The sequence below is a fragment of the Parasphingomonas puruogangriensis genome (assembly GCF_036663635.1).
Taxonomy (GTDB): Bacteria; Pseudomonadota; Alphaproteobacteria; order Sphingomonadales; family Sphingomonadaceae; genus Sphingomonas.
The window spans coordinates 450,616-499,562 of sequence record NZ_JAXOJI010000003.1; the positions used below are offsets into that span (position 1 = coordinate 450,616).

45 protein-coding genes are annotated in these 48,947 nt (G+C 65.0%); 22 read left to right on the forward strand and 23 right to left on the reverse strand.

Annotated features, from left to right (window positions below; genetic code table 11):
• Positions 1–45: 45 nt before the first annotated feature.
• The 3 genes from U1739_RS10850 to U1739_RS10860 all read right to left on the reverse strand — a co-directional run bounded on the left by U1739_RS10850 (position 46) and on the right by U1739_RS10860 (position 3,629).
• A complete protein-coding gene (locus tag U1739_RS10850; RefSeq protein WP_332707853.1) occupies positions 46–1,626 on the reverse strand; it encodes a glycosyltransferase family protein in 1,581 nt (526 codons plus the stop codon).
• An 88-nt stretch (positions 1,627–1,714) separates the two neighbouring features.
• Positions 1,715–2,827 carry a DNA polymerase III subunit beta gene (dnaN, locus tag U1739_RS10855; RefSeq protein ID WP_332707855.1) on the reverse strand — a complete coding sequence of 371 codons (1,113 nt, stop codon included), beginning with the start codon at positions 2,825–2,827 and terminating at the stop codon, positions 1,715–1,717.
• A 190-nt stretch (positions 2,828–3,017) separates the two neighbouring features.
• The gene (locus tag U1739_RS10860; protein ID WP_332707857.1) at positions 3,018–3,629 is read right to left on the reverse strand and encodes an outer membrane protein; all 612 of its coding nucleotides are present in this window, start codon (positions 3,627–3,629) and stop codon (positions 3,018–3,020) included.
• 140 nt (positions 3,630–3,769) lie between these two features.
• Here U1739_RS10860 and U1739_RS10865 point away from each other — a divergent pair, with 140 nt between their 5' ends.
• From U1739_RS10865 to U1739_RS10880, 4 genes are all read left to right on the forward strand, one after another.
• Positions 3,770–4,429 (forward strand): histidine phosphatase family protein, encoded by a 660-nt coding sequence (locus U1739_RS10865; RefSeq protein ID WP_332707859.1) that lies wholly within the window; start codon positions 3,770–3,772, stop codon positions 4,427–4,429.
• Positions 4,426–4,905, forward strand: a complete 480-nt coding sequence (locus U1739_RS10870) for an invasion associated locus B family protein (RefSeq protein ID WP_332707861.1) — start codon at positions 4,426–4,428, stop codon at positions 4,903–4,905. The genes U1739_RS10865 and U1739_RS10870 overlap by 4 nt, the downstream gene beginning before the upstream one ends.
• A 166-nt stretch (positions 4,906–5,071) precedes the next feature.
• Complete coding sequence (gene rlmN / locus U1739_RS10875) at positions 5,072–6,280, forward strand: dual-specificity RNA methyltransferase RlmN (RefSeq protein ID WP_332707974.1); 1,209 nt, start codon at positions 5,072–5,074, stop codon at positions 6,278–6,280.
• A complete protein-coding gene (locus U1739_RS10880) occupies positions 6,273–7,037 on the forward strand; it encodes a sulfite exporter TauE/SafE family protein (RefSeq protein ID WP_332707863.1) in 765 nt (254 codons plus the stop codon). The genes rlmN and U1739_RS10880 overlap by 8 nt, the downstream gene beginning before the upstream one ends.
• A gap of 106 nt (positions 7,038–7,143) precedes the next feature.
• On the opposite strand, the gene U1739_RS10885 is transcribed toward U1739_RS10880, so the two are convergent.
• Positions 7,144–7,749, reverse strand: a complete 606-nt coding sequence (locus U1739_RS10885) for a flavin reductase family protein (protein ID WP_332707865.1) — start codon at positions 7,747–7,749, stop codon at positions 7,144–7,146.
• Positions 7,750–7,810: 61 nt separating this feature from the next.
• On the opposite strand from U1739_RS10885, the gene U1739_RS10890 reads away from it, so the two are divergent.
• From U1739_RS10890 to U1739_RS10900, 3 genes are read left to right on the forward strand one after another with little or no spacing between them, the layout of a single operon-like run.
• The gene (locus U1739_RS10890) at positions 7,811–8,557 is read left to right on the forward strand and encodes a cytochrome b/b6 domain-containing protein (protein WP_332707867.1); all 747 of its coding nucleotides are present in this window, start codon (positions 7,811–7,813) and stop codon (positions 8,555–8,557) included.
• Positions 8,554–9,312, forward strand: a complete 759-nt coding sequence (locus tag U1739_RS10895) for a molybdopterin-dependent oxidoreductase (protein WP_332707869.1) — start codon at positions 8,554–8,556, stop codon at positions 9,310–9,312. The genes U1739_RS10890 and U1739_RS10895 overlap by 4 nt, the downstream gene beginning before the upstream one ends.
• 17 nt (positions 9,313–9,329) lie before the next feature.
• Positions 9,330–10,559 carry a class I SAM-dependent methyltransferase gene (locus U1739_RS10900; RefSeq protein WP_332707871.1) on the forward strand — a complete coding sequence of 410 codons (1,230 nt, stop codon included), beginning with the start codon at positions 9,330–9,332 and terminating at the stop codon, positions 10,557–10,559.
• Between the two features lie 131 nt (positions 10,560–10,690).
• On the opposite strand, the gene U1739_RS10905 is transcribed toward U1739_RS10900, so the two are convergent.
• Positions 10,691–11,107 carry a DUF1801 domain-containing protein gene (locus tag U1739_RS10905; protein ID WP_332707873.1) on the reverse strand — a complete coding sequence of 139 codons (417 nt, stop codon included), beginning with the start codon at positions 11,105–11,107 and terminating at the stop codon, positions 10,691–10,693.
• Between the two features lie 70 nt (positions 11,108–11,177).
• Between U1739_RS10905 and U1739_RS10910 the strand changes: the two genes are divergently transcribed.
• The 3 genes from U1739_RS10910 to U1739_RS10920 all read left to right on the forward strand — a co-directional run bounded on the left by U1739_RS10910 (position 11,178) and on the right by U1739_RS10920 (position 15,932).
• On the forward strand, positions 11,178–12,395 hold the full coding sequence (locus U1739_RS10910; RefSeq protein ID WP_332707875.1) for an argininosuccinate synthase: 1,218 nt from the start codon (positions 11,178–11,180) through the stop codon (positions 12,393–12,395).
• A 135-nt stretch (positions 12,396–12,530) separates the two neighbouring features.
• Positions 12,531–14,276, forward strand: coding sequence for a hypothetical protein (locus U1739_RS10915; RefSeq protein ID WP_332707877.1), 1,746 nt, complete (start codon positions 12,531–12,533; stop codon positions 14,274–14,276).
• A gap of 9 nt (positions 14,277–14,285) precedes the next feature.
• Positions 14,286–15,932, forward strand: a complete 1,647-nt coding sequence (locus U1739_RS10920) for a hypothetical protein (RefSeq protein ID WP_332707879.1) — start codon at positions 14,286–14,288, stop codon at positions 15,930–15,932.
• 3 nt (positions 15,933–15,935) lie between these two features.
• Here U1739_RS10920 and U1739_RS10925 read toward each other — a convergent pair whose 3' ends face one another.
• The 3 genes from U1739_RS10925 to U1739_RS10935 all read right to left on the reverse strand — a co-directional run bounded on the left by U1739_RS10925 (position 15,936) and on the right by U1739_RS10935 (position 18,896).
• A complete protein-coding gene (locus U1739_RS10925; RefSeq protein ID WP_332707881.1) occupies positions 15,936–17,072 on the reverse strand; it encodes a GNAT family N-acetyltransferase in 1,137 nt (378 codons plus the stop codon).
• A 137-nt stretch (positions 17,073–17,209) separates the two neighbouring features.
• Positions 17,210–17,671, reverse strand: coding sequence for a RidA family protein (locus U1739_RS10930; protein ID WP_332707883.1), 462 nt, complete (start codon positions 17,669–17,671; stop codon positions 17,210–17,212).
• 19 nt (positions 17,672–17,690) lie between these two features.
• Entirely contained in the window at positions 17,691–18,896 is a 1,206-nt protein-coding gene (locus tag U1739_RS10935) for an LL-diaminopimelate aminotransferase (RefSeq protein WP_332707885.1), read from the reverse strand.
• A 249-nt stretch (positions 18,897–19,145) separates the two neighbouring features.
• Between U1739_RS10935 and U1739_RS10940 the strand changes: the two genes are divergently transcribed.
• The 3 genes from U1739_RS10940 (at position 19,146) to clpS (ending at position 22,188) form a co-directional block, all read left to right on the forward strand.
• Positions 19,146–20,864, forward strand: coding sequence for a PHA/PHB synthase family protein (locus U1739_RS10940; protein ID WP_332707887.1), 1,719 nt, complete (start codon positions 19,146–19,148; stop codon positions 20,862–20,864).
• A 101-nt stretch (positions 20,865–20,965) separates the two neighbouring features.
• Positions 20,966–21,709, forward strand: coding sequence for a phasin family protein (locus U1739_RS10945; protein ID WP_332707889.1), 744 nt, complete (start codon positions 20,966–20,968; stop codon positions 21,707–21,709).
• 146 nt (positions 21,710–21,855) lie between these two features.
• Positions 21,856–22,188, forward strand: a complete 333-nt coding sequence (clpS, locus tag U1739_RS10950; RefSeq protein ID WP_332707976.1) for an ATP-dependent Clp protease adapter ClpS — start codon at positions 21,856–21,858, stop codon at positions 22,186–22,188.
• A 41-nt stretch (positions 22,189–22,229) separates the two neighbouring features.
• Here the strand turns inward: clpS and U1739_RS10955 are convergent, their stop codons facing one another.
• Positions 22,230–22,964 carry a Crp/Fnr family transcriptional regulator gene (locus U1739_RS10955; protein ID WP_332707892.1) on the reverse strand — a complete coding sequence of 245 codons (735 nt, stop codon included), beginning with the start codon at positions 22,962–22,964 and terminating at the stop codon, positions 22,230–22,232.
• Between the two features lie 128 nt (positions 22,965–23,092).
• Here U1739_RS10955 and murA point away from each other — a divergent pair, with 128 nt between their 5' ends.
• The 3 genes from murA (at position 23,093) to U1739_RS10970 (ending at position 28,777) form a co-directional block, all read left to right on the forward strand.
• Complete coding sequence (gene murA / locus U1739_RS10960) at positions 23,093–24,376, forward strand: UDP-N-acetylglucosamine 1-carboxyvinyltransferase (protein WP_332707894.1); 1,284 nt, start codon at positions 23,093–23,095, stop codon at positions 24,374–24,376.
• Between the two features lie 119 nt (positions 24,377–24,495).
• Complete coding sequence (locus U1739_RS10965; RefSeq protein ID WP_332707896.1) at positions 24,496–26,565, forward strand: catalase; 2,070 nt, start codon at positions 24,496–24,498, stop codon at positions 26,563–26,565.
• Positions 26,566–26,659: 94 nt separating this feature from the next.
• Entirely contained in the window at positions 26,660–28,777 is a 2,118-nt protein-coding gene (locus U1739_RS10970; RefSeq protein WP_332707898.1) for a S9 family peptidase, read from the forward strand.
• A 157-nt stretch (positions 28,778–28,934) separates the two neighbouring features.
• On the opposite strand, the gene U1739_RS10975 is transcribed toward U1739_RS10970, so the two are convergent.
• The 8 genes from U1739_RS10975 to U1739_RS11010 form a co-directional block, all read right to left on the reverse strand.
• The gene (locus U1739_RS10975) at positions 28,935–29,321 is read right to left on the reverse strand and encodes a DUF6491 family protein (protein ID WP_332707900.1); all 387 of its coding nucleotides are present in this window, start codon (positions 29,319–29,321) and stop codon (positions 28,935–28,937) included.
• A gap of 23 nt (positions 29,322–29,344) precedes the next feature.
• Positions 29,345–30,079, reverse strand: coding sequence for a hydroxyacylglutathione hydrolase (gloB, locus tag U1739_RS10980; RefSeq protein WP_332707902.1), 735 nt, complete (start codon positions 30,077–30,079; stop codon positions 29,345–29,347).
• Positions 30,076–31,131: an NAD(P)H-dependent flavin oxidoreductase gene (locus tag U1739_RS10985; protein ID WP_443025539.1), complete on the reverse strand. Its 1,056-nt coding sequence runs from the start codon at positions 31,129–31,131 to the stop codon at positions 30,076–30,078. The genes gloB and U1739_RS10985 overlap by 4 nt, the downstream gene beginning before the upstream one ends.
• Positions 31,128–31,559 (reverse strand): VOC family protein, encoded by a 432-nt coding sequence (locus U1739_RS10990; RefSeq protein ID WP_332707977.1) that lies wholly within the window; start codon positions 31,557–31,559, stop codon positions 31,128–31,130. Before U1739_RS10990 ends, U1739_RS10985 begins: the two co-directional genes overlap by 4 nt.
• 228 nt (positions 31,560–31,787) lie before the next feature.
• A complete protein-coding gene (locus U1739_RS10995) occupies positions 31,788–32,534 on the reverse strand; it encodes a tetratricopeptide repeat protein (RefSeq protein ID WP_332707906.1) in 747 nt (248 codons plus the stop codon).
• A complete protein-coding gene (locus U1739_RS11000; RefSeq protein ID WP_332707908.1) occupies positions 32,531–33,259 on the reverse strand; it encodes an alpha/beta hydrolase in 729 nt (242 codons plus the stop codon). The genes U1739_RS10995 and U1739_RS11000 overlap by 4 nt, the downstream gene beginning before the upstream one ends.
• A 220-nt stretch (positions 33,260–33,479) precedes the next feature.
• Positions 33,480–34,532: a M48 family metallopeptidase gene (locus U1739_RS11005; RefSeq protein WP_332707910.1), complete on the reverse strand. Its 1,053-nt coding sequence runs from the start codon at positions 34,530–34,532 to the stop codon at positions 33,480–33,482.
• 3 nt (positions 34,533–34,535) lie between these two features.
• Positions 34,536–35,615 (reverse strand): YjgN family protein, encoded by a 1,080-nt coding sequence (locus tag U1739_RS11010; RefSeq protein ID WP_332707912.1) that lies wholly within the window; start codon positions 35,613–35,615, stop codon positions 34,536–34,538.
• A 222-nt stretch (positions 35,616–35,837) separates the two neighbouring features.
• On the opposite strand from U1739_RS11010, the gene U1739_RS11015 reads away from it, so the two are divergent.
• Positions 35,838–36,296 (forward strand): hypothetical protein, encoded by a 459-nt coding sequence (locus U1739_RS11015; RefSeq protein WP_332707914.1) that lies wholly within the window; start codon positions 35,838–35,840, stop codon positions 36,294–36,296.
• 30 nt (positions 36,297–36,326) lie between these two features.
• Here U1739_RS11015 and U1739_RS11020 read toward each other — a convergent pair whose 3' ends face one another.
• Together U1739_RS11020 and U1739_RS11025 are read right to left on the reverse strand one after the other, a co-directional pair.
• Entirely contained in the window at positions 36,327–37,769 is a 1,443-nt protein-coding gene (locus U1739_RS11020; protein WP_332707916.1) for an MFS transporter, read from the reverse strand.
• Positions 37,766–38,602, reverse strand: a complete 837-nt coding sequence (locus U1739_RS11025; protein ID WP_332707918.1) for an SDR family NAD(P)-dependent oxidoreductase — start codon at positions 38,600–38,602, stop codon at positions 37,766–37,768. Before U1739_RS11025 ends, U1739_RS11020 begins: the two co-directional genes overlap by 4 nt.
• A gap of 248 nt (positions 38,603–38,850) precedes the next feature.
• Here U1739_RS11025 and U1739_RS11030 point away from each other — a divergent pair, with 248 nt between their 5' ends.
• Both U1739_RS11030 and U1739_RS11035 read left to right on the forward strand, forming a co-directional pair.
• A complete protein-coding gene (locus tag U1739_RS11030) occupies positions 38,851–39,996 on the forward strand; it encodes an acyl-CoA dehydrogenase family protein (RefSeq protein WP_332707920.1) in 1,146 nt (381 codons plus the stop codon).
• 130 nt (positions 39,997–40,126) lie between these two features.
• Positions 40,127–40,915, forward strand: coding sequence for an SDR family oxidoreductase (locus tag U1739_RS11035; RefSeq protein ID WP_332707922.1), 789 nt, complete (start codon positions 40,127–40,129; stop codon positions 40,913–40,915).
• A gap of 152 nt (positions 40,916–41,067) precedes the next feature.
• On the opposite strand, the gene U1739_RS11040 is transcribed toward U1739_RS11035, so the two are convergent.
• Complete coding sequence (locus U1739_RS11040; protein WP_332707924.1) at positions 41,068–41,691, reverse strand: retropepsin-like aspartic protease family protein; 624 nt, start codon at positions 41,689–41,691, stop codon at positions 41,068–41,070.
• Between the two features lie 183 nt (positions 41,692–41,874).
• A complete protein-coding gene (locus U1739_RS11045) occupies positions 41,875–44,133 on the reverse strand; it encodes an NADP-dependent malic enzyme (protein ID WP_332707926.1) in 2,259 nt (752 codons plus the stop codon).
• A 121-nt stretch (positions 44,134–44,254) separates the two neighbouring features.
• On the opposite strand from U1739_RS11045, the gene U1739_RS11050 reads away from it, so the two are divergent.
• The 3 genes from U1739_RS11050 to mutS are packed head-to-tail and all read left to right on the forward strand — an operon-like array spanning position 44,255 to position 47,401.
• Positions 44,255–44,530, forward strand: a complete 276-nt coding sequence (locus U1739_RS11050; RefSeq protein ID WP_332707928.1) for a hypothetical protein — start codon at positions 44,255–44,257, stop codon at positions 44,528–44,530.
• Positions 44,523–44,807, forward strand: coding sequence for a type II toxin-antitoxin system RelE/ParE family toxin (locus U1739_RS11055; protein ID WP_332707930.1), 285 nt, complete (start codon positions 44,523–44,525; stop codon positions 44,805–44,807). Before U1739_RS11050 ends, U1739_RS11055 begins: the two co-directional genes overlap by 8 nt.
• A 17-nt stretch (positions 44,808–44,824) precedes the next feature.
• Positions 44,825–47,401: a DNA mismatch repair protein MutS gene (gene mutS / locus U1739_RS11060; RefSeq protein ID WP_332707978.1), complete on the forward strand. Its 2,577-nt coding sequence runs from the start codon at positions 44,825–44,827 to the stop codon at positions 47,399–47,401.
• A 121-nt stretch (positions 47,402–47,522) separates the two neighbouring features.
• Here the strand turns inward: mutS and U1739_RS11065 are convergent, their stop codons facing one another.
• Both U1739_RS11065 and U1739_RS11070 read right to left on the reverse strand, forming a co-directional pair.
• The gene (locus U1739_RS11065) at positions 47,523–48,080 is read right to left on the reverse strand and encodes a glycine zipper 2TM domain-containing protein (protein WP_332707932.1); all 558 of its coding nucleotides are present in this window, start codon (positions 48,078–48,080) and stop codon (positions 47,523–47,525) included.
• Between the two features lie 652 nt (positions 48,081–48,732).
• Positions 48,733–48,947: hypothetical protein (locus tag U1739_RS11070; RefSeq protein ID WP_332707934.1), on the reverse strand; the 215-nt coding region annotated here is incomplete at its 5' end.

A 48,947-nucleotide genomic window follows, 5' to 3' on the forward strand; every position in this document is an offset into this window, starting at 1 on the left:
ACTCCTTATTAACAAGAGTGTCAGTATCGGGTCGCTTACGTTACGTCAATGGCCGGGCAAGCGTTCGAACACCAGGCGGAACTTGGAGCCGACGCGCAGTCGCATCACCACGCGGTAATCGCGCGCCAGCGCGCCGACCATATAGTCCCAGGTGCGCATGTTGGTCTTGCTTTCCGGGCGATCGCTCGACACGACATATTGAGGTCGGCGCGCCATGATGCGCTGGATCTCGGCCAGGACATCCACCCCGAGCGCGCCGTCTTCGCGCCTGTTGTCGAGATGCTCGGGGAAGGGCCAGCGCGTCGGCAGGCAACTGCCGGTCAGGTGATACAATATCGTCTCGCCCCCGAAGACGAACAGGCAATCGGTCAGTCGCGGCTTGAGCCAGGCGGCGATCTGCCGTGCCTGTGCGCCCCGCCCGCGGTTGCGGACGTTGCGATCGATCGTCACGATCGAAAAGGCCGTGGCGAACAGCGCCAGCACCATTATCGCGGGCATGAGCTTGTCGGTACGTCCGGCGATCAACCGCAGCCCGGCGCGCCGATCACTCAGAACTGGCGCTGCCCCGATGGTGAGCGGCACCAGCATGGGCAGGGCATAATGATCGAAATAGCTGCCAAACACCAAAACGGCGGCAATCGCGGCGAGGCACCAACCGAACAGCAGCTTTTGCGGTTGATCGAAAGCATTGCTGCGGCCAGGCCATAGCGAGATGAAGGCAGCGTAAGCGAGCGGCAGGAGCAAAGCGGCCATGCCGGACAACCGCCCGATCGTCGGCCCGGCACCATCACTGGACCGCGCGAAGATCGAGGTAAAGTTGGCGTAGATGAAGGCGTCGTTATAGCCCATCGCAGCATAACTGGCCCAGGCGGCGGCAGTGGGGCCCAACCCCAGTACCAGCCAGGCCAGGCCGGCAGCGGCCAGCGCGCTCAAAGACATCTTCGCGCGCCACGCATGGTGGAGCAGCACGCAGCCGAAGAACGCCCCTTCGAACACGACCGAATATTTGATCTGGATGGCCAGGCCCATCAACAGCATGGCTGCGGCGGCATCGAGATGGCTCGCCGGGCCGAACCGCGTGCGACGGACGATCCGCACCAGACACAGCCCGGCCAGTGCGACGAACAGATTGTAGAATACCGGGGACTGGCCGCCATCGCCGCCGAACATGCCGAGCATGAGGATGTAGATCACGCCGGCGCCGAGCGCACCGGCGGGCGTGGCGACCCGCAGCGCCGCCTGGCGAATGGTGATGGCCGTGGCGGCGACGAACACCGTGGCGACGATTTGATATTCCGTAACGCCGAGCCCGCCGAGCAGGCGGATCGCGGCATAGATCAGAAACAAACCGATCGGCTTGCGATCCCAGATGTCGATATAGGGCAGCGCCCCGTGCAACATGCGATCGCCGATCAGCAGATATAACTGATCATCGACCTGTATGACGGCATTGCCGAACTGGATCGCGCGTGCGGCGAAGGCCACCGCGATCAGGATCACGATGGCCCAGGGCGTAGCGATGGCACCCGCGCGGATATTGGCCCACGGCGATCTCAATAGGGGCGGAGCGAACCGCGTCCCGATGGTACGGGCCTCGGCAGACTCAGGCGTTACGATGTCCAGCAAGAAGATTCCCTGGGGTTGGCGGTGACGTGACCACCCCGGTGGCAGCGCCGCGTTGCCGCGATATTTCTCGCCTTACCGAACGCCCACGTCAGACTCGCATCGGCATCAATACATAGAGTGCCGAGCTCTTGTCATTCTCGCGAATCAGCGTCGGCGCAGCGGCGTCCGCCAGATGCACCTCAATGGTGTCACCGTCGAGTTGTCCGAGAATGTCGAGCAGATAGCGGCTGTTGAAACCGATCTCGAACCCGGTGGCGACATATTCGCCGGGCACTTCTTCCGCTGCGGTGCCGTTTTCCGGGCTGGTCACCGACAGGATGATCTTGTCGCGATCGAGCGCCATCTTCACCGCACGGGTCTTTTCGGTGGCGATGGTCGAGACGCGGTCGACGCCCTCCTCAAAGCTGCGCGGATCGATCTTGAGAATCTTGTCGTTGCCGGTCGGGATCACGCGGCTGTAATCCGGGAAGGTGCCGTCGATCAGTTTCGAGGTCAGCAGGGCCTGGCCGAGATCGAACCGGATCTTGGTCGGCGACAGCGACACGCCGACCGAACCGTCGATCTCGTCGAGCAGTTTGCGCAATTCGGCGATGCATTTGCGCGGGATGATCACGTCGGGCATCGTCTCGGCGCCGTCCGGGCGCGGCATCGTCACGCGGGCGAGACGGTGGCCGTCGGTGGCGGCGGCTTTCAGCACGGGCAGCGGATCGTCCGACACGTGCAGGAAGATGCCGTTGAGATAGTAACGCGTCTCTTCGGTCGAGATGGCGAAGCGCGTCTTGTCGATCAATTGCTTGAGCGTTTCCGCCGGCAGTTCGAACGAGACGGGCAATTCGCCCTCGGCGATGACCGGAAAATCGTCGCGCGGCAGCGTGCCGAGCTGGAACTTGGCGCGGCCGGCCATGATCGTCATCTTGCCTTCGGCCGCGGCTAGGCTGACCTCGCTGCCTTCGGGCAGTTTGCGCGCGATATCAAACAAGGTGTGCGCCGAGACGGTGGTAGCGCCGGGCTGATCGACCGCCGCGGAAATCGTCTCGTTGATCTGCAGATCCAAATCGGTGGCCATCAGCTTGAGGCCGCCCTCGGCGGTCGCCTCGATCAGCACGTTGGATAGGATCGGGATGGTGTTGCGGCGCTCGACCACGGACTGCACATGGCTCAGCCCCTTCAACAGGGTTGCGCGTTCGATCGTCGCCTTCATCTTCAATTCCCCCGGGCCGGCTGCGCGAATAGTGCGCCCCGCCACCTGATTTATAACCCGCCAAACGTGTAGAGTCGGGGGTGTTGACCGTCTCCTAACCTTAACGAAAAAAAGGGCCGGAGCAAGCGCCCCAGCCCTTCCTTGCTGTCCGAAATGGGGCGGCAAAGGCCGACCCCGCTATCTCGAAATTTTAGAAGCGTACGCCCACGCCAGCGAGCACCTGATGACGATCAAGGTCGATGTCCACGTCGCCGCCGTCGAGGTTGTTATAGTTCGAATAGCGATATTCGGCCTTCACATAGGCGTTGCCGCTCATCTTATATTCAAGGCCGGCACCCAGGCGATAGCCCTCGGCATCGTCGTGATCGCGGATCGTGACGGTGCCCAGCGTGTAGCGCGAATTGATGCGCTGATTGGTGTACCCAGCCTTGGCATAGATCATCGCGACGGGCGAGATGGCATAGCCGAGACGCGCGCCGGCATAAAGATCGCGGCCGCCCTTGATGCGGAAGCGGTCACCCGTGGCGAACACGCTGGCGTCGTCGGACTTGGCGGTGGTGCCGCTGACTTCGCCTTCGACGCCGAGGATCACGCCACCGACCTGCGCATCATAGCCGAGCTGGCCACCATAGACGACGCCATCAAAGCCATTCTCGCCACCGATATGGTCATAGCCGGCGATCGCTTCGACGCGCGGGCCGGTGAACGGTGCGGCTTCGACCGGCACGTCCTGGGCAAAGGCGGGAGCAGCAAGGCCGAGGGCGATCGTGCCGACAGCGGCGGACAAAGCAAACTTGCGCATTGGTATAACTCCAGTTGGACTATCCCGCCGTCTCCGCGGCTGGGAACAGGTAAATAGGCGCGCCGATCCCGCTTTGCATGAACCTCAGATAAACAACGAAAATCGTTGCTTTTGCGCCACACTGGGTTGAATGCCGGGGCATGACTTCCAAGGCACAGACCGCCCCTTCGGCACGGCAGGGCCGTGACTTCATCGCTCGGCATGGCGAGACCGTCTTCAATGCGGCGAAACGATTGCAGGGCGATGCGGCACATACGCCGCTGACCCGCGCCGGCTTTGCCCAGGCGGAGGAAATGGGCCGCGCATTGCGCGCCGAACTCGGCGTGAAACCCGCATTGACCTTATGGGCCTCGCCGACCGGGCGCGCGCTGCAGACGCTGGCGGTGATCGCCGAGCATCTCGAACTTGATTGGCATGATGCCAAGACCGATGCCCGGTTGGTCGAGATCGGCATGGGGTCATGGGGCGGGCGTTATTATGCCGATGTGATCGCCGAGGTCGGCTCGGTGGTCGATCCCGCCAGCGGGTTATTGCTGAGCGCGCCGGACGGCGAGCGTTATGATGAAATCGCGACGCGCGTCGGTGGCTGGCTGGACGAGACGGCGGACGACCGCGGCGACCGGCTGGTGATCATGCACGGCATTTCCAGCCGCGTGATGCGCGGCGTGATGACCGGCGCAGCGTCGATCGCTGGCTTCGAGGCGCCGGCGCTGCCGGGCCTGCCGCAGGGATCGGTGACGATGATCGACGGCGGCGTCGAGCGCATGGTGCATCTCGGCACGGGCTATGCGCCGGCGTGAAGCGCGCGCTGCTGCTCGCGTTGCTCGTTGCGGCCCCGCTTCAGGCCAAGGAGTCGCTCGGCGTGTTCGAGCGCTGGGGTGCGTTCAGCGACGCCGCGCCCCGCCGTTGCTACGCGATCGCGCAACCGGTTCAGGCCAGCGCTGCGGGGGCGCGCTGGCGACCATTTGCCAGTATCGCGACCTGGCCGGGGCGGGGCGCGCGCAACCAGCTGCATATCCGGCTCAGCCGTGAACGCGATGCCCGCGCGCGCGTGACCCTGTCCGTCGGGGAGCGCCGTTTCGCCTTGGTGGCGGGCAATGCCGATGCTTGGGCGCCGGACAAGCGCACCGATGCCGCGGTGGTCGCCGCGATCCGCTCCGGGCGCAGCATGAGCGTCGAATCGCTGAGTAAGAGCGGGCAGCCGTTCGCCGACGTCTATGCGCTGCGTGGCGCGGCGACGGCGATCGATGCGGCGTCTTTGGGGTGCACGCGGTAGCAGCCTTTTAACCTACTGTTCTCCTGCGAACGCAGGAGCCCAGAGCACCCCGCGCAGCGCTTGAGACGCTGGGCCCCCGCTTTCGCGGGGGAACAGGTTGGTGGCGTGGTTGCCGGGTAGAATCGCTGAACTGGAAATCTTTGCGATTTTCGACTACATGCTCCCCATGCCCAATACCGCGACGACCCTGATGCCCATTCCTGGGCACTTCGACCCCGTGCCCGTGCCCCGCGACATCAAGCCCCGCGCCGATGGCCGGATCGACCTGCTCGGCCTGTCCAAGCTCGATCTGCGCATGGCGCTGGAGACGTCGCAGCTCGAGCCCAAACAGGCCAAATTGCGCGCCAAGCAATTGTGGCACTGGATCTACAATCGCGGCGTCACCGATTTTTCGCTGATGAGCGACATCAGCAAGACAATGCAGCCGTGGCTCGAGCAGCGCTTCGTGATCAGCCGGCCCGAAGTGGTCGAAGCGCAGGTCTCGACCGATGGGACGCGCAAATGGCTGCTGCGCTCGGATGACGGGCAGGATTACGAGATGGTGTTCATCCCCGACGCGGATCGCGGCACGCTCTGCGTGTCGAGTCAGGTCGGCTGCACGCTCAACTGCACTTTCTGCCACACCGGCACGATGCGGCTGGTGCGCAACCTGACGCCGGCCGAGATCGTCGGGCAGGTGATGCTGGCGCGCGATGGCCTTGGCGAATGGCCGAGCCAGCCCGAGGGGCGGATGCTGACCAACATCGTGATGATGGGCATGGGCGAACCGCTGTATAATTTCGATAACGTGCGCGACGCGCTCAAGATCGTGATGGATGGCGATGGGCTCGGCCTGTCGCGCCGCCGCATCACGCTCAGCACCTCGGGCGTGGTGCCGATGATGGCCCGCGCTGGCGAGGAGATTGCGGTCAACCTTGCGGTTTCGCTGCACGCGGTGACTAAGGAAGTGCGCGACGAGATCGTGCCGATCAACAGGAAATACGGCATCGAGCAATTGCTCCAGGCTTGCGCCGATTACCCGGGCGCCAACAATGCCCGGCGCATCACCTTCGAATATGTCATGCTCAAGGACAAGAATGACAGCGATGCTGAGGCGCACGAACTGGTGCGGCTGCTGAAAGCTTACGATCTGCCGGCCAAGGTCAATCTGATCCCGTTTAACCCCTGGCCGGGTGCGCCGTACGAATGTTCGACGCCGGAGCGGATTAAGTCCTTCTCCAACATCATCTTCGACGGCGGCATCTCCGCACCGATCCGCACCCCGCGCGGGCGCGATATCGATGCGGCCTGCGGGCAGCTGAAGACCGCCAGCGAGAAGGTCTCGCGCGCCGAGCTTGACCGGCAGGCTGAGGAAAAGCTGATCGCGCTTGGCTGATCTATCGATCGCCGCGATGGCGGTGATGGCCGGGGCCGGGCTGGTCGGCGGGGCGATGAACGCGTTGGCCGGCGGCGGCACCTTCGCCACCTTGCCCGCGCTGATCGCCTTGGGCCTGCCCGCCAATGCCGCCAATTCGACCTCGAACGTCGCCCTGCTGCCGGGGGCGGCGACCAGCGCCTGGGGGTTTCGTGACGAACTCGGCCCGCTCGGCGGGGTCGATATCCGCATTCTCGGCGGGATCACGTTCCTGGGCGGGCTGGCGGGCAGCGCGTTGCTGGTCGTCACGCCGAGCGATGCGTTCGATCTGATCATACCGTGGCTGTTGCTGCTTGCCTTCGTGGTGATCGCGTTCGGCCGCCGCGCGGCCGATTGGCTGCATGCCCGGGTGACGATAGGGCGGCGCAGCCTGGTCGCCGGGCAAGTGCTGCTCGGCATCTATGGCGGCTATTTCGGTGGCGGCGTCGGCATGATGATGACCGCGACGTACGGGCTGTTGGCCAATGTCACCCCGCGCGCCTTGTTCGCGCCGCGTACGTTGATGCTGGCCGTGGCCAATGCCGCGGCAGCGATCGTGTTCGTGTGGGCGGGGCTGGTTTACTGGGCGGCGGGCGTGCCGATGCTGCTGGGGGCGGTGGTTGGCGGGTGGCTGGGGGCGAAGGTGGGCAAGCGGCTCCCGCCGGGGGCGGTGCGCGCCTGGACCTTGCTGGTGACTGGGGCGACGACGCTGGTGTTTTTCTGGCGGGCGTATTTCTAAGCGCTGCGTTTCAACTCGATACCGTTCCCCTGCGAAAGCAGGGGCCCAGGGCCACAAGGGCTGCGCACGGAACACTGCGCTCCTGCTTTCGCAGGAGCACGGCAGTTCATCCCGGCCGCCGCATCTGGAACAGCTCACCCAGCTCGAAATAATCCGCCGGGCCGCCGCCGCGCAGGATCGGGCGGGCGCGGGCCGTCTGGTAGACGCCGCCCTCCAACATGGCGGTGTCGATATGAATGCCCACGGCTTCGCCGATCACCAGCCACTGATCGAGCTCGCGGCCTTCCTTGGTCTCGAGCCGGATCAACTGCGTCAGCCGGCATTCGAACGTCACCGGGCTTGCCGCAACGCGGTCCGGCCCGACCAGGCGCGAGGGCAAAGCTTCCAGGCCGGCGGCGTCGAATTCGTCGACTTTGGCGTCGGTGGCCGTCGCATTCATCGCTTCCGCCAGCGGGCGCGTGGCGAGGTTCCACACGAACTCCTTCGTTTCGGCGATATTGGCCACGCTGTCTTTCCAGCCCATCGACGAAAAGCCGATCAACGGCGGGCGATAGTTGAACAGGTTGAAGAAGGAATAGGGCGCGAGATTGCGGACCCCCGCCGCGCTGACCGTGCTGATCCACCCGATCGGCCGCGGCGCGACGATCGCGTTGAGCGGATCATGCGGCAGGCCGTGGCCGTCAGCGGGTTCGTAGAAATGCATGTCGGCCATGGGTATCCTCGCGGGCAAGATTGCGGTTCTAGAATGCGGCGGAAGCAGATAAGCAAGCGTCATGGTCGAGCAATCCCCACCCGCCGCGCCGGGCACGACGATCCACCGCCACGCGCTGGCGACGCGGCTGTGGCACTGGGTGACGGCGATCGCCATGTTCATCATGATCGGCAGCGGCATTGGCATCCTCAAGGCGCATCCGCATCTTTATTGGGGACGCTATGGCGCCAATTTCGATCAGCCGTGGCTGTCGCTGAGCTGGATGCCGTCCTGGGTCAGTACCGGCCTCAACGTCCTCACCCTGCCGACCAGCTACAACCTCGCACTATCGCGGCGCTGGCATTTGTTGTTCGCGCTGGTGCTGGCCTTTGCCCTGCTCGCGTTCATGATCGTCAGCTTGGTCAACCGCCACTTCCAGCGCCAGTTGCGCGTCCGCGCCGGCGAACTCGCGCCGCGCAACGTGCTGCACGATCTGCAGGAGCATCTCGCGCTGCGCTTCCACGATCCGGCCGATCCCAGCGCGTACAACATCTTCCAGAAGCTGTCCTATGTCGGCGTCATCTTCGTGCTGCTGCCGCTGCTGATCCTGACTGGCCTCACCATGTCCCCGGGCATGAATGCGGCCTGGCCTTGGCTATTGGACGTGTTCGGCGGGCGGCAATCGGCGCGCTCGATCCACTTTATCGCCGCCTTCGGGATCACCGTGTTCATCGTCGTGCATCTCGCGCTGGTGATCCTTGCCGGCCCCTTCAACGAAGTGCGCTCGATGATCACCGGGCGCTGGCGCGTGCCGGAGGACCGAGCATGAGCTTGATCACCAGGCGGGCGCTGATCGGCGGCGCGGCGGCCTCGGCCGGTCTGCTGCTGTCGGGGTGCGACAAGCTCGCGCAGAACGAACAGTTCCGCACGATCCTGTTCTCCGGCGAGAAGATGAACGAAGGGCTGCAGCGCGCGCTGACCAATCGCGGCGCGCTGGCGCCGGAATTCCGCCCCGATCAGATGTCGCCGATCTTCCGCACCAACGGTACGCGCAATCCCAACACGCCGGCCTATGCCGCGCAGGCCGCCGCGCGCTTCGCCGATTACCGGCTGGTGGTGCAGGGGCTGGTCGCCCGCCCGCTGGCGCTGTCGCTGGCGGATATTCGCGGCCTGCCGCAGCGGACCCAGATCACCCGCCACGACTGCGTCGAAGGGTGGAGCGCGATCGGCAAATGGGGCGGGCCCAAGCTGTCGACCATTCTCGACGCGGCGGGGCTGAGCGAGCGGGCGCGCTACATCGTGTTCACCTGCGCCGATCTCTATAATGGCGAACCCTATTACGAATCGATCGACCTGATCGACGCGCGCCATCCGCAGACGATCCTGGCCTGGATGATGAACGATCTGCTGCTCGATATCGGCCACGGCGCGCCGCTGCGACTCCGCGTCGAGCGCCAACTGGGCTATAAGCACGCCAAATATGTGATGCGCATCGATGCCGTCGCCAGCCTGGTCGGGATCGGCCGGGGCAAGGGTGGTTTTTGGGAAGATACCGTCGATTACGATTGGTATGCGGGCATTTAAGTCATTACGTATACGGCATGGCCCTGATCGACCTTTTTCTCGCCCGCCGCGTCAAGCGCGGCCAACTGACCGTCCATCATGCCGACGGCAAGACCACCCATTTCGGCACGCCCGATCCCGTCTTGCGCGACGTGACGATCCGCTTCACCGACAAGGGAGCGGCAAACTTCATCGTGCGCAATCCCGGGCTCGGCGCGGCCGAGGCGTTCATGGATGGCCGGCTGATCGTCGAGCAGGGCGATATTCGCGACCTAGTCAATCTGCTCTCGGGCAACGGCCAATGGGAAGCGGGCAAGCGCACGCTGAAGCCGCATCCGGCACGCGAGATGGTCGCCGCAGTGACGCACCGGCTCAACCGCATCAACATGACGCGCAAAGCGAAGCAGAACGTCGCGCATCATTACGATCTGTCGGATCGGCTGTACGACCTGTTTCTCGATGCCGACCGGCAATATAGCTGCGCGTACTTTACCGATCCCGCCAATGCGCTCGAGCAGGCGCAGGACGACAAGAAGGCGCATATCGCCGCAAAATTGGCGCTGAAGCCGGGCATGAAGGTGCTGGATATCGGCTGCGGTTGGGGCGGGATGGCGCTGTACCTGCACGCCAAGACCGGCGCCGAGGTGCTTGGCGTCACCCTGTCCGAGGAGCAGATCAAGGTCGCCAAGCGTCGCGCCGAGGAGGCGGGCGTCGCCGACAAGGTCAAGTTCGAGCTGATCGACTATCGCCACGTTACCGGGCAGTTCGATCGCATCGTCTCGGTCGGCATGTTCGAACATGTCGGGCCGGCGCATTACAAGGCGTTCTTCCGCAAATGCCGCGATCTGCTGACCGCCGAGGGCGTGATGCTGATCCACACGATCGGCCGCATGGGCAAGCCCGGCGTGACCGACGATTTCACCGCCAAATACATCTTCCCAGGCGGCTATAATCCGGCGCTGTCGGAGATCGTGCGCGGTTATGAAGGCCTCAAGATGCTCCCGACGGACATCGAGGTGCTGCGGCTGCATTACGCATATACGCTCGACCATTGGTACTATCGCACGGTGGGGGCCCGGGAGCAGATCGTCGCGTTGTACGATGAGCGCTTCTACCGCATGTGGACCTTCTATCTCGCCGGGGCCGCCCAAGCTTTCCGCTATGGCGGGCTGGTCAATTATCAGCTGCAGATGTCGCGCTCGCGGACGGAATTGCCGATCACGCGGGACTATATGATCGAGGAAGAGCGGCGGTTGCGGGGAAGCTGAGCGCAGGTAGGTGATACAGACCTAACCTCTGTCACCCCGGCCTTGAGCCGGGGCCCAGCTTCTTCTCCACCGTCGAAGCAGAAGCTGGGCCCCGGCTCAAAGCCGGGGTGACGGTTAGGGTATCATGCCGCTTACGGATAAGCCGTGCGCATATAGTCGAACGCTTCGCCGGCCAGCGTCTCGAGTACGGCGGTATCCACGTCGCCAAGCTTCTTGATGTACAGGCACCCCGTGCCGGTCGAATGCTTGCCTAACCTGGCGAGCAATTGCTCATAGCGCGGGAAGCCGCCGGGAATGTAGAGTACGGTCTGCGCCTTGCGCGGCGAAAAGCCGATCCGGCACATCTCGCCTTCGCGCCCGCTGTCGTAGCGATAATGATAGCTGCCGAAGCCGACGATCGTCGTCCCCCACATCCGTGCCGGTTCGCCGGTCACCCGCGCGAGTATGTCGCACACCGCGCGCGCATCGTCGCGGCGCTGCGCCGGCTCGACTGCAGCGAGGAAGTCGTCGACGCTGGTCTCGGTCGCCTGGGTCTTGTTCGCCGCCACGATACCTCTCCGGTTGCGCGCGCTTCCGCGCTCGCATAGGGCGCGGGGCCTGTAGCTGAGGATGGATTCGATGACCGACAAAATCAACCGTGTCGTGCTGGCCTATTCGGGCGGGCTGGACACCAGCGTCATCCTGAAATGGCTGCAGCAGACCTATGAATGCGAGGTGGTGACCTTCACTGCCGATCTCGGCCAGGGCGAAGAGCTCGAGCCGGCGCGCAAGAAGGCCGAGATGGCCGGCGTGAAGCCCGAGCACATCTTTATCGACGATCTGCGCGAGGAGTTCGTCGGCGACTATGTCTTCCCGATGATGCGCGCCAACGCGATGTACGAGGGCCTGTATTTGCTTGGCACGTCGATCGCCCGGCCGCTGATCGCCAAGCGCCAGATCGAGATCGCGCGCATGCTGGGCGCCGACGCGGTGAGCCATGGCGCGACCGGCAAGGGCAATGACCAGGTGCGCTTCGAGCTCGGTTATTATGCGCTGGCGCCCGATATCAAGGTGATCGCGCCGTGGCGCGAATGGGATCTGACCAGCCGCACCAGGCTGATCGAATTCGCCGAGCAGCACCAGATCCCGGTGAGCAAGGACAAGCGCGGCGAAGCGCCGTTCTCGACCGACGCCAACATCCTGCACACCTCCTCCGAAGGCCTGGTGCTGGAAAATCCATGGGACGAAGTGCCGGACTATGTCTATTCGCGCACCAACAATCCCGAAGATGCGCCGGACGTGCCGGAATATATCACGATCGATTTCGAGCGTGGCGACGGCGTAGCGATCAACGGCGAGGGAATGAGTCCCGCGACGCTGTTGGCGAAACTCAACGATTATGGCCGCATCCACGGCATCGGCCGGCTCGATCTGGTCGAAAACCGCTTCGTCGGCATGAAGTCGCGCGGCATGTACGAAACGCCGGGCGGCACGATCTACAATCTCGCGCATCGTGGCATCGAGCAATTGACGCTGGATCGTGGCGCCGCGCATCTCAAGGATGAACTCGCGCCGCGTTATGCCGAACTGATCTATAACGGCTTCTGGTTCTCGCCCGAGCGCGAGATGCTGCAGGCGGCGATCGATCACAGCCAGGAGAAGGTCGCCGGCACGGTGCGCCTCAAGCTCTACAAGGGCAATGTCTCGGTGGTCGGGCGCAAATCGCCCAATTCGTTGTATTCGGAAAAGGTCGTGACGTTCGAGGACGATCAGGGCGCCTATGACCAGCGCGACGCGGCGGGCTTCATCAAGCTGCAGGCGCTCAGGCTGCGGCTGTTGGGGCGGCGCGACCAATAGGAGCATTGCGCTCCTACGGCCGCACGAGGCCAGAGTAGTGAGGGCAGCGCCCATGACCCTGGGCGCCGCCTTCGCAGGGGAATTCCGGCGGAGCCACAAGCAACTCGTTAACCATAGTCGCGTTATGCGCGCCGCATGACATTCGCGCGCGATCGGCAGGGACTTTGGGGCGACGCGGTCGCGGCGCTGATCCTCTGTCTGATCCTCAGCATCGCCTGGGCGGTGCACGATTGGTCCGCCCTGTCAGCCTTGGTGCTTCCCGACACCGACGATGTCATGCGGCTGCAGCAGATCCGCGACTGGATCGATGGCCAGCGGTTCGCCGATCTGTCGCAACATCGGCTGGGCGCCACACCCGGCCTGGCGATGCATTGGTCGCGGCTGCCGGATCTGGTGCCCGGCGCGATCATCGCCGCGCTGACCTCGCTGTTCGGCCGACATGCCAGCGAGATCATTGCCGTGATCGCCTGGCCGGCGATGCTGTTGGGCATGGCCTTGTTCCTGACGGCACGCATCGCGCGCGCCTTGGGCGGGGCGGAGATCGCGCGCACTGCCCTGGTGGTGGCGGCGCTGGCCTATCCGTCGTCGGCAATCTTCCTGCCCGGGCGGATCGACCATCACGGGCTGCAGGTGGTCTTGTTGCTGGCCATCGTCCACGCGTTGCTCGCGCGGCGCGGCATGATGCAGGGGGCGGTGGCCGGTCTTGCTGCCGCCGCCAGCATCGCTATCGGGCTGGAGACGTTGCCGCTGCTGGTCGTGGCCGGCGCGGTGATCGTGGTGCGGTGGATCGATCGTGGGTCGAACGCGCCGCTGCTCGGCTTCGGGCTCGCGCTGGCGATCGGCCTGTTCGTGGCACGCCTTGCGCTCCATGCCGACCAATTCGGCTATCCTGCTTGTGACGGGTTTACCGCGATCAGCTGGCGCGTCGCGGAACTCGCCTCCTTCCTGCCGATCGGGCTGGCCGGCGCCGGATATGTCGTATCGCGGCGCGACGTGCGTGCAGCGCTGGCGGTGCTGGTGGCGGGCATCGCCGTGCTGGGCGTGTGGCGGTTCGCGCCGATGTGCCTGTCGCCTTATGGCGCGGTCGATCCACTGCTGGCCAAACTTTGGCTGAGCAATGTCGGCGAAGCGCAGCCTTTGTTGCGAGCGCGGCCCGAGATGATCCTGGGCCATGCCGGACTGATGCTGGTTGGGATCGCTGCCAGCTTGTGGCGCGTGCGCGTGACCAGGAGCGGGGACTGGCTAACGCTGCTGGCCTTCCAGCTAGCCGCACTGGCACTGACCTGCGTGCAGCTGCGCGGCGCTTATGCCGGCGCGATCCTGGCGGCGCCGGCACTGGCGGCGATGATCGCGGCGGCGCGACCGCGCGGCACGCTGGCGCTGGCCGCGGCGTGGATCGGATCGGCGGGGATGCTGTATCCGCTGGCGGCCAGTGCCCTCGCGCCGGCCGAGCCGTCGGTCGCTGGGCCGTCGAACACCACGGGGTCATGCACCGATCCGCAAGCGCTAGCGCGACTGGCGCCGCTCGAGGGCCGGTTGATCGCGCCGCTCGATCTCGGCGCCTATGCGGTCGGCGCAAGCAAGCTGAGCGTCGTGGGGGCACCCTATCATCGCAACAATGATGGCAATGCGGCGGTCTATCGCTTCTTCCTCGGCTCGCCGGAGGGAGCGCGGCGCATCGCTGCGCACTGGCAGTTGCGCTATGTCGCTTTGTGCGGCGGCAGCTTCGGCGAGATTGGCAAACCCTCGCCCAAGACATTGCTCGGTCAGCTCCGAGCCGGGCGCGCGCCCGGCTGGATGCGACGGATTGAAGCGTCGCGTGACGATTTGACGCTATTTAGCATCGAACCGCGCTTGTTAGTTGCCCCCGCCAAGCGGTAGGGCTTGGCGATGCAGGGGCAAATCGAACGGCTGTACTGGTGGCAGACACGCTGGTTCGTGGCGTTGATGGTGTTCGTCTCGATCATTCCGCTGCTCAAGCCCGACATTCCCCCGTTGGTCGACCTGCCTGGCCATATGGGCCGCTTCCGTGTCCAGCTCGAGATCGATCAGGTCCGGTGGCTGCGCGACTGGTATGATTTCAACTGGTCGCTGATCGGCAATCTCGGCGTCGATCTGTTGATCGTGCCGCTGGCACCGGTGTTCGGGCTGGAACTGGCGGTCAAGCTGATCGTCATCGCCATTCCGGCGCTGACCGTGCTCGGCCTGTTGTGGATTGCGCGCGAAGTCCATGGTCGCATCCCGGCGACCGCCCTGTTCGCGCTGCCGCTGGCATATAGTTTTCCGTTCCAGTTCGGCTTCGTCAATTTCGCGCTGTCGATGGCGCTGGCGCTCAACGCTTTCGCCCTGTGGCTGCGCCTGGCGCGGCTGGGCAGGCTGCGATTGAGGGCGATCGTCTTCGTGCCGCTCTCCTGCCTGGTGTGGCTGTGCCACACGTTCGGCTGGGGCGTGCTCGGCGTGCTCGCCTTTTCCGCCGAGATGATCCGGCAGCATGATCTGCTGACCGAACGGCGCGGCGTCACCACGTCATTATGGGATCGCTTGCGCCGCGGCCATTGGCTCGCCGCCTGGACCAAGGCCGGGTTGCACTGCGTGCCGCTTGCGTTGCCGATGGTGCTGATGATCGTCTGGCGCTCAGGCGATCACGTCACCGGCCAGACCGGCGATTGGTTCAACTGGCGTGCGAAAATGGGCTGGCTGACCATGGTGCTCAAGGATCGCTGGCAGGGCTTCGACCTTGCCGCGACGGCGGTGCTGTACCTGATCCTGTTCAAGGGGTTTCGCGATCCCAATATCGGCTATTCGCGCAATCTCGGCCTGTCGGCCTTGTTCCTGCTCGCGGTATTCATCCTGTTGCCGCGCATCGTGTTCGGTTCGGCCTATGCCGATATGCGGCTGGCGCCGTTCATGTTGGCGGTGGCGCTGATCGCATTGCGCCCGCGCATCGACGCATCGGCGCGCAGCGTGATGCTGCTGGCCGCTTTGGGCTGCGCCTTCTTCGTCGTCCGGATCGGCGCGACGACGGTTAGCTATTGGATGTTCGACGCCAAATATGATCGCGAACTGAAAGCGCTGGAGCATGTGCCGATCGGCGCGCGCTTGCTCACCTTTGTCGGGGAGCGGTGCGGCAACCAGTGGCTGATGACCCGGCTCGAACACTTTCCCGCGCTCGCGCTGGAGCGGCGGTTGGCTTATTCCAACGATCAATGGTCAATGGCTGGCGCGCAATTGCTGACCGTGAAATATCTCCCCGCTGGCCGCTTCGCGCATGATCCGTCGCAGATCGTCACCAGCATCCAATGTCCGCGCGAATGGTGGCGTCCGATCAACCGGGCGCTGGCGCGGTTCCCGCGCAATGCGTTCGACTATGTCTGGTTGGTCTCGCCGCCGGCTTATGATCCGAAGTTCAACCAGGGGCTGATCGAAGTGTGGCGCGACGGCACCAGCGTGCTGTACCAGGTCGATCACAGCAAGCCCGGCGTGTTCGTCAGCGATGCCGAGGTCCATCCGCGGATCATCTGGCGCTCGCCATTCTGACGCCTAGCCCGCGGCCTTTTTGAACGGCGTCAACTCGGCCAGATATTCCTGGTCGGACGCGACGGACTCCCGCTCCCGCTCGAGGAAATCGGCGATCGCGCGGCGGAAGTTCCGGTCCGGAATATAATGCGCCGACCAGGTGGTGACGGGGGCATAGCCGCGGGCGAGCTTGTGTTCGCCCTGCGCGCCGGCCTCGACCGTGGTCAGGCCGCGCGCGATCGCGGCGTCGATCGCCTGATAGTAGCATAGTTCGAAATGGAGGAAGGGCACGTCCTCGGTACAGCCCCAATAACGGCCGTACAGCGTATCCGCGCCAATCAGGTTGAGCGCGCCGGCGATCGGCACGCCGTCGCGCTCGGCCATGATCAGCAGCACGCGATCGGCCATGGTCGCGCCGAGCAGCGAGAAGAAGGCGCGGGTGAGATAGGGTTTGCCCCATTTGCGGCTGCCCGTGTCCTGGTAGAATATCCAGAACGCGTCCCACTCCGCTTCCGTAATGTCGGCGCCGCTAATGTGGCGAACCGTCAGCCCCTTGATCGCGGCGGCGCGTTCCTTGCGGATCGCCTTGCGCTTGCGGCTGGCCAAGGCAGCGAGGAAATCGTCGAAGCTGGCATAGCCATCATTGTGCCAGTGGAATTGCGTGCCGGCGCGGATCAGCCATCCAGCCGCCTCGAACAACGGTACCTGATCGGGCGCGATGAAGGTGGCGTGGGCGGAGGACAAACCGTGCTGGTCGGTCACGGCTTCGATCGCGGCGATCAGCGGCGCGGCCATCGCCGGATCGCGCAACAGCAGGCGCGGGCCGGGCACCGGCGTGAACGGCGCGGCGATCTGCAGCTTGGGGTAGTAACGCCCGCCGGCGCGCTCCCAGGCATCGGCCCAGCCATGATCGAAGACATATTCGCCCTGGCTGTGGCTCTTGACATAGGCCGGCGCGATCGCCGCGGGCTGGCCATCCGCGCCATCGACGACGATCGGGATTGGCTGCCAGCCGGTGCGCGGGGTGGCGCTGCCCGATTGTTCGACGATCGAGAGAAAGGCGTGGCTGAGGAAGGGATTGTCCGCGCCGGCGCAGGCGTCCCACGCGGCGGCGGGGATGGCAGCAACGCCGTCGGCGATTCGGGCGGTGACGGCGGTCATTGAGGTACAGGTAGGATGGCGAGGGACTAAGGCCAAGGTGTTGCAACACGTTGTTCCCCTGCGAAAGCAGGGGCCCAGAGCCACGAACGCCGTGTCAGGTGGCCCTGGGCTCCCGCGTTCGCGGGAGAGCAGCAGTATTAGCTAATCTCGACGATCGCGTCGATTTCCACCGCCGCGCCGAGCGGCAGCGCCGGTACGCCGACTGCCGCTCGTGCATGCTTCCCGGCATCGCCGAACAGCGCGACCATCAGGTCGCTCGCCCCGTTCGCCACCTTGGGCTGATCGGTAAAATCGGCGGCGGAATTGATGAACACGCCGAGTTTCACGATCCGCTTGACCCGCGACAGGTCGCCCAACGCGGCCTTGACCTGCGCGACGACCATCAGCGCGCAGGCCTGCGCCGCTTCCTGGCCGAAGGCGAGATCGCGGTCCTCGCCCAACCGTCCGGTCATCACCGCCCCATCCTTGAACGGCAGCTGCCCGGAAACGTGCAACAACCCGCCAGCTTCCACCGCGGGCACATAAGAGGCGATCGGCGCTGCGGCCTGCGGCAAGGTCAGGCCCAGTTCGGCCAGCTTGGTATCAACGCGTTCGGTCATGATCGTCTTTCTCTAAAGGTCAGGCGGAGCGGGCGGGCGTGTTGACGCCCATGCTCTGCAGATATTTGCGCACGTTGCGCGCGGCCTGGCGCAGCCGTTGCTCGTTCTCGACCATGGCGATGCGCACGAAGCCCTCGCCATTCTCGCCGTAGCCGACGCCCGGCGCCACCGCGACCTTGGCATGAAGCAGCATCTGCTTGGAGAATTCGAGGCTGCCAAGATGCGCCAGCGCCGGCGGCAAGGGCGCCCAGGCGAACATGCTCGCACGCGGGGAGGGAATGTCCCACCCAGCACGCCCGAAGCTCTCGACCAGCACGTCGCGGCGCTTGTGATAGAGTAAGCGGTTGGTCTCGACGATGTCCTGCGGGCCGTTCAGCGCGGCGCAGGCTGCGGCCTGGATCGGCGTAAACGCGCCGTAGTCGAGATAGGATTTAACCCGGCTCATCGCGGCGATCAGCGTCTTGTTGCCGACCGCGAAGCCGATCCGCCACCCGGCCATCGAATAGGTCTTGCTGAGCGAGGTAAACTCGACCGCGATGTCCTTCGCGCCTTTCACCTGCAGGATCGAGACGGTGGGATTGCCGTCGAAATACAGCTCGGAATAAGCGAGGTCGGAGATGATCCAGACCTTGTTCTCCTTCGCCCAGGCGACCAGCCGCTCGTAAAAGGCGAGGTCGACCGTTTCGGCCGTCGGGTTGGACGGATAGTTCACCACCAGGATGGACGGGCGCGGCACGGTGAAGGCCATCGCGCGCTCGAGCGATTCGAAATAATGCTCGTCGGGCGTGGTCGGCACGGCGCGGATCGTGGCGCCGGCGATGATGAAGCCGAACGTGTGGATCGGATAGCTCGGGTTGGGCGCGAGCACGACGTCGCCCGGCGCGGTGATCGCCGTGGCGAGGCTGGCCAGCCCTTCCTTCGATCCCATCGTCACGACGACCTCGGTTTCGGGATCGATCTCGACGCCGAAGCGGCGGCCGTAATAATTGGCCTGCGCCTTGCGCAGCCCGGGAATGCCCTTCGATTGCGAATAGCCATGCGCATCGGGCTTGCGCGCGACCTCGATCAGTTTCTCGATCACGTGTGGCGGCGGCGGCAGATCGGGATTGCCCATGCCAAGATCGATAATGTCCTCCCCGCCCGCGCGCGCCGCCGCCCGCATCGCATTCACTTCGGCGATCACGTAGGGGGGCAGGCGTTTCATGCGGTAGAATTCTTCGGACATGGGGCGTTTCCGGTTTGAGGAGCCTATTCCTTACGTCATCCCACACCCTCTCGTCATCCCCGCGAAAGCGTGATCGTTGCGCAAACCCTTCGTCACCCCTGCGCAGGCAGGGGCCTATCGCTGTTTTCCTCAAACGATGATCCGTCGAGGAGAGAGCGATGGGCCCCTGCCTGCGCAGGGGTGACGGTAGGATTGGGGACTTCCCCGGGAATGACGGGAAGGGCTAGGGTAGCCGCGAGAGGATCAACAATGGCCAAGCCCACCCCAACGCTCCCCAGCCTCGAGGACATGCAGCACTGGACCTGGGTGCTCGGCCGGGCGCAGCAGATGGTGCTGGAGCAGGGACTCGCGCCGGCCGCGAGCGCCTTGCCGACGATCCCGGGACTCACCGATCCCGCCACGCTGGCCCGCGCGCAGAGCTTCTGGAGCGACAGTCTCACATTATGGCAGCGCTTCCTCGATCCCGCCAGGACCGCCCCGGTCGAGGCAACGCCCGACCGTAGCCGCGACAAGCGGTTCAAGGATCCTGCCTGGGACAATCCGGTATTCGACTGGATCCGGCAGAGCTATTTCCTGATCTCCGATCACATGCTGCAGGGCATCGACGCACTCGATGGGGTGAACGCCAAACAGAAGGAGCGCATGCGCTTTGCCGCGCGCGGCTTCCTCGAAGCGATGAGCCCGAGCAATTTTCCCGCCACCAATCCGGTGGTGCTGGAAAAGACGATCGAAACCGGTGGCGAGAATCTGCTCAAGGGCCTGCAGAACATGCTAGCCGACATCGCCAAGGGGCAATTGACGCATACCGATCCGGACGCGTTCGAGGTCGGGCGCAACCTGGCGATGACGCCGGGCAAGGTCGTTCACCGCACCCCGCTCTACGAACTGATCCAGTACACGCCGACCACCAAGAAGGTGCTTGCCGTCCCGCTGGTGATCTTCCCACCCTGGATCAACCGTTTCTACATCCTCGATCTAACACCCGAAAAAAGCTTCATCCGCTGGGCGGTGGAGCAGGGCGTCACCGTGTTCATGGTGTCGTGGAAATCCGCCGATGCCAGCCTCGCCCATATCGAATGGGACGATTATGTCGCTGCGCAGATCGAGGCGGTCGATGTGATCCGCGCGGCACTCGACGTGCCGGCGGTGCATACCATCGGCTACTGCGTCGCCGGCACCACGCTGGCAGCGACGCTCGCCGTGTTGGCGGCGAAAGGCGAGGCGGAAAAGGTTAAGAGCGCGACCTTCTTCACCGCCCAGGTCGATTTTTCGAATGCCGGCGAATTGCTCAATTTCATCGACGACGAGCAACTAGCGTCGATCGACAAACTCTCCCCCGACGGTTTCCTCGACGGGCGCTATATGGCGTTGACCTTCAACCTGCTGCGCGGCCGCGATCTGATCTGGAATTACGTCACCAACAATTACCTGCTCGGGCAGGATTATGTGCCGTTCGATCTGCTGCACTGGAACGGCGACACCACCAACCTGCCGGCGAAGTGGCACTTGTCGTATCTCACCGATCTGTATCGCGACAATCTGCTCGCCACGCCGAACGCGCTCTCGGTGGGGGGCACGCCGATCGATCTCACCAAGGTCGCCACGCCGGCCTATATCCAGGCCGGCAAGGAGGACCATATCGCCCCGGTCGAGAGCGTGTGGCAGATGACGCGGCATTTCACCGGGCCGATCAAGTTCGTGCTTGCAGGGTCCGGCCATATCGCCGGGGTGGTCAACCCACCCTCGCAGCAGAAATACCAATATTGGCTGAATAGCGAACCGGTCGAGACGCTGGCCGACTTCGTCGCGGGGGCCGTGGAGACCAAGGGCAGTTGGTGGCCGGACTGGATCGACTGGTTGCGGCAGCAGGACGCGACGACGGTGCCGGCCCTTGCCAGCCGTGTCCCAGGGCAGGGCGCATTGGCCGCGATCACGGACGCGCCGGGGAATTACGTCCGGGCGCGTTGACTGAAATATGCCATTGAAAATCAACATTATTTAGGCATGCTGCACTGCAGCAAAATTCCTCTTGCGCCCGACCTTCCGGATATTTATATTGCAGTGCAGCAATGAACCGTAAGGAGGCCATGATGGCCAGCACGACGCCGACAGAAGAACCCATCGCTCAGGCGGAAACGCCCGCCGCGGCGCCGGTTGCTGCACCGGCCAAGGCTGAGGTCAAACCGGCCCCCAAGACCGCCAAGCCGGTGGTCGCGCGGGTGAAGGCCAAGGCGGCTAAGCCCGCCCGGGTCGCAACTGCCGGTGCGGCAACGCCGCCGGCCAAGAACAAGGCAGCCGCGAAGACCGCCGTCACGTCTGTCATCGAAACCATCAAGCCGGCGATCGTCTCAGCTACGGCCAGAGCGAAAACCGTCGCAGCCAAGGAAGCCAACATCATGGAAGCCACGATCAAGAACGCCGCCGAGCGGGCCAAGACCCTGTTCACCGACGCCAATGCCAAGAGCACGCAGGCGCTCGCCGAGATCAATGAATTCGGCAAGGGCAATATCGAAGCGATGGTCGAAAGCGGCAAAATCGCCGCCAAGGGCGTCGAAGCATTCGGCCAGGATAGCGCCGATTATGGCCGTCGCCAGTTCGAAAGCGCGACTGCCGCGCTGAAGAGCCTGTCGAGCGTCAAGTCGCCGACCGATTTCTTCAAGCTGCAGAGCGATTATTTCCGCGCGTCGTTCGATTCGCTGGTCGCTCAGACCTCTAAGAATACCGAAACGGTGCTCAAGCTGGCCGGCGAAGTCGCCCAGCCGATCCAGAACCGGGTCGCGGTTGCCGTCGAGAAGGTCAAGGTCGCCGCATAAGCGGTGATTCGGGTATCTTCGACGGAAGAGGGCGGCGCCGCAGGGTGCCGCCCTTTTCATTTCTATTGCCCAACACGCCCCTTGCCCTAACGCCCCGGAATGCCATATTTTACGGACACATGATCGATCAGCACACCCCCACGGCCATGGCCGAGCGCCGCGATGGCGACGGCAATGAAGATGGCACCGGCCTTGGCGTCGCCACGCGCACGCGCGCGAAGACCAAGCAACCGACGCCATACCGCGTCTTGCTGCTCAACGATGATTACACCCCGATGGAATTCGTCGTGCTGGTGTTGCAGCGCTTCTTTCGCATGGACATGGAGGCGGCGACGCGGGTGATGTTGCATGTCCATCAGAAGGGCGTCGGCATCTGCGGCACGTTCAGCTACGAAGTGGCCGAAACCAAGGTCGCGCAAGTGACGGAATTCGCGCGGCAGCATCAGCATCCGCTGCAATGTACGCTGGAAAAAGCGTGATTTGACTTGGGCCGCCCCCGGAGGGGCGGTGTAAAAGCCGATCAGCGCGCCGGCGGCAGCCAGCCCAGGTCCAGCCCGGCATAGCGATTGATATAGTTGGCCGCGCGCGACAGCGCGCGCTCATCCTTGAAGATCATCCGTCCCGCTTCGCGCGCGATCAGATCCTCTTCCTCCAACTGGCGCAGCATGCGGTTGACGTGCACCGCGGTCAGCCCGGTGGCATCGCCAATCTCTTCCTGCGTCAGGCCGAGCACGAAACTGCTGCCCAGTCCGGGGTTGGACATGCGCTGGCGGTTGCGCATGTCGATCAGGATCGCGGCGACCCGCGCCTTGGCCGAGGTGCGGCCCAGCGCGGCGAGACGGTCGGTCAGCGCGGCGCGCTCGATCTGGCTATAGACCATGATGACCGCGGCCAGGCGGGGATGCTCCTCGATCACCTTGGCGAGCAAGGTCCGCTCGAACGGGCTGACCGTACAATCGGTCAGCGCCGTCAGCGTTTCCGTCGCCTCGCGATACACCAGGGTGGAGCCGGCAAGCAGCTCGCCGGGAAACATGAATCGTAAGATTTGCCGGCTGCCGTCGTCGAGCAACACCGAACTCATCATGGTCCCGCGACGCAGCACGAACATCTCGCTGCCATGATCCTTTTCGCGCACCAGCGTGGCGCCGCGCCGCAGCACGCGCTCGCGCTCCTCCAGCCGGTCCAACGCGGCGCGTTCCCCCGGCGTTAGCGCGATAAACCCGCTTAAGCGCTCCGCAAAACAACTGACTGGCACGCAGCACTTCCCCCCGGTAGCCCACACCCAGAGCATCGCACGGAAATGGTTGCATTAAAGTCGATCAATCACGACCGTCGATGTGCACCAAGCTTGCATGGGGCGGTTCTGACGATAAAGCTCCCGGCATGGACAGAATTCTCATTCGCGGCGGCAATCGCCTTGCCGGTCGCCTACCCATTTCCGGTGCCAAGAACGCCGCGCTTACCTTGATGCCATGCGCGTTATTGACCGACGAACCGCTGACCTTGCGCAATCTGCCACGGCTCGCCGATGTCGATAGTTTCGGGCATCTGCTCAACCAGCTTGGTGCGTCGACCCAGATCGAGGGCAGCCGGCCGGAAGATTTCGGGCGCGTGATGACGATCCGTGCCGGCAAGCTCACCTCGACCGAAGCGCCGTACGACATCGTCCGCAAGATGCGCGCATCGATCCTGGTGCTCGGGCCGTTGGTCGGCCGCGCCGGCGAGGCGACGGTGTCGCTGCCGGGCGGCTGCGCGATCGGCAACCGGCCGATCGACCTGCATCTGAAAGCGCTGGAAGCGATCGGCGCGGAAATCGAGCTGGCAGCGGGCTACGTTAAGGCCAGCGCTCCTGGCGGGCGGCTGGCGGGCGGCAACTATACCTTCCCGATCGTATCGGTCGGCGCGACCGAGAATGTCGTGATGGCGGCGGTGCTCGCCAAGGGCACGTCGGTGATCGAGAATGCCGCGCGCGAGCCGGAAATCGTCGATCTGTGCAACTGCCTGGTGGCGATGGGCGCAAAGATCGACGGCATCGGGACCGAGACGCTGACCATCGAAGGCACCGATCGGCTGCACGGCGCGACCTACCGCGTGATGCCGGACCGGATCGAGGCGGGCAGCTATGCCTGCGCCGCGGCGATCACCGGCGGGTCGGTCGAATTGGTCGGCGTCGGCATGGATAATATGCGTGCGACGGTGGTGGCATTGGTCGAATCCGGCGTAAAGGTCGAGGAACGCGGCGGCAGCCTGTTCGTCGATGCGCCGGATCGGCTCGGGCCGCTAACGCTCTCCACCGCCCCCTTCCCAGGGTTCGCCACCGACATGCAGGCGCAGTTCATGGCGATGTTGACCCTCGCGAACGGCGCCAGCGTCCTAACCGAAACGATTTTCGAAAATCGCTACATGCACGTGCCGGAACTGGCACGGATGGGCGCGGATATCCAGGTCAGCGGGCGCACGGCGATCGTACGCGGGGTCGCCGGACTGACCGGCGCGCCGGTGATGGCGACCGATCTGCGCGCCTCGATGAGCCTGATCATCGCCGGGCTGGTGGCGGACGGGCAGACCGAAGTCGGGCGGGTGTATCACCTTGATCGCGGCTACGAGCGGCTGGAGGAAAAATTGAGCGCGGTCGGCGCGGATATCGAGCGCGCTGGGGACGGGTGACCTAACGGCTTACCTCGGATGATAAAGCGCGCACAAGACGCGCTGATCTTGCCGCCTGCCGGACCCTCTGGCGATCCTGACCGTTGGTGTGCTGAATGCCTCCACTCGAAGGATCTCCTATGAGCGATACCCCCCGCAATCCCGGCAATGGCGGTGAAACGCATCAGCAGGCTGGCGGCGACACCCCGGTGCTGACGACCAATCATGGCGTGCCGATCTCCGACAATCAGAACAGTCTGAAATCCGGCGCGCGTGGGCCGACGCTGCTCGAAGATTTCGTGCTGCGCGAAAAGATCTTTCACTTCGATCACGAGCGTATTCCGGAGCGCATCGTCCATGCTCGCGGCTCGGGCGCGCACGGCTTTTTCGAGGCGACGGACGATATTTCCGATCTCACCAAGGCCGCTGTGTTCACCAAGGGCGAGAAGACCGAAGTGTTCGTGCGCTTCTCGACGGTCGCCGGCGGCGCCGGCTCGGTCGATACGCCACGCGACGTGCGCGGCTTTGCCGTCAAGATGTACACTCGCGAAGGCAATTGGGATCTGGTCGGCAACAATATTCCGGTATTCTTCATCCAGGATGCGATCAAATTCCCCGATCTCGTCCATGCCGTGAAAATGGAGGCCGATCGCGGCTATCCCCAAGCCGGCAGCGCGCACGACACTTTCTGGGACTGGGCGTCGCTGATGCCCGAGACGACGCATATGCTGATGTGGGCCATGTCCGATCGCACGCTCCCGCGGTCGTTCCGCACCATGGAAGGTTTTGGGGTTCACACTTTCCGGCTGGTCAATGCCGAGGGCAAATCGAGCTTCGTCAAATTCCACTGGAAGCCCAAGCTCGGGCTGCAATCGACCATTTGGGACGAAGCGCTCAAGTTGCAGGCGGCGGATAACGATTATCACCGTCGCGATCTGTTCGAAGCGATCGATACCGGTGCGTTCCCGGAATGGGAGCTCGGCATCCAGGTGTTCGATCAGGCCTTTGCCGAGGCGCAGCCGTACGACGTGCTCGACGCGACCAAGCTGATCCCGGAAGAGGATGTACCGGTGCGCATCATCGGGCGCATGGTGCTGAACCGTAACGTCGACAACTTCTTTGCCGAGACCGAGCAGGTGGCTTTCCTGCCGACCAATATCGTCCCCGGCATCGATTTCTCCAACGATCCGCTGCTGCAGGGCCGCTTATTTTCCTATCTCGACACGCAGAAGTCGCGGCTCGGCACGACCAATTTCCACCAGATCCCGATCAATACGCCGCGCTGCCCGTTCGGCAACTTTCAGCGCGACGGCCTGATGCAGACGATGGTGCCCAAGGGTCGCGCCAATTACGAACCCAACAGCCTGGCCGAGCACGGCGAGGAGGGTGGCCCGCGCGAAAGCACGTCCGGCTTCGTCACCACCAACGCGGCAACTGGGCCGGACGAGCAAGGCGACAAGCTGCGCGTCCGCGCCGGGACCTTTGCCGATCATTACAGCCAGGCACGGTTGTTCTATCGGTCGCAGACTCAAAACGAGCAGTCGCACATTGCGTCGTCGTTCGTGTTCGAACTGTCCAAGGTAGGGCTGCTCGATCAGGTGCCGCCGCGCATGCTAGCCAACCTGCGCAACGTCGACGAGGATCTCGCGCAGCGGGTTGCCGACGGGCTTGGCATTGATCTGCCGCCAAAGGCCGTCGCAGCGAAGGAGCCGGTCGACATGGCGCCGTCCGACGCGCTGTCGATCCACAAGAACATGAAGGACACGCTGAAAGGCCGCGCGATCGGCATCCTCATCGCCGACGGCACCGATGCCGACGAACTCGACGCGTTGATCGAGGCGATCGAGGCGGCCGAGGCCAAGGCGGTGATCGTCGCCCCCAAGGTCGGCGGCGCTACCCTGTCCGACGGCGACAAGTTCAAAGCGGACGGGCAACTGGCCGGATCGCCGTCGCAGCTGTTCGACGCCGTGGCGATCCTGTTGTCCGAGCAAGGCTGTGCGGCGTTGCTCAAGGAGGCGGCAGCAGTCGATTTCGTGATGAACGCATTCGGCCATCTCAAGGCGATCGGCGCGACCGATGCCGCGCAGCCCCTGCTCGACAAGGCCGGGGTCGAGGATGATGAGGGCGTCACCGGGATCGGCGACGACTTCATCGAGGCGGCCAAGAAACGCTTCTACGCCCGCGAGCCGAACCTGCGCACGCTGGCCTAAAGCATCGTAGCCCATGATCGCAGCCGTGCGATCATGGGCTTTCGCTTGGCTCGTCGGCGCGCTAGCTTCTCCCACTATCCTTTGGGGGAACACCATGAAGCATATCGTCGCGCTTGGTCTCGTCGCTGCCATCGCCGTTCCGGTTGGCGCGCAGACCGCGCCCAAGCCGCCGGTCGCGGCCAAGAAGCCGTTTGTCGTGAAAGCCCCATTCGGTACTCAGCGCACCGACGACTATTATTGGTTGCGCGACGACACCCGCAAAAATCCCGAGATGCTGGCCAATCTGCAGGCCGAGAACGCCTATGCCGATGCGGTGCTCGCTCCCACCAAACCGCTCCAGGCCGAGATTTACAAAGAGGTTGTCGGCCGCATCAAGCAGGACGACAGCTCGGTGCCGTATCTGGATAACGGCTATGTCTATTATACGCGGTTCGAAACCGGCGCGGATTATCCCGTCACCGCGTGGCGCAAGGGCAATATGGACGCGCCCGAACAAGTGCTGCTCGACCAGCCCAAGCTGGCCGCCGGCAAGGGCTTCTTCTCGGTCGGCGATACCGCGGTCAGCCCCGACAACAAGCTGCTCGCCTGGGCCGAGGACACGATCGGCCGCCGCCAGTACATTCTCAAAATCAAGGATATCGCGACCGGCGTGGTGATGACCGAGACGGTACCGAACGTCGAGCCTGGCGCGGTGTGGGCCGACGACAATAAGACGATCTTCTATGTCGAAAAGGATCCGGTCACCTTGCTCAGCAAGCGCGTCAAGGCGCACGTGCTGGGCACGCCGGCGACCGCGGACAAGCTGATCTACGAGGAGAAGGACGACAGCTTCTACATGGGGCTGGGGCAAACGTCGGACGACAAGTTCATCTGCATCGGCGTGCAGAGCACGGTGAGCGCGGAAACGCGCTGCGCCCCGGCGGCCGCGCCGACCAATTTCACCATCGTCGCGCCGCGCGCGCGCGACGTGCTGTACGATGCCGATCACTTGGGCGGCCGCTGGATCATCCGAACCAACTGGGATGCGCCGAACTATCGGTTGATGACGGTCAAGGACGCGCAGGTAACCGGCCAGCGCACGGCGTGGCGCGATCTCGTGCCGGTCAAGTCGGACGTGTTTATTGAGGGTTTCAAGCCGTTCGACGGTTTCCTGGCGATCGAGGAGCGGTCCGGCGGCAACAAGCGGCTGCGTACGCTGACGACGACCGGCAAGAGCAGCTTCGTCCAGTCGGACGAGCCGGCCTATGCGATGAACCTGTCGGTCAACGAGGAGCCGGCGACGCCGTGGCTGCGCTACACCTATGGTTCGCTGACCACGCCGACCACGACCTATGAAGTGAATACGTCCACGGGCGAACGTCGCACGCTGAAGGTGCAGCCGGTGCCAGGTTACGATGCCACGCAGTACGTTACCGAACGCGTGTGGGTCCCGGCGCGCGATGGCGTGAAAGTGCCGGTCAGCCTGGTCTATAAGAAGGGGTTCAGGCGCGGCGGCAAGGCGGCGATGCTGCAATATGGCTATGGCAGCTACGGCGCGTCGATGGATCCGGCCTTTTCGATCCAGACCGTCAGCATGCTCGATCGCGGCATGGTCTATGCGCTGGCGCATATTCGCGGCGGGCAGGAGCTGGGCCGCGCCTGGTATGACGACGGACATCTGATGAAGAAGCAGAACAGCTTCAACGATTTCGTCGACGTCACGCGCTGGCTGGTGGCCAATAAGTATGCGGCCAAGGATCGCGTCGCGGCGATGGGCGGCAGCGCCGGCGGGCTGCTGATGGGTGGCATCGCCAACCAGGCGCCGGGCGATTACAAGGTGATCATCGCGCAGGTACCGTTCGTCGACGTGCTGACGACAATGCTCGATGCCAGCATTCCGCTGACGACCAACGAATATGACGAATGGGGCAATCCGGCGAACAAGCCGGCCTATGATTATATGGCGACCTATTCGCCGTACGATAATGTGACGGCGCAAGCGTATCCGGCATTGTTCGTCGGCACCGGCCTGTGGGACAGCCAAGTGCAATATTACGAACCGGCGAAATGGGTGGCCAAGCTGCGCGCGACCAAGACGGATCGCAATCCCCTGGTGTTCCGCACCAACATGGAGGCCGGGCATGGCGGCAAGTCGGGCCGCTTCCAGCGTTACAAGGATGCGGCGGAATATACCGCGTTCATGATGACCGAGCTGGGTGTGGCCACGAAGTGATGCGTCGCTAACCTACCTACCATTAGCGCTTCCCCGGCGAAGGCCGGGGCCCAGTCGCGAAGGTAGTCATAACCGCGTGCAGCGCTCGATCACTGAGGGGCCGCTACTGGACCCCGGCCTGCGCCGGGGAAGCGCTTGGTTTGGAGGGGGTAAACTTCTACCGCTTGGGCTTGTCGTACGGCGTGAAGGGCCCGAAGCGGCAGATCGGGCCGGGGACGATGTCCTGCGGCTGGCGTGGCTGGAACTGGTCGTTCTCGCACATCTGTGTGCCGAAGGCCCGGACGACCAGCACCGAATCGGTGCGCAGCGACGGGCACGCACTGGCCAGCGTGTTGACCCAGATACGGCGGCTGGACTGGATGTAGATCAGCCTATGGTCGTCGACGATCTGTGGCCCGCTGACGGTCGAACGGTCGACGCAACGCTGCGGTGCGCCGGCGTTGCGACCTGCAAGCGCCTCGGCCAGTGCTCGATCGGCGCGGGACGTGTCGGCTGGCAGCGAAGTGCAGCCAGCGAGCAACGAGAGCAGGATCAGCGCGCGCATCATCATTCTCCTATTCGAGACACCTAGCCGCGGAACGCATCCTTGGCCGCCCGCCTCGCCGCCAATTGGTCGACCGACGTCGCGCGCAGGAACGGATTGGTCGCCAGTTCGGCGCCGATCGTCGTCGGCACGGTCGCTTCGCCATGGGCGCGCGCGGCATCGACCGTGGCCATGCGCGCAGCGATCGCCACATTGCCGGGCTCGGCGGTGAGCGCGTAGCGGCCGTTGCTCTGGGTATATTCGTGCGCGCAGTAGACGATCGTCTCCGCCGGCAGCGTGGCGAAGCGCTGCATGTTGGCGAACATCTGTGCCGCATCGCCTTCGAACAGCCGACCGCAGCCCATCGCGAACAAGGTGTCGCCCGGGAACAGGATGCCATCGTCGGGCAGCGTGAAGGTGATATGACCGGCAGTGTGGCCGGGCGTTTCCAGCACGGTGGCGACGTGCCGGCCAAGCATCACCGTATCGCCTTCGGCGAGCGCGACATCCAGCGTCGGGATGCGCTCGGCCTCCGCCGCGGGAGCGCTGACGATCGCACCGTGGGCGGCCTTAATTTCGGCATTACCGGCGGTGTGATCGGGGTGCCAGTGCGTGTTCCATATCTGCCCGATCGTCCAGCCGCGCGCGTCCGCCTCGGCCAGCACCGGTGCGGCCTCGGAGGGATCGACGACCATTGTCTCGCCGGACGCGGCATCGTGGACCAGCCAGATGTAATTGTCGCTCAGCGCGGGAATGCGGACGATCTCGAGGTCAGTCATGGCAGGCTCCGAAGGGCAGCGGCACCGAGCCGCGCGGTGAGGGTGGCGGCCGGTTCGGCGCGGGCCAGCGCGACGCCTTGCCCGGACCACAGCGGGGAATAGTCGCCGCGCCCATCGGCCTCGGCCTTGGCACGGAGCGATCCGAGCGCTGCGCCGGCATAGGGGAAGGGCGGGGCGGCGTCGTTGGTCGGCCCCAGCGCGTCGGTCAGGCGGTTGCGCAGGCCGCGTGCGCGCCGGCCGGAGAACAAGGTGGTGAACACGCTGTCGTCCGCCGTCGCCTCGGCCAGTCGGGCGCGGTGCACCGCGCCGGTCAGCGCCTCGGGGGATTGCAGATAGGCGGTGCCGACCTGCACCGCGCCGGCGCCGAGCGCGATCGCCGCGGCGATGGTGCGCTCATCGGCGATACCACCGGCGGCGATCACCGGCACGGTGACTGCGTCAACGATCGCCGGGACCAGGGCGGCGAGTCCGATCGGTTGATGCCCGGCGAGGAAATAGCCGGCATGGCCGCCCGCCTCGCACCCCTGCGCGATGATTGCATCGCAGCCGCGCGCGGCCAGCGCCTGCGCTTCGTCGACGTTGGTAGCGTTGCCGAACACCAAAGCGCCGGTCGCCTTCACGCGGGCCAGCAATGCGTCGTCCGGCAGGCCGAAATGGAAACTGACGATCTTGGGGAGCACCGTTTCGACCGCCGCGGCCATCGTTGCATCGAACGGACGGCGCACCGGCGACGCTGCGGCGGCGGGAGGCTCAACGCCTTCCGTGGCATAGAAGGGCGCCAACGCCCGTCGCCAGGCGCTGTCGTCGGGCTGGGGGCCAAGCGTGTGGCAAAAGAAGTTGAGGTTAAGCGGGCCGTTCGCCGCGGCGCGGATCGCGCTCGCTTCGCCAATCACGGTCGCCGCGTCGACCATCGCACAGGCAAGCGAGCCGACGCCGCCGGCCCCGATCGACGCAATTGCCAAGTCGCGGCCGCCAAATCCTGCCATCGGCGCCTGGACGACCGGCACGCGCGCGCCGGTCAGTGCCAGGAACGCGCCGATGGCCGGGCTCACCATTCGCCCGTGTTCGGCATCGATTTCCACGGCTCGGCCGGCTCGAGCACGCCATCCTGCAGCAGTTCAATCGAGATATTATCGGGGGTGCGGACGAACGCCATGTGGCCGTCGCGCGGCGGGCGGTTGATGGTCACGCCGGCATCCATCAGGCGCTGGCACGTCTCGTAGATATTTTCGACGCGGTAAGCGAGATGGCCGAAGTTGCGGCCGCCAGTGTATACCTCGGGCTGGCCATTCTCGGGCGGCCAATTGTAGGTCAGTTCGACCTCGGCGCGGGCGCGTTCGCCGGGTCCGTTCATGTCTTCCGGCGTGGCGAGGAAGATCAAGGTGAAGCGGCCTTGCTGGCTTTCCAAGCGGCGGACTTCCTTGAGTCCCAGCAATTCGAAGAAGCGGATCGTCGCATCGGGATCGGTGACGCGGATCATGGTGTGGAGATAGATCAAGGCACGCTCCTGCAGATGGTGCCTGCAAGATAGGGCGGCAATGGGCGGCTCGCCAGTGTTCGATTACCCTGGACTTAGTCTTCTCCCCTCCCTGGAAGGAAGGAGGCGGGGGTGGGTCGGTATGGGGCAGTCGCAGCGTTCCCACGATAGCAACCCACCCACAACCCCTCCCTTCCAGGGGGGGGGAGCAGGGCATCCGGGTGACAATGGTTATGGTCTGACCGTCTCGAACTGCGCCAGCGCGGCCTGGGCGTGCTTGCCGGCTTCGCTGGCGGGCGACAGCGTCACCGCCCTTACCCATGCCCCCTTGGCGCCGGCTTCGTCACCCGCCGCGGCGGCGATATTGCCTGCCTCGAGCTGCACCGAGGCGTCATCGCCCGAGCGTCGCAACGCTTCGCCGATATCCTTCCGCGCGCGCGGCAAATCATCCATCTTGCGCGCCAGCGTGGCGGATAGCAGCCAGGCGAGTGGATCGGCCGCGGCATCGACCAGTGCGGGATCGATATCGGATCGCGCCCCGACGAGATCGCCCGCGGCGACCTGCGCACGGGCGCGATCGAGCATCGCCTCGCCACGATCCAGCCCGGTCAGCGTGCCCGCGGCAAGCGCGGCATCCAGCGCGGCGCGGGCCTTGGGCGCGTCCTTGGCCGCCAGCCAGGCATTGCCGCCCTGCGCCCAATACAAGGCCGCCCGCTGGTCCTTGGCCAGTTCGGCGGCGCGCGCGGCGGCTTCGAATTCGCCCGCGGCGGCGGCCCATTTGCCGTCATTGGCATAGGCCATGCCGAGGCACTGTCGCGCCAGCACGCCGCCACCGGCCAGACGCCACCATCCGGCCTCTTCCGCGGCGGCATGCGGATTGCTGGTGGCGAGAGTGACGCAGCGGTCGAAGCGCTCCTGCAGCGCGGGGGCGGGCGGGCCGGCTTGGGCCGCGGCAAGGAGCAACAAAGGCAGGATCATAAGCGGGCTATCACATCCTCGACCGCCCGGACGATGATCGCGATATCGGCATCGCGCGACAGGCGGTGATCGCCGTCCTTGACCAATATCGTCTGCACGTCCGCTGAACGAAGCAGTTCGGCAAGCCGCGCGGTGCGCGTCCACGGCACTTCCTTGTCGAGTTGCCCCTGCACCAACCGCACCGGGCCATCCACCGCGATATGGCCGAACATCACTCGGTTCGCCTCGCCCGACGCCCAGAAGGCGTTGGTATAGAGCGTCGGCTCGGGGCCGTAGGGCGACGCGCGTTCCAGGCGACCGGCCGACAGGATCGCGAGCTTCTCGTCCGTGGTGAAACCCCAATCGGTGAAGTCGGGCGCCGGCGCGACGCCGACCAGCCCGGCGACCAGATCGGGCCGGTCGCGCGCGACGAGCAGCATGAGCCAGCCGCCCAGCGACGAGCCGACCAAAACGGCAGGCCCGCCTGCGAGATGTTCGAGCATCGTCACGACATCGTCGCGCCAGCCGGCCAGCGTCTGTTCCTCGAAATTGCCCTCGCTCTGTCCACAGCCGCCATAATCGAACCGCAGGAATGCGCGACCGGCGGCCTTGGCCCAAGCCTCCAGCGCGAGCGCCTTGGTGCCAGTCATGTCGCTGGCATAGCCGGGCAGGAAGATGACCGTCGGGCCGGTCCCCTCGGTCTTATGGTAAGCAAGCGCGGGGCGGGCGGGGGACGTGTCGGTCATCGCCGGGACTTAGCAATCGCGCGGATAGTTTACAGCCCTAGGACGTACCGGCGTTCAAAGACTCCTCCCCCGCTAGGGGGGGGTGGCGCCGACGGTGTCGGAGGGGGCGGTAAGCGGCGTCTTGTCAAACAGCGTGCGTCGCTTACCTCCCCCTCCGTCACGCTGCGCGTGCCACCTCCCCCTGGCGGGGGAGGATTGGGCAACGACGGCTCCGGTGGATCTAGAAGCGGAAGCGCGGTTTTTCGACATCCTGGTCGGCGGGGCAGATCGAGCGCAGCGCGCGCCATTGCTCCGGCGTCAGCGCAGGCCGGTAGGTGCCCTTGGCCGAGGCGGCGAACGCCTTGGCGCGGCCGCTGGAGACCGGATGGCTGGCGAGATAGGCGAGCGCGCGCGTCACGCTGCCATCTTTGCCTTGCTTGGCGCCAAGGCGGCGGAAGAAATCGGCGGTCGCCACGGGCGAGACGGCGGCGTCGCGCAGCATCGCAATCGCGAAGTCGTCGGCGCGCGATTCGGCGCTGCGCGAGTAAGACGAGGCGAGCAGCGCGTTGGTGTAGCCCCCGACATTGCCGTCGAGTCCACCGAGGATGACGCTGAGGCCGAGTTGGCGGAGCAACGATTCCATCACGTCGCGATTCTTCACATGGCCAATCTCGTGGCCCAGCACGCCGGCCAGTTCGTCGGGCGATTTGGCCGCGCGGAGCAGGCCGTCAAAGATGACGATGCGGCCGCCCGGCAAGGTCACCGCATTGATGATCGGCAGGTTGACGACGCGCACGTCGATCGCCGCATCGCCGGCGTCGATACGCTGGACCAGGGCCGCGAGCGCGGCTGGGCCGTCGCCGCCGTCGCACGTGCGGCCGCCGAGATCGCCGACCATCAGATCGCCCAGTTGTCGCTCGACCGATTGCGGCACGGCGCGGGCGACCATGGCGGGCGTGCGCAGGAACACCGCCACGACGATCGCTGCCAGCACGGCGAATGCCGCCAGCGAAGGCCATAAGCCGAAGCGATCGATCAGCCGTCCGTAGCGATATTGCTTGGGCAGCAACGCAGCGAGGTCGTCGGGAATGCCGCCACTGAAGCCGATGCGCCAGCCGGGGCGGTCGGCCAGGCCGAACACGATGTCGTGCCCCACCGTATCGCGTGGTTCGAGCTCGGCCAGCGCATGGCTTTCGGCCGCGTCCGACAAGCGGAAACGATCGGCCTCGATGCGCAGATCCGCGGTGTGTCGCACCGCGGTGATGCCGTCATAATGCCACACCGGATAGGTCACGGCTTAGAACGCGCCGACGTCGAACGCGTCGAGCAAGCCTTCGCCCTGGCCCGGCTTGCGCGTGGTCGATTGCGTCAGGTCGACCAGATCGACGCTGCCATAGGCTTCGAGATGGCGGATGAAGAACGCCCAGTTGCGATAGGCGACGAAGATATAGCCGACGCCGAAGGTGACGATCACCAGCCCGACCGTGCCGAGCACGAACTTGACCCAATCCATCGTTCGCGCGGTGAAGGCGAATTCAAGCCCGCCGAGCTGCAGATGGCCGACCACTTCGCGGAAATAGGCCGAGTAGAAGAACAAGGCGATGACGCCCAGCAGCCCGTAGAATATCAGGACGAACAAAATGCCGACGAGCGCCAGTCCGGATGGGGTCGGCACGCCGCCGCCTGCCCCGATGCCGGTCGCGCCGATCATCATGCCGCCTACCACCCCCAGCACCACCAGCCCGATCGGCACGAGATAGAAAAGCAGGTAACGCTTCATCAGCGGGGCGGCGCTGGCCGCCGACTCGAATCGCATCGGGCCGAAGCTCATCGCGTTCCAGCGCCGGTTCCACAGGCTGGTCATCGACCAGGGGATGAGCAGGCCGAGCGTGATCGTGCCGACGATCGTACGCCACAGATATTGCCAGCCGAAGCCGAGCCCCTGATCGTCGCTGCCGCCGCGGATGCCATGCCAGAAGGTGCGGCTGAGCCGGTAGCGCAGCGCGCGGAAGATCGCGATGCCGACGAGATACAAAGCGAGAAAATAGATCGGCGCGATCATCAACGCGGCGATGCCGGCATGGCCGCGCAGCAGCACGCCCTGCAGCACCAGCTGATAGGCGCCGAACGGCAGGAAGAAGAGCAGGATCGCGAGCAGATAGCCGATGAACAGTTCGAGCCCGGTGCCGGTCCATTCGAGCCGATCGTCGATGAAGCGCGTGCGGCTCCACAGATAGCGGCGCACGCGCGTCTTGGCCCAGAACGAATAGAGGCCGAGCGTGACGATCGTCAGCAGCAGGTTGGTGAAGGCGATCGGCGCGAATTCGCGCCAGTCGCCATGGAACGCGAATGCGCTCTTCTCTGATTCGTCGTTCACGTCTGAATACCCCCCGGTTGCGGCAGGTGGAGCGGATGGCGGGGCGCGGGTCAAGAGCCGTCATCATTCGAGATGCGCGCTATCCGTTTGAACTGATCCGGGAATTTGGCGATGGGCACTTCAGGTCGCCGTCGCCCCCGGCAAGGATGAGGGGGGAGCGGCGCGCGCGCAGCCGATCGTATCCGCTCGCCAAGCCTCCCCGCGCGGCCTAGTATTGCCGTTATGAAATTCCTGCTTCCGGCGCTGTGCCTGCTTCTCGTCGCCTGTTCGAGCGACAAGGGGATGGGTAACGATGTCGCCGCTACCGCCACTGAACAGCCGGCAGAGCCGATGCGCCCCGGCGTGCGTGCGGTGCGCATCGGGGAAGGTGGGCCGGGGTTCCAAGCCTGCGCCTATACTGCCCGGGTGGTGAATGTCGGCAGCGCCGAACAGCCGTATTTGTCGGTACGTCAGGCGCCGTTCCAGGAGGCAGCGGAAGTGCTGCGCCTGCCCGACGAAACGCGGCTGTTCGCCTGTTCGCGCTCGATCGACCAGCGGTGGCAGAGCGTGGTGATCCCGCCGGCGGCGGCGCCGGACACGGATTGCGGCGTCACCACGCCGGTGGCGTCGGCGCGAGATTATGATGGGCCGTGCCAAAGTGGCTGGGTGGCGAGCGCGTTCGTGCGGCTGACGGCGAACTGACGGGCAGACTTTCGGCCTTTTGCGCCCTTCCTATGGCAAGCTTGGCGCCGCCAGCCCGGCCAACCGCGCATTGTGCTCGGTGCGGCCGAACGGGAAGCGGCTGTAGAGCAACGCGCCGGTCAGGCCGAGCACTGTATAGACCAAGATGAATATGATCGTCAGCCGATCGACCGCCGCCACGGGCACCTGGCCGGGGCGCGCCGCGGCAGGGAAATGGGCGAGCGCCAGGATCAGCCCGGCCAGTGCGATGCCGAAGCCGCTGGTGCATTTCTGGATGAAGAAGCCGCCAGCGAAGAACACGCCTTCCGAGCGACGCCCGGTGCGCGCTTCCGAATCCTCCACCACATCGGCCATCATCGACGCGCCGAGGATCATCGAGGACACGCTGCACGCGGTGTTGAGCACGAAGATCGACAGCAGCAACGGCAACATGCGCGGATCGCCCGGGGCCGGAAACCAGCCGGCCAGCCGGAGCCAGTATGGCAGGGTGAGCAGCAGCACTGCGCCGACCATCGCGATCGCCGCCGCGCGCGGCTTGCCGAGCCGCCGGCCGATCCGCGGCGCCATCACGAAGGCGAGCGTAGCGCCGGCCATGAGCGAGAAGATCAGCAGCACGAAGGCCAGTTTCCCGAACTGCCAGACATAGGTGTAGAGATAGTTGGATAGTGCGAAGCTGATCCCCTGATTGGTATAGACCATCAGCCCCGCGCCCATCAGCATCAGGAAGCCGCGATTGCGCACGGTAGCGCCAAGCTCGCTTAGGCTGGCCCCGAGCGTGCCGTTGGTGGGTGATGTGGGCAGGCGCTTGATCTCCGGGTGCGTGCCGATCGCGGAGGTCAGGATAGCGAGCAGCATGACCAAGGCGGCGACCCAGGCCATTTGCATATAGCCCGAGCGCTCGAGCAGGCCCCTGGGGTGCGCGGCGTCGGTCGGCAGGAAGATCGTATAGGCGGCGAGCAGCATGGCGAGCCCGCCGGCCCAACCGAACAGATAGCGATAGGCAGTGATCCGCGTCCGCTCGTCATAATCCGAGGTGAGTTCGGCGGTGAGCGCTTGGCTCGGCACCTCATAGGCGGAGACAGCACTGCGCACGAGGACGGCGGTGACGAACAGCCATAACAAGGTCAGCGGTTGGGAGAGTGCGGGCGGATTCCAGATCAGCAGCCAGCCGACCGCGATCGGCACGGCCGAGCCGTACATCCAGGGATGGCGCCGACCCCAACGGCTGCGTGTGCGATCGGACAGGAAACCGATCGAGATGTCGACGATCGCATCGGCGACCAGCGCCACCATGATGACCAGGCCGACGATGGCGGCGGGGAGACCGAGCACCTGATTGTAGAACAGCAACAGGAACGTGCCGAAGCCGTTATCCTTCACGCCGTACGCGATCGCTCCGAAACCGTAGCTGAGCATCGTGCGGGGCGCGAGGCGGCGTTGCGCCGGGGCGGCCCCGACGGGAGCAATGGTCACGTTGCGAACGCTTCCAGCGCGGTGAATAAGGACGGGCTATTGGCGTCCCAGCTGTGGCGCGGGCCGATGGTGATGCCGCCGTCGACGGTAATGTGCGTGCCGGTAACGAAGCTCGCATCGTCGCTCGCGAGATAGGCGACGGCGGCGGCAATGTCCTCCGCGCGGCCGGCGCGTTGCAGTGGTTGCGCCGTGGCCGCGATATGTCGGATCGCGCCATTGGCTTGCGCCCGTTTGTCGCCCGCAATGCCGAGCGCCGAGGTGAAGATGTTGGTGGTGATGAAGCCGGGGCAGACCGCGTTGACGCGGATGTCGAAGCGCGCCAGGTCGGCCGCCGCCATCGTCGTCAGGTGCAGCACGCCGGCCTTGGCGGCCGAATAGGCAGTGGGCGCGGCGCCGGTCTGCAGCGCGGCGATCGACGCGGTATTGACGATCGCGCCGCCTGAGCCGCCCTCTTTTTCCCGGCGGGCGATCATCAGCGGCGCGGCATAACGGATGCCGAGCGCGACCGAGCGTAGCAACAGGCTTTGCGTCAGGTCCCAATCTTCGGGGCTGATCTCGTGGATCGGGCTGCGCGAGCCACCCGCGCCGGCATTGTTGAACACGACATGCGCGTCGGCAGCAGTCATCAGCGCTTCGATGTCAGCGGCCTGGGTCACGTCGGTGCGCAGGAAATGGATTCGGCCGTTGGAGGTTTCGGCCATGTCGCGCGCGCCGGCTTCGTCGATATCGCCGATCCACACTTCGGCGCCTTCGCTGACCAGGCGCAGCGCGGTGGCCTTGCCGATGCCGGAGGCGCCGCCGGTAACGACGGCGCGTTTGCCTTGGAAGCGCATCTCGGATTCTCCTGGGGGATGTGTTTTGCTTAGCATAGTATGGGGTTTGAAGCCGTCAACGCGGCGATTTGGAATTTCGGGTTTGCAGGCGGCGGGGTATTGAGGCATCGATCCTCCACCAACGTCATCCTGAACTTGTTTCAGGATCCAGGCGCGGTCGGTGGCCCCGTTGACCGGGTCAGTGAGGCGGACGACCCCGCCTGGATGCTGAAACAAGTTCAGCATGACGGGGCTTTGGAGAAGATAACATGGCACTCGACCCGGAAACCTTCGATGCGCTGATCGAGACGGTGCGGCGTTTCGTCAGCGAACGGTTACGTCCGCTGGAAGGCGCGGTGGAGGAGGCGGACGCGATCCCCGCCGACGTGATTCAGGAGATGCGCGAGCTCGGGCTGTTCGGCCTGTCGATTGCCGAGGAATATGGCGGGCTCGGCCTGACCATGCTGGAGGAAGCCAAGGTCGCGATCGAGCTGGGGCGGACCACACCGGCGTTTCGGTCAAGCTTCGGCACCAATGTCGGGATCGGCTCGCAGGGGCTCGTCATGGCTGGTAACGCCGAGCAAAAGGCCACTTGGCTGCCACGCATCGCCAGCGGCGAGACCATTACGAGCTTCGCGCTGACCGAACCGGACGTGGGCAGCGATTCCGGCGCGGTGAAGACTCGTGCGGTGTTCGATGGGCAATCGTATCGGCTAAGCGGGACCAAGCGCTACATCACCAATGCCGACAAGGCCGATCTGTTCACGGTGATGGCACGGACCGGCGATGATCCTGGCACGCGCGGCGTGTCTGCCTTCCTGGTGCCGCGCGACCTGGCCGGCGTGTCGATCGGCGAGCCCGAAAAGAAGATGGGCCAGAAGGGCGCCAAGGTCGCCGACGTGATCTTCGACGATGTCGTGGTGTCGGCCGAGAACCTGCTCGGCGCGGAGGGCGAGGGGTTCAAGATCGCGATGCGCGTGCTCGATCGGGGCCGCTTGCATATTTCGGCGGTGTGCGTCGGCGTGGCGGAGCGGCTGATCGCCGATTGCGTGGCCTATGCGACGGAGCGCAAGCAGTTCGGCAAGCCGATCGCCGAGCATCAGTTGATCCAAGGCATGATCGCGGATTCGAAGACCGAGGCGCTGGTGGCGCGCGCGATGGTGCTGGAGACGGCAGCGTCGAAGGATGCGGGCCGGGACGTGGTGATGGAGTCGGCCGCAGCGAAATATTTCGCGTCCGAAATGGTCGGCCGCGTGGCAGACCGCGCGGTGCAGATCTTCGGCGGGGCGGGCTATATCGCCGATTACGGGATCGAGCGGCTGTACCGCGATGTGCGGTTGTTCCGGATTTACGAGGGGACGAGCCAGATCCAGCAGATCATCATCGCGCGGGAGACGATCAAGCGGGGTGGGTGACGTAAATCCCCCTCCCGCTTGCGGGAGGGGTTAGGGGAGGGCGTGTCCGCAAGCGGCGTCTTCGACTTTGACAGGCCCTCCCCAACCCCTCCCGCAGGCGGGAGGGGAGCAGAAAACAGGAGAGAAGACTATGGACACAAGCAACCTCTTCCGCCTCGACGGGCGCACCGCGCTCGTCACCGGCGGGTCGCGCGGGATCGGCAAGATGATCGCCGCGGGCTTTATCGCGCAGGGCGCGACGGTGTATATTTCTGCGCGCAAGGCCGATGCCTGCTTCGCCACCGCGGCGGAGCTGGGGGAGAAGTGCATCGCCCTACCGCAGGACGTGTCGACCGTCGCCGGGTGCAAGGCGCTGGCGGCGCAGCTGGCCGAGCATACCGACAGCCTAGACATATTGGTCAACAATGCCGGCGCGGCGTGGGGCGAGCCCTTCGAGGATTTTCCCGAAAAGGGCTGGGACAAGGTGATGGACCTCAACGTGAAGTCGCCGTTCTTCCTGACCCAGGCGCTGCACCCGGCGCTGAAGCAAGCAGGCCGGCCGGACCGCCCGTCCAAGGTGATCATGATCACCTCGATCGACGGGCAGCGGCTCAATCCGTGGGAGACGTACAGCTATCATGCGTCGAAATCGGCGCTGATCTATCTCACCAAGCGGATGGCGGCGCGGCTGGTGAAGGATGCGATCAACGTCACCTCGATCGCGCCGGGGGCATTTGCCAGCGAGATGAACAAGGCGGCGAGAGACCATGGCGATGCGATCGCCAAGGGCATTCCGGCAGGGCGTATCGGGGTGGACGAGGATATGGCGGGTGCGGCGATCTTCCTGGCCAGCCGGGCGGGGGACTATGTCGTCGGCGATACGATTACCGTGGATGGCGGGCTGGTGCATGCCGCGCTGGGCACGAGCATCGATGCGTGAACTATTCCTCCCCCAGCTTTGCTGGGGGAGGGGGACCGCTCGGCTTCTTCAGCCGAGTGGTGGAGGGGTTCTTGGCCGCAAGCGCAGCGTCTGTGGCGTGCCCCTCCGTCACGCTTCGCGTGCCACCTCCCCGAGACAAGCTCGGGAAGGAATTAAGCGGGCGTCGCCTGCGGGTGGTGCGGTTCGAGGATCAGCGTCTTGCCCTCCACCCGCCAGCTTTTCAGCCGCGACAGGAAGTTCATCCCCACCACGTTCATGTCGCCGAACGCGGGCGACACGACCACCGGCAGGTCACGCGCGAGGACGTTGCCGATGCGCAGTTCGGGGATCACCGCGGTCTCCGCATTGATCGATCCGTTGGCGGTCCGCAGCACCACCGGGAAGAGCGGCGTCTCGACCTTAAGCCCCATCGCCCGGGCCGCCTCGCTCGACAGCGCGGTGACGGTCGCGCCGCTATCGACGAGCATGCGCTGCTCGGTTTTGCCGACCTTCACGCGCACCCAAAAATGCCCGTCGCGCGCCATCGGCACGCGCATCTCCTTGCCGACCACCTGCTGACCCTGATCGCCGAGGTTGAAGGCTTTGGCGACGCCATCAAGCCCGGGATCGAAGCTCGCGCGCTGCGTGAAGAGCGCCAGCGAGGCGGCGATCAGGCCGATCGTCAGCAACATGCCAAGGATGCGGATACGGCAGGCCAGAACGACGAGCAGAGCAACGCCACCGACGATCAGCCAGAAGTTCGGGGTGTTGGTGAGGTTGGTCACGATATCGGTCATGGGATGCACGATATGTATGCGTGATGCGCGGCGTTGCTAGGGCGAGACGACAAAGACACTTCCCCGGCGGACGCCGGGGCCCAGTCGCGCGACGGACGTTTCGGGCGGTGCGCGTCGTTACTCCAACCGTCGCGACTGGGCCCCGGCGTCCGCCGGGGAAGTATCCGTTATAGGGTAGCGCGATCAGCGCGCGATGCCGCCCGCGGCGAGCACCGCCAGCGTCACCAGTTCGCTCGCCGTGCTGGTCATCGGGGCGACCTGGACCGGCTTTTCCATGCCGATCAGCATCGGGCCGATCACCGAATCGCCGCCCAGTTCGCGCAGCAATTTGGCCGAGATATGCGCCGATTGCAGGCCGGGCATGATCAGCACGTTGGCCGGGCCGGACAGGCGCGCGAACGGATAATTGGCCAGCTGCTTGGGGTTGAGCGCCACGTCCGGCGCCATTTCGCCTTCATATTCGAAGCCCACCTGGCGGCCGTCCAGCACGGTGACGGCATCGCGGATATTGTCGAGCCATTCGCCCTTCGGGTTGCCGAAGTTGGAATAGCTGAGGAACGCGACGCGCGGTTCGTGGCCCATCAGCCGCGCGACGGCGGCGGTCTGCTCGGCGAAGTCGGCGAGCTGCTCGGCGGTCGGGCGTTCGTTGACCGTGGTGTCGGCGATGAACACGGTGTGGCTCTGCCCGACCAGCAGGTGGATGCCGAACGGCGTCTTACCGGCGGCCGGATCGATCACGCGGTAGATCTGGCGCATCGTCTCGCCGTAGGTGCGCGTGATGCCGGTGATCATGGCATCGCCTTCGCCCAATTGCAGCAGCAGCGCGCCAAAGATGTTGCGATCCTGGTTGACCATGCGCTCGCAATCGCGGCGCAGATAGCCGCGGCGCTGCAGCCGGCTGTAGAGGAAATCGACCATCTTGGGCACCAGCGGCGAAACGCGGCTGTTGTGCAGCTCGAAATTCTCCGGATCCTTGACGCCCAAGGCGCGCAGGCGATCGGGTACGTCGTCGCGGCCGACCAGTACCGGCGTGCCGTAACCGCCCTCGCGGAAGGCGATCGCCGCGCGCAGCACGACTTCCTCTTCGCCTTCGGCAAAGATCACGCGCTTGGGATGGGCGCGCGCGCCTTCATAGGCGAGCGTCAGCACCGAGGTGGTCGGGTTGAGCCGCGCGCGGAGCGACTGGCGATAGGCCTCCATGTCGAGGATCGGCTTGGTCGCGACGCCCGAAGCCATCGCCGCCTTGGCAACGGCGACGGGCACGATCTCCATCAGCCGCGGATCGAACGGCGTCGGGATGATATAGGTCGGGCCGAACGTGTGGTGCACGCCGTAGACCAAAGCGACTTCCTCCGGCACGCGTTCGCGCGCCAGCTCGGCGATGGCGTTGGCGGCGGCAATCTTCATTTCGTCGTTGATCCCCGTCGCGCGCACGTCGAGCGCGCCGCGGAAGATGAACGGGAAGCACAGCACGTTGTTGACCTGGTTCGGATAATCCGAGCGGCCGGTGGCGACGATCGCGTCGGGGCGTGCGGCCATGGCCAGTTCGGGGCGGATCTCCGGCTCCGGATTGGCCATCGCGAAGATGATCGGCGCGGGCCGCATATGTTCGACCATCTCGGGTTTCAGCGCGCCGGCTGCGGAGAGGCCCAAGAACACGTCGGCATCGACCAGCGCCTCGGTCAGCGTGCGCGCGCTGCTCGTCGTGGCGTGCGCCGACTGCCACTGGTTCACGTCGTCGCGGCCCTGATAGATCACGCCGGTGCGGTCGCACATGATGACATTGTCGGGGCGCACGCCCATCGCTTTCATCAGCTCGGTGCAGGCGATCGCTGCGGCGCCCGCGCCGTTGACGACGAGCTTGATCTCGCTGAGCTTGCGCCCGGTGATCAGGCAGGCGTTGATCAGCCCGGCGGCGCAGATGATCGCGGTGCCGTGCTGATCGTCATGGAAGACCGGGATGTTCATGCGCTCGCGCAGGGTCTGCTCGATGATGAAGCATTCCGGCGCCTTGATGTCCTCGAGATTGATCCCGCCGAAGGTCGGCTCCATCAGTTCGACGGCGTCGATGAAGCGGTTCACGTCCTCGGTCTTGAGCTCGATATCGATCGAATCGACATCGGCGAAGCGCTTGAACAGGACGGCCTTGCCTTCCATCACCGGCTTGGAGGCGAGCGCGCCGAGATTGCCCATGCCGAGAATCGCGGTGCCGTTCGAGATCACCGCGACGAGATTGCCCTTGGCGGTATAATCATAGGCCATGGCGGGATCGTCCGCGATCGCCTGGACCGGCACAGCCACGCCGGGCGAGTAAGCGAGCGCGAGATCGCGCTGCGTGGCCATCGGCTTGGAGGCGATGATCTCGATCTTGCCTGGGCGACCCTCGGAGTGGAACAGCAGCGCTTCGCGCTCGGAGAATTGCAGCGTGGGATCTTCGGACATGGGGAGGGCCTTCTCGTTACGCGCTTGCCCTTACGGCGTGCGGGGCAGGATGTGAACCGGCTTGGCGCGAGGTTGTGGCATCACGCTAGGCAAGGACGGGGCGGGGGTTTATACACTGGGCATGACCCACCAACCCGCAGAGTTCCAGCGACGCGCGCCGGGAACCCCCGATGACGCCTGGGATGACGAAGCGCTGGACGCGTTTCTTGACGCGCTGCCGCCATGCCCGGGGCTGCCGACGACCGAGGCGGAGATCCTGGCCGCCGATGCGCGTGCTCGGGCCGATTTCGCTGCGGGTAGGTATCATGATCATGCGGTAGTCGCGGAATGGCTGAAGACATGGGGCAGACCGGGGCGATTGCCGTTCAAAGAATGGCTGAACGCGCGGAATGCCTAAAGTCGTTTGGTCCGACGCAGCGACCGATCACCTTGATTTCATCACCAGCTATATCGAGCTTTTTGACGTCAACGCGGCAGCCAAGATTGCCGAGCGGCTATGGAAGATTGGGGAAAGCCTGAGCGATTTTCCACAGCGGGGCCGTCCGGCGGGGCACGGCGAACGCGAGTTGGTGAACGTTCGTCCTTACATTCTACGCTATACCGTCGAGCACGATGTCGTTCTGATCCTCAGCATCCGGCACAGCGCACAGCAAAGTTCGGATTACGAAGCATGACCTCACCCCCCACCCCGATGATGGCGCAATATCTCGCGCTTAAGGCCGAGGCGCGGGATTGCCTGTTGTTTTATCGGATGGGTGACTTCTTCGAGATGTTTTTCGAGGATGCGAAGATCGCCGCCGCGTGCCTGGATATCGCGCTGACCGCGCGGGGCGAGCATGAGGGGGCGCCGATCCCGATGTGCGGCGTGCCGGTGCATGCGGCGGAAGGATATCTCGCGCGGCTGATCAAGGCCGGGCACCGCGTGGCGATCGCCGAGCAGACCGAAAGCCCGGCCGAGGCCAAGAAGCGCGGCGGCAAGACGCTGGTCGAGCGTGGCATCGTGCGCCTGGTGACGGCGGGGACGCTGACCGAGGAAGCGCTGCTCGATGCGCGCACGGCCAATTGGTGCGTGGCGGTGGGCGAAGCGGCGGGCGGTGTGGCGATCGCGGCAGCGGATGTCTCGACCGGGCGGTTCGAACTGATCGAGTGCAGTGCGGGCGGATTGGGCGCGGAACTGGCGCGGTTGGCGCCGGCGGAGACCATTGCGTGCGAGGGGAGCGGCTTTGCCGAAGTGGCGACGATGCTCAGGCCCCGCGCGGACTTCGACAGCGGCGCGGCCGAGCGGCGGATCAAGGAATTGTACGGCGTGGCGACGCTCGACGGGTTCGGCCAGTTCAGCCGCGCCGGGCTCGCCGCGGCGGGCGGGCTGATCGCCTATCTCGCGCACACCGCCAAGGGCGCGCTGCCGTTCCTGCGGCCGCCGCGGTTGCGCCAGGCGAGCAATGCCATGGCGATCGATGCGGCGACGCGCGAGAGCCTGGAACTGACCCAGACGACGAGCGGGCAGCGCAAGGGCAGCCTGCTCGACGCGGTCGATCGCACGGTGACCGGGGCGGGCGCGCGCCTGCTCGCCGCCGATATCGGCGCACCGCTAATGGCCCGCGCGGAAATCGAGGCGCGGTTCGATCTGGTGCAATTGCTGGTCGAGGATGCCGCACTGCGCGATGCGCTCCGTACCACGCTGCGCGGGCTGGCCGATATCGGGCGCGCGCTGGGGCGGCTGGCGGCGGGGCGCGGATCGCCGCGCGATCTCGGGCAATTGCGTGATGGGCTGGATGGCGCATGGCGGCTGGGCGAGCGGCTGGAGAAGATCCTCACGCCGCCGGACTTGCTGACGGACCTTGCGCCGCACCTACGCGGGCACGGTGCCTTGATCGACCTGCTCAACCGGGCGCTGGTACCGGCGCCGCCGATCGATGCAGCGCAGGGCGGTTATATCGCCGAGGGCTATGACGCGGCGCTCGACGATCTGCGCGATGCGGGCGCCGGGGGGCGGCGGGCGATCGCCGCGCTGGAGGCGGACTATCGCACGCGCACCGGCGTCGCGCAGCTCAAGATCCGTCACAACAACGTGCTCGGCTACCATATCGAGGTCGCCGCCAAGAATGCGGATGTGCTGATGAAGGCCGAGAGCGGCTTCACGCATCGCCAGACCATGGCGGGGGCAGTGCGCTTCAATGCCCCGGAACTGCATGAGGTGGCCGCCAAGGTGACCCAGGCCGGGGCGCATGCGCTGGCGGCGGAGGCCGCGCATCTCGAGGATTTGACGGCAGCGGCGTTGGACAAGCGTGAGGATATCGCCGCAACCGCGGATGTTCTCGCGCGGCTCGATGTTGCCGCGGGGCTGGCGGAACGTGCCGTCGAGGGTGGCTGGGCGCGACCCGCCTTAGTCGACCACGCTTGTTTCGACATCGTTGGCGGGCGGCATCCGGTGGTCGAGGATGCTTTGGCCAAGCGTGGCGAGCGCTTCGTGGCCAATGATTGCCGGCTGTCGGAGGAGTCGCGGCTGTGGCTGGTGACCGGCCCGAACATGGGCGGCAAATCCACTTTCCTGCGGCAGAATGCACTGATCGCCGTGCTGGCGCAGGCGGGGAGCTACGTGCCGGCAACATCCGCCACGCTCGGACTGGTCGACCGGCTGTTCAGCCGCGTCGGCGCGTCGGACAATCTCGCGCGCGGGCGATCGACCTTCATGGTCGAGATGGTCGAGACCGCAGCGATCCTGGCGCAGGCAACGCCGCGCTCGTTCGTCATTCTCGACGAGGTCGGGCGCGGCACCAGCACCTATGACGGGCTCGCCATCGCCTGGGCGGTGGTCGAGGCGATCCATGAGGACAATCGCTGCCGCTGCCTGTTCGCGACGCATTATCACGAGCTCACGCGCCTCGCCGAACGCTGCGACGCACTGACGCTGCACCATGTCCGCGCGCGCGAGTGGAAGGGTGAACTGGTGCTGCTGCACGAAGTGAGCGAGGGGCCGGCGGATCGCTCCTATGGCCTGGCCGTGGCGCGGCTCGCCGGCCTCCCGCCCGTCACGATCGCGCGCGCCAAATCGGTGCTGGCCAAGCTCGAGGCGGGGCGCGCCAAGACCGGCGGTCTGGCCGCGGGGCTGGACGATTTACCGTTGTTCGCCGCGTTGCAGGAAGCCGAAGAAGAGCAATGCGACGCGATCCGCGCGGCGGTCGAGAGCATCGATGTCGATGCGCTGACCCCGCGTGAAGCGCTGGACGTGCTGTACCGCCTGAAGGCGCTCAGCCGCGACGGCTGAATGTTTGCTCACCAGTCACTCCGGTCTTGAGCCGGGTCCCGCTTCTTGGTCCCCGAAGAAGCGGGACCCCCGGATCAAGCCCGGGGTGACGACGGGTGGTTCGACCCACCATCTTGTCGTGTTAGCGGCAGCGCACCTGGCTCTGGTTCTGATCGACCGCCTTGCCGGCGACCGCACCCAGCGCGCCGCCTAGCAACGTGCCGACCACGCGCGAGCGGCCGCCATCGATGACGTTGCCGAGAATGCCTCCGCCGGCTGCGCCGAGGATCAGCCCGGTCGTGCCGTCGCTGCGCTTGCAATAATAGCGGCCGTCATTGCCGGCATAGACACGCTCGTCGGCGCGCAGCGTGCGCTCCTGATAATTGTTGCCGTCGCGATAATAGCGCGAGGGATCGTAATTGGGCTCGGCGCGCGAATAATCGTCGTCGTCGCGCGAATTGTAGCGCGGGTCGTTGCGCGAATCATTGTACGGCGCGTCGCGATAGCCACCGCCACCACCACGACGTTGCACCGCCGCCTGATAGCGATCGAATTCGGCGCGGAAGGTCTGCAACTCGTTGTTGAGGCGGCTCTGCGCGGCAGCGAAGCGCTGGCTGTCCTGCGCGGTCTGCGCCGTGGCGGGGGCAGCCAACGCCATCATGCCGGCGGCGAAGGCGGGAAGTAGGGCAAGAGTTTTCATGGCATCTCTCCAGTGATGATGGGGGCGTAACGATGCGGTGATGCACTTCGTTGCGTGAACCGGAGATTGCCGCGAGACGCGTTGTTAGGGGTGCTGTCGTTGGGCCATGAAGCGTCGGCTATTGGGTGGAGAGCGGTCGTTCGTTATCGGGCGTGCTGGCTATATTCCATCCCACCACAAGGGGCCGTCGGATCGTTGATGCCGCTTCTGACGATAACCCGGACGGTTCGGCCCAAGAGATGTGCTGCCTTATCCACGTCTGCTGATGTCGCGTCCTTGTAGGAGATCAGGAGCGTGTCGTTGCCAACCCATCGTGAGTTCACCCCATAAGCACAGTCACTGCGACCGGCACCGTAGAAACTGGCGACCGAGTGATCCCATCGGAGAGGCCAATTTCGCGTGATATGAACTTCATAACCGAAATCCGTAGTGGCTCCCCCATTGGTCTCCGTAACGCTGGCAGCCAGACTACCATCAGGTGAATTCACCCGTGAAACGACGACCTGTGAAACGCAGGTGTCTAACAGCAGGCAGACGCACAGAATGATGCCGAGCACCACCAATCCGAAGCAGCCCTGTCGACCAAATCGAGGCGAAGCGTAGGTCGTTGGGTTGGTCATCTTGTAACGAATAGCGGAGTAGCCGATGTCCGCTAGTGGGCGATTCCCGCCCGACCGCTTTTCACTCCATTTGCTGCCGGTCGGCTTTTGGGCGGCTTGATCGCTTCAGCACGTCCTGAACGGCGAAAAGTGGTGGAGGCTGTGTGGAAACGCGCTGATATGCTATGATCATGGTCTGATTTGGGAGGCCGGTGATGGGGCGTTTCATCGAAGGTTGCGATCGGCGGCAGCAGCTTTTCCTGCCTGA

Excerpts from the sequence above, each read along its gene's own strand:
- dnaN (WP_332707855.1), bottom strand. The coding sequence starts at position 2,827 with ATGAAGGCGACGATCGAACGCGCAACCCTGTTGAAGGGGCTGAGCCAT.
- U1739_RS10860 (WP_332707857.1), bottom strand. The coding sequence starts at position 3,629 with ATGCGCAAGTTTGCTTTGTCCGCCGCTGTCGGCACGATCGCCCTCGGC.
- U1739_RS10865 (WP_332707859.1), top strand. The coding sequence starts at position 3,770 with ATGACTTCCAAGGCACAGACCGCCCCTTCGGCACGGCAGGGCCGTGAC.
- rlmN (WP_332707974.1), top strand. The coding sequence starts at position 5,072 with ATGCCCAATACCGCGACGACCCTGATGCCCATTCCTGGGCACTTCGAC.
- U1739_RS10885 (WP_332707865.1), bottom strand. The coding sequence starts at position 7,749 with ATGGCCGACATGCATTTCTACGAACCCGCTGACGGCCACGGCCTGCCG.
- U1739_RS10890 (WP_332707867.1), top strand. The coding sequence starts at position 7,811 with ATGGTCGAGCAATCCCCACCCGCCGCGCCGGGCACGACGATCCACCGC.
- U1739_RS10895 (WP_332707869.1), top strand. The coding sequence starts at position 8,554 with ATGAGCTTGATCACCAGGCGGGCGCTGATCGGCGGCGCGGCGGCCTCG.
- U1739_RS10900 (WP_332707871.1), top strand. The coding sequence starts at position 9,330 with ATGGCCCTGATCGACCTTTTTCTCGCCCGCCGCGTCAAGCGCGGCCAA.
- U1739_RS10910 (WP_332707875.1), top strand. The coding sequence starts at position 11,178 with ATGACCGACAAAATCAACCGTGTCGTGCTGGCCTATTCGGGCGGGCTG.
- U1739_RS10915 (WP_332707877.1), top strand. The coding sequence starts at position 12,531 with ATGACATTCGCGCGCGATCGGCAGGGACTTTGGGGCGACGCGGTCGCG.
- U1739_RS10920 (WP_332707879.1), top strand. The coding sequence starts at position 14,286 with ATGCAGGGGCAAATCGAACGGCTGTACTGGTGGCAGACACGCTGGTTC.
- U1739_RS10925 (WP_332707881.1), bottom strand. The coding sequence starts at position 17,072 with ATGACCGCCGTCACCGCCCGAATCGCCGACGGCGTTGCTGCCATCCCC.
- U1739_RS10930 (WP_332707883.1), bottom strand. The coding sequence starts at position 17,671 with ATGACCGAACGCGTTGATACCAAGCTGGCCGAACTGGGCCTGACCTTG.
- U1739_RS10935 (WP_332707885.1), bottom strand. The coding sequence starts at position 18,896 with ATGTCCGAAGAATTCTACCGCATGAAACGCCTGCCCCCCTACGTGATC.
- U1739_RS10940 (WP_332707887.1), top strand. The coding sequence starts at position 19,146 with ATGGCCAAGCCCACCCCAACGCTCCCCAGCCTCGAGGACATGCAGCAC.
- U1739_RS10945 (WP_332707889.1), top strand. The coding sequence starts at position 20,966 with ATGAACCGTAAGGAGGCCATGATGGCCAGCACGACGCCGACAGAAGAA.
- clpS (WP_332707976.1), top strand. The coding sequence starts at position 21,856 with ATGGCCGAGCGCCGCGATGGCGACGGCAATGAAGATGGCACCGGCCTT.
- murA (WP_332707894.1), top strand. The coding sequence starts at position 23,093 with ATGGACAGAATTCTCATTCGCGGCGGCAATCGCCTTGCCGGTCGCCTA.
- U1739_RS10965 (WP_332707896.1), top strand. The coding sequence starts at position 24,496 with ATGAGCGATACCCCCCGCAATCCCGGCAATGGCGGTGAAACGCATCAG.
- U1739_RS10970 (WP_332707898.1), top strand. The coding sequence starts at position 26,660 with ATGAAGCATATCGTCGCGCTTGGTCTCGTCGCTGCCATCGCCGTTCCG.
- U1739_RS10975 (WP_332707900.1), bottom strand. The coding sequence starts at position 29,321 with ATGCGCGCGCTGATCCTGCTCTCGTTGCTCGCTGGCTGCACTTCGCTG.
- gloB (WP_332707902.1), bottom strand. The coding sequence starts at position 30,079 with ATGACTGACCTCGAGATCGTCCGCATTCCCGCGCTGAGCGACAATTAC.
- U1739_RS10990 (WP_332707977.1), bottom strand. The coding sequence starts at position 31,559 with ATGATCCGCGTCACCGATCCCGATGCGACGATCCGCTTCTTCGAATTG.
- U1739_RS10995 (WP_332707906.1), bottom strand. The coding sequence starts at position 32,534 with ATGATCCTGCCTTTGTTGCTCCTTGCCGCGGCCCAAGCCGGCCCGCCC.
- U1739_RS11000 (WP_332707908.1), bottom strand. The coding sequence starts at position 33,259 with ATGACCGACACGTCCCCCGCCCGCCCCGCGCTTGCTTACCATAAGACC.
- U1739_RS11015 (WP_332707914.1), top strand. The coding sequence starts at position 35,838 with ATGAAATTCCTGCTTCCGGCGCTGTGCCTGCTTCTCGTCGCCTGTTCG.
- U1739_RS11025 (WP_332707918.1), bottom strand. The coding sequence starts at position 38,602 with ATGCGCTTCCAAGGCAAACGCGCCGTCGTTACCGGCGGCGCCTCCGGC.
- U1739_RS11030 (WP_332707920.1), top strand. The coding sequence starts at position 38,851 with ATGGCACTCGACCCGGAAACCTTCGATGCGCTGATCGAGACGGTGCGG.
- U1739_RS11035 (WP_332707922.1), top strand. The coding sequence starts at position 40,127 with ATGGACACAAGCAACCTCTTCCGCCTCGACGGGCGCACCGCGCTCGTC.
- U1739_RS11040 (WP_332707924.1), bottom strand. The coding sequence starts at position 41,691 with ATGACCGATATCGTGACCAACCTCACCAACACCCCGAACTTCTGGCTG.
- U1739_RS11045 (WP_332707926.1), bottom strand. The coding sequence starts at position 44,133 with ATGTCCGAAGATCCCACGCTGCAATTCTCCGAGCGCGAAGCGCTGCTG.
- U1739_RS11050 (WP_332707928.1), top strand. The coding sequence starts at position 44,255 with ATGACCCACCAACCCGCAGAGTTCCAGCGACGCGCGCCGGGAACCCCC.
- U1739_RS11055 (WP_332707930.1), top strand. The coding sequence starts at position 44,523 with ATGCCTAAAGTCGTTTGGTCCGACGCAGCGACCGATCACCTTGATTTC.
- mutS (WP_332707978.1), top strand. The coding sequence starts at position 44,825 with ATGATGGCGCAATATCTCGCGCTTAAGGCCGAGGCGCGGGATTGCCTG.
- U1739_RS11065 (WP_332707932.1), bottom strand. The coding sequence starts at position 48,080 with ATGAAAACTCTTGCCCTACTTCCCGCCTTCGCCGCCGGCATGATGGCG.